General features: G+C 52.1%; 40 protein-coding genes. 13 read left to right on the top strand and 27 right to left on the bottom strand.

Going from position 1 to position 41,252, the window contains the following annotated elements:
* The 11 genes from MKMG_RS04210 to MKMG_RS04160 form a co-directional block, all read right to left on the bottom strand.
* A partial coding sequence (locus MKMG_RS04210) for a threonyl-tRNA synthetase editing domain-containing protein (protein ID WP_165075976.1) occupies positions 1 to 163 on the bottom strand: 163 nt, incomplete at its 3' end.
* A gap of 84 nt (positions 164 to 247) precedes the next feature.
* Positions 248 to 799, bottom strand: a complete 552-nt coding sequence (gene dcd, locus MKMG_RS04205) for a dCTP deaminase (protein WP_165075974.1) — start codon at positions 797 to 799, stop codon at positions 248 to 250.
* A gap of 68 nt (positions 800 to 867) precedes the next feature.
* Positions 868 to 1,626: an RNA methyltransferase gene (locus tag MKMG_RS04200; RefSeq protein ID WP_165075972.1), complete on the bottom strand. Its 759-nt coding sequence runs from the start codon at positions 1,624 to 1,626 to the stop codon at positions 868 to 870.
* 21 nt (positions 1,627 to 1,647) lie between these two features.
* Complete coding sequence (locus MKMG_RS04195; protein WP_165075970.1) at positions 1,648 to 2,334, bottom strand: phosphoglycerol geranylgeranyltransferase; 687 nt, start codon at positions 2,332 to 2,334, stop codon at positions 1,648 to 1,650.
* An 18-nt stretch (positions 2,335 to 2,352) separates the two neighbouring features.
* Complete coding sequence (locus tag MKMG_RS04190) at positions 2,353 to 5,169, bottom strand: DNA topoisomerase I (protein ID WP_165075968.1); 2,817 nt, start codon at positions 5,167 to 5,169, stop codon at positions 2,353 to 2,355.
* Between the two features lie 6 nt (positions 5,170 to 5,175).
* The gene (gene gatB, locus MKMG_RS04185) at positions 5,176 to 6,612 is read right to left on the bottom strand and encodes an Asp-tRNA(Asn)/Glu-tRNA(Gln) amidotransferase subunit GatB (RefSeq protein ID WP_165075966.1); all 1,437 of its coding nucleotides are present in this window, start codon (positions 6,610 to 6,612) and stop codon (positions 5,176 to 5,178) included.
* Positions 6,613 to 7,917: an Asp-tRNA(Asn)/Glu-tRNA(Gln) amidotransferase subunit GatA gene (gene gatA / locus MKMG_RS04180; protein ID WP_165075964.1), complete on the bottom strand. Its 1,305-nt coding sequence runs from the start codon at positions 7,915 to 7,917 to the stop codon at positions 6,613 to 6,615.
* Positions 7,918 to 7,919: 2 nt separating this feature from the next.
* Positions 7,920 to 8,189 carry an Asp-tRNA(Asn)/Glu-tRNA(Gln) amidotransferase subunit GatC gene (gene gatC / locus MKMG_RS04175; RefSeq protein ID WP_165075961.1) on the bottom strand — a complete coding sequence of 90 codons (270 nt, stop codon included), beginning with the start codon at positions 8,187 to 8,189 and terminating at the stop codon, positions 7,920 to 7,922.
* A gap of 14 nt (positions 8,190 to 8,203) precedes the next feature.
* Positions 8,204 to 9,190, bottom strand: a complete 987-nt coding sequence (locus tag MKMG_RS04170; RefSeq protein WP_165075958.1) for an asparagine synthase C-terminal domain-containing protein — start codon at positions 9,188 to 9,190, stop codon at positions 8,204 to 8,206.
* Positions 9,191 to 9,386: 196 nt separating this feature from the next.
* A complete protein-coding gene (purB, locus tag MKMG_RS04165) occupies positions 9,387 to 10,727 on the bottom strand; it encodes an adenylosuccinate lyase (protein ID WP_165075956.1) in 1,341 nt (446 codons plus the stop codon).
* A gap of 66 nt (positions 10,728 to 10,793) precedes the next feature.
* Positions 10,794 to 11,030, bottom strand: a complete 237-nt coding sequence (locus tag MKMG_RS04160; RefSeq protein ID WP_165075954.1) for a PspC domain-containing protein — start codon at positions 11,028 to 11,030, stop codon at positions 10,794 to 10,796.
* A 106-nt stretch (positions 11,031 to 11,136) separates the two neighbouring features.
* Here MKMG_RS04160 and MKMG_RS04155 point away from each other — a divergent pair, with 106 nt between their 5' ends.
* The 4 genes from MKMG_RS04155 (at position 11,137) to rlmH (ending at position 15,461) form a co-directional block, all read left to right on the top strand.
* Complete coding sequence (locus MKMG_RS04155) at positions 11,137 to 13,140, top strand: ATP-dependent DNA helicase (RefSeq protein ID WP_165075952.1); 2,004 nt, start codon at positions 11,137 to 11,139, stop codon at positions 13,138 to 13,140.
* Between the two features lie 313 nt (positions 13,141 to 13,453).
* Entirely contained in the window at positions 13,454 to 14,368 is a 915-nt protein-coding gene (locus MKMG_RS04150) for a ketopantoate reductase family protein (RefSeq protein WP_165075950.1), read from the top strand.
* A complete protein-coding gene (locus MKMG_RS04145) occupies positions 14,316 to 14,975 on the top strand; it encodes a molybdenum cofactor guanylyltransferase (RefSeq protein ID WP_254059078.1) in 660 nt (219 codons plus the stop codon). The genes MKMG_RS04150 and MKMG_RS04145 overlap by 53 nt, the downstream gene beginning before the upstream one ends.
* A 3-nt stretch (positions 14,976 to 14,978) precedes the next feature.
* Entirely contained in the window at positions 14,979 to 15,461 is a 483-nt protein-coding gene (rlmH, locus tag MKMG_RS04140; protein ID WP_216842871.1) for a 23S rRNA (pseudouridine(1915)-N(3))-methyltransferase RlmH, read from the top strand.
* A 13-nt stretch (positions 15,462 to 15,474) separates the two neighbouring features.
* Here rlmH and MKMG_RS04135 read toward each other — a convergent pair whose 3' ends face one another.
* The 3 genes from MKMG_RS04135 to MKMG_RS04125 all read right to left on the bottom strand — a co-directional run bounded on the left by MKMG_RS04135 (position 15,475) and on the right by MKMG_RS04125 (position 17,467).
* Complete coding sequence (locus MKMG_RS04135) at positions 15,475 to 15,747, bottom strand: 2TM domain-containing protein (RefSeq protein WP_165075948.1); 273 nt, start codon at positions 15,745 to 15,747, stop codon at positions 15,475 to 15,477.
* A gap of 72 nt (positions 15,748 to 15,819) precedes the next feature.
* Positions 15,820 to 16,584 carry a dihydroorotate dehydrogenase electron transfer subunit gene (locus MKMG_RS04130; RefSeq protein WP_165075946.1) on the bottom strand — a complete coding sequence of 255 codons (765 nt, stop codon included), beginning with the start codon at positions 16,582 to 16,584 and terminating at the stop codon, positions 15,820 to 15,822.
* On the bottom strand, positions 16,577 to 17,467 hold the full coding sequence (locus MKMG_RS04125) for a dihydroorotate dehydrogenase (RefSeq protein WP_165075944.1): 891 nt from the start codon (positions 17,465 to 17,467) through the stop codon (positions 16,577 to 16,579). The genes MKMG_RS04130 and MKMG_RS04125 overlap by 8 nt, the downstream gene beginning before the upstream one ends.
* Positions 17,468 to 17,516: 49 nt before the next feature.
* On the opposite strand from MKMG_RS04125, the gene MKMG_RS04120 reads away from it, so the two are divergent.
* The gene (locus MKMG_RS04120; protein WP_165075942.1) at positions 17,517 to 18,383 is read left to right on the top strand and encodes a malate dehydrogenase; all 867 of its coding nucleotides are present in this window, start codon (positions 17,517 to 17,519) and stop codon (positions 18,381 to 18,383) included.
* Positions 18,376 to 20,760 carry a DNA-directed DNA polymerase gene (locus MKMG_RS04115; RefSeq protein WP_165075939.1) on the top strand — a complete coding sequence of 795 codons (2,385 nt, stop codon included), beginning with the start codon at positions 18,376 to 18,378 and terminating at the stop codon, positions 20,758 to 20,760. The genes MKMG_RS04120 and MKMG_RS04115 overlap by 8 nt, the downstream gene beginning before the upstream one ends.
* A 516-nt stretch (positions 20,761 to 21,276) precedes the next feature.
* Here MKMG_RS04115 and MKMG_RS04110 read toward each other — a convergent pair.
* Together MKMG_RS04110 and MKMG_RS04105 are read right to left on the bottom strand one after the other, a co-directional pair.
* Complete coding sequence (locus tag MKMG_RS04110) at positions 21,277 to 21,786, bottom strand: flavodoxin domain-containing protein (protein ID WP_165075937.1); 510 nt, start codon at positions 21,784 to 21,786, stop codon at positions 21,277 to 21,279.
* Between the two features lie 104 nt (positions 21,787 to 21,890).
* Positions 21,891 to 22,412, bottom strand: a complete 522-nt coding sequence (locus tag MKMG_RS04105) for a flavodoxin domain-containing protein (RefSeq protein ID WP_165075934.1) — start codon at positions 22,410 to 22,412, stop codon at positions 21,891 to 21,893.
* 200 nt (positions 22,413 to 22,612) lie between these two features.
* Here MKMG_RS04105 and MKMG_RS04100 point away from each other — a divergent pair, with 200 nt between their 5' ends.
* Positions 22,613 to 23,194 (top strand): hypothetical protein, encoded by a 582-nt coding sequence (locus MKMG_RS04100; protein ID WP_165075932.1) that lies wholly within the window; start codon positions 22,613 to 22,615, stop codon positions 23,192 to 23,194.
* Positions 23,195 to 23,213: 19 nt separating this feature from the next.
* On the opposite strand, the gene MKMG_RS04095 is transcribed toward MKMG_RS04100, so the two are convergent.
* From MKMG_RS04095 to MKMG_RS04055, 9 genes are all read right to left on the bottom strand, one after another.
* Positions 23,214 to 23,675: a carboxymuconolactone decarboxylase family protein gene (locus MKMG_RS04095; protein WP_254059077.1), complete on the bottom strand. Its 462-nt coding sequence runs from the start codon at positions 23,673 to 23,675 to the stop codon at positions 23,214 to 23,216.
* Between the two features lie 48 nt (positions 23,676 to 23,723).
* Positions 23,724 to 24,668 (bottom strand): methanogenesis marker 7 protein, encoded by a 945-nt coding sequence (locus MKMG_RS04090; protein WP_165075929.1) that lies wholly within the window; start codon positions 24,666 to 24,668, stop codon positions 23,724 to 23,726.
* Positions 24,665 to 25,249, bottom strand: coding sequence for a methanogenesis marker 17 protein (locus MKMG_RS04085; RefSeq protein WP_165075927.1), 585 nt, complete (start codon positions 25,247 to 25,249; stop codon positions 24,665 to 24,667). The genes MKMG_RS04090 and MKMG_RS04085 overlap by 4 nt, the downstream gene beginning before the upstream one ends.
* Before the next feature lie 5 nt (positions 25,250 to 25,254).
* Complete coding sequence (locus MKMG_RS04080) at positions 25,255 to 26,496, bottom strand: methanogenesis marker 15 protein (RefSeq protein ID WP_165075924.1); 1,242 nt, start codon at positions 26,494 to 26,496, stop codon at positions 25,255 to 25,257.
* A complete protein-coding gene (locus tag MKMG_RS04075; RefSeq protein WP_165075922.1) occupies positions 26,489 to 26,944 on the bottom strand; it encodes a methanogenesis marker 5 protein in 456 nt (151 codons plus the stop codon). Before MKMG_RS04075 ends, MKMG_RS04080 begins: the two co-directional genes overlap by 8 nt.
* Positions 26,945 to 26,948: 4 nt before the next feature.
* Positions 26,949 to 27,416 (bottom strand): methanogenesis marker 6 protein, encoded by a 468-nt coding sequence (locus tag MKMG_RS04070; RefSeq protein ID WP_165075920.1) that lies wholly within the window; start codon positions 27,414 to 27,416, stop codon positions 26,949 to 26,951.
* Positions 27,413 to 28,969, bottom strand: a complete 1,557-nt coding sequence (locus tag MKMG_RS04065; RefSeq protein WP_165075918.1) for a methanogenesis marker 3 protein — start codon at positions 28,967 to 28,969, stop codon at positions 27,413 to 27,415. Before MKMG_RS04065 ends, MKMG_RS04070 begins: the two co-directional genes overlap by 4 nt.
* Positions 28,970 to 28,985: 16 nt before the next feature.
* On the bottom strand, positions 28,986 to 30,590 hold the full coding sequence (gene atwA / locus MKMG_RS04060) for a methyl coenzyme M reductase system, component A2 (RefSeq protein ID WP_165075916.1): 1,605 nt from the start codon (positions 30,588 to 30,590) through the stop codon (positions 28,986 to 28,988).
* A 74-nt stretch (positions 30,591 to 30,664) separates the two neighbouring features.
* A complete protein-coding gene (locus MKMG_RS04055; protein ID WP_165075914.1) occupies positions 30,665 to 31,474 on the bottom strand; it encodes an HAD family hydrolase in 810 nt (269 codons plus the stop codon).
* A gap of 62 nt (positions 31,475 to 31,536) precedes the next feature.
* Between MKMG_RS04055 and MKMG_RS04050 the strand changes: the two genes are divergently transcribed.
* The 3 genes from MKMG_RS04050 (at position 31,537) to dapF (ending at position 34,684) form a co-directional block, all read left to right on the top strand.
* Positions 31,537 to 32,496, top strand: a complete 960-nt coding sequence (locus MKMG_RS04050; protein WP_165075980.1) for a ribose 1,5-bisphosphate isomerase — start codon at positions 31,537 to 31,539, stop codon at positions 32,494 to 32,496.
* A gap of 5 nt (positions 32,497 to 32,501) precedes the next feature.
* Positions 32,502 to 33,701, top strand: a complete 1,200-nt coding sequence (locus MKMG_RS04045) for a RuBisCO large subunit C-terminal-like domain-containing protein (RefSeq protein WP_165075912.1) — start codon at positions 32,502 to 32,504, stop codon at positions 33,699 to 33,701.
* A gap of 161 nt (positions 33,702 to 33,862) precedes the next feature.
* Positions 33,863 to 34,684 carry a diaminopimelate epimerase gene (gene dapF, locus MKMG_RS04040; protein ID WP_165075978.1) on the top strand — a complete coding sequence of 274 codons (822 nt, stop codon included), beginning with the start codon at positions 33,863 to 33,865 and terminating at the stop codon, positions 34,682 to 34,684.
* Here the strand turns inward: dapF and radB are convergent.
* Positions 34,671 to 35,348 (bottom strand): DNA repair and recombination protein RadB, encoded by a 678-nt coding sequence (radB, locus tag MKMG_RS04035; protein WP_165075910.1) that lies wholly within the window; start codon positions 35,346 to 35,348, stop codon positions 34,671 to 34,673. The two genes, dapF and radB, sit on opposite strands and share 14 nt — an antisense overlap.
* A complete protein-coding gene (gene larC / locus MKMG_RS04030) occupies positions 35,348 to 36,538 on the bottom strand; it encodes a nickel pincer cofactor biosynthesis protein LarC (RefSeq protein ID WP_165075908.1) in 1,191 nt (396 codons plus the stop codon). Before larC ends, radB begins: the two co-directional genes overlap by 1 nt.
* Positions 36,539 to 36,591: 53 nt before the next feature.
* On the opposite strand from larC, the gene MKMG_RS04025 reads away from it, so the two are divergent.
* The 3 genes from MKMG_RS04025 to MKMG_RS04015 all read left to right on the top strand — a co-directional run.
* On the top strand, positions 36,592 to 39,138 hold the full coding sequence (locus tag MKMG_RS04025) for a CDC48 family AAA ATPase (protein WP_165075906.1): 2,547 nt from the start codon (positions 36,592 to 36,594) through the stop codon (positions 39,136 to 39,138).
* A gap of 76 nt (positions 39,139 to 39,214) precedes the next feature.
* Complete coding sequence (locus tag MKMG_RS04020; protein WP_165075903.1) at positions 39,215 to 40,738, top strand: class I adenylate-forming enzyme family protein; 1,524 nt, start codon at positions 39,215 to 39,217, stop codon at positions 40,736 to 40,738.
* 81 nt (positions 40,739 to 40,819) lie between these two features.
* Positions 40,820 to 41,252, top strand: a 433-nt coding sequence (locus tag MKMG_RS04015) for a hypothetical protein (RefSeq protein WP_165075901.1), incomplete at its 3' end; no start/stop codon positions are given.

Raw genomic sequence — 41,252 nt, 5'->3', positions numbered from 1 at the left:
CCGCCACACCCGTGATATTTTCTTCGTCCGGCGCTTCCACAGCACAGAATGCTGTCAGTGCCTCTTCAAGTCCATCGGCCGGCACAATGTTCTCTTCTGCTACCGGTGTTTTCTTCTTGGCCTCATATGTTATCTGGTCGGAATGAATCAGCAAAATTCGCATGGTGGATACTCCTCGGTATATATATCGCAAATATCGTTTTGATCTGTTCCATAATTAGGGTATGGATTCCCGGTACAGACCGGTTCACCTGACATTTTTATGGTAGCGTGAAAGGGTTGCCTGACGCTGGTTGAGATATTTTGCATCCCCCTTTGAACCGTATGGATTCTCTGCACGTTCTGTTGTATAAAAGACAAGCTGACCGATTGGCATTCCTGCATAGAGGCGGACCGGGCGACGGTTTGCATTTGATATCTCAAGGGTAATTGTCCCACAGAATCCTGCATCAATCCATCCCCCAGTCTGGTGCAGGGCAATGCCCAGACGCGCAATGCTTGATTTTCCTTCGATGGTCGCAACGATGTTGTCCGGCAGTGTGATGCACTCATGAGTCTCTGCCAAAAGGAACATGCCGGGCGGAATATCAATATACTCTGCATGCTTCTCGTTAACGTGGGACACAACTGAATCCTGTTCGTAGGGGTCGATAACGTCATCGGACTCTTCATACCACACAAAATGGTCACCCAGCCGGATGTCAATCGAATTGGGCTGAATAAACTTCGGATCGAACGGGTCGATTTTTATAAACCCCCGCTCAATGCGGTCCTGTATCTGCCAGTCAACGAGAATCATAATACCTGATAGAAAATGGGTTGTAAGATATTATAGCTGTTATTTATCTTGCCGAAATGCTCCCTGCGTCATGGCCGGCCGGGACCCGCCTCACTCCCGCCAGTGGCTGAATCATCACTTTCGCCGCTTTTCCCCACATTGATGTGCCACTCGGCACGCCGTATGAGCCCGTGGAAGGTTGACACTTCCCGCCCGGTAAGAAGGCTGCGCCCGAAGATCCGCCGCATCATGGTCAGGGTATTTGCCCGCTTGTATTCATGGTGATCGACGAGATCCAGAAACTCGTCAATATGGTCGTAGAGGGCATCCATCTCGCGCCGTGAAGCGGTGATGTAATCCCCACGCGGGAGGTGTGCAAGCTCATAGCAGATGATACCGACCGCATGAGATATATTTACTATCGGATACTCCGGTGATGTCGGGATGGTGCATATGACATCGCACTGCCGTACCTCTTCATTGGAGAGTCCCCAGTTCTCCCTGCCAAAGAGAATGGAGATTCTGCCGTCAACAGGAGCGACAATATCCCGCAGTTCACCGGGGGCATAATAGGGCATGCGCATTGCATGGGATATCGTCTTTGAGAGTTCCCCGGTTGTTGCAACAAGCATATTCGACTCCGCAATCACATCGTCCAGTGATTCTGCAATGACAGCTGATTCCAGCACATCCTTTGCATGGGATGCACGGGATAATGCCTCAATTCCCACATCGGGCGGGTTGATGAGTACAAGCCGGGTAAACCCGAAGTTCTTCATTACCCGTGCTGCAAATCCGATATTCCCTTCATACAGGGGTTCAACAAGGACAATTTCGACCTCTGGCATGTGGTGTATCTCCTCTTTCTCTCAGTGGACTGCCTTCACGGTCTCTTTGAGTGCAGAGACACCGTCGTCATAGACGGCATTGCCGACGACAATGGTGTCGGCATACCTGCCCATTTCAGCAGCCTTCTCTGCATTATTGATGCCACCGCCATAGAAGAGACGGGCGTCAGAGACAGCTTCTGCTGCCGCTGCCACTACGGCGGGGTCGCCATATGTACCTGAATATTCGATATATACCACAGGGAACGAGAAGTACTGGTCTGCCACCTCGGCATAGGCCGCAACATCTGCTGCAGATATGTCGCAGACAGCACCCGTCACTTTGGCCACAGATGATGCAGGATTCAGGACGATATAGGCCTCAGGAACCACTGTTGTCCAGTCGATGCGGTTATGTTTTGCCCACCTCTGGTGCGTTCCGACCATCCAGCGCATGTCGGGGGTGTTGAGGACGCTGGGCACAAAGAGGCCATCCACTTCATCCAGAACCACTGCTTCAGGCCCTGCGGGTTCAACAACGATGGGCAGGTCATACTCCTTTACCTGCGTGATCAACTCCCGCAGATTCTCCTGGGTTACATTCAGTGTCCCTGAGAGCATCAGGGCGTCTGTTCCGCTTGTCGCAATATCTGCGACTGCATCGTTGCCGATTACTTTGTCCGGGTCCAGTTTTGTGATATGAACCCAGTTTTTCCAGCTGTCATCCATTGCTATATATCTGTTTTATCAGCATGCATCCTGAAATGCACGAATCTTCTCTAACGTTACTCCGGTCACCTGTGCGAGGTGTCCGGCATCTGCGGCCTTCAGCCCTGCCGTGTCAATAATCCCTGCCCGGTAGAGTCGTTCAAGCATCGCCTCACCCAGACCGGAGACCTGCAGAAGGTCGTTGCGTCCTGTCTCGACCATCTTTGCTGTCACCTTCTCAGGTGGTGCAACGCCCATCCCGATGCAGACCGATGTGGCATGTTTCCAGACAGTCTCCGGTTTAATGCCGGTGACGATGCTGAGATATGCCGGGTGAAGTGCACAGAAGTCTGCCGGTGTCATGATGCCTGCCTCAAAATATTTCTTCAGGCTCACTGCAGGCACCCCGTATTCACGGAGTTTGGCGCGGTTGTAGACCGCCCGTGTCTCATTAAGCAGGGTCTCTGCCTCAGCCGCGGAGAGGTGCATCTGCGTGAGTGCTTCAGGTGTCATCGCAGCCAGACTTCCCAGGTCACTGACGCCTGCCTCCACAAGGGCTGCAGCCACTTTGGCGGGTGAACGGCCCCGGCGGGGCACCACATGTTTGCGGACAAACTTCTTCAGTTCGGAGCGTATTCTGAGGATTTCGAGGACATCTTTGGCTTCTTCCCGGAGAGTGATCACGGTTGCCGCGTCTGTAGTGAGTGCTGTTATCAGCCGTTCCGGTTCGATGTTTGCCACTTCATACACGCTGTAGATATGGGCAGCATGCAGGCGTGCAACCATCTCCTCGTCTGCAGAGGGCATCATCCTGAATGCCTCACTGTTGGAGTTGATGTGGTTGCAGAGAGGACAACCGATCTCCCATGGGCGTGCTCCTTTTCGGATAAGACGAACGAAATTCAGACCGTGTGTTTCACAGGTCTTATCTTCACGAATGGCTGTGCCCCATGCTGCACTGGGAAGGCCAATATTAAATGTACAGTTGGGATATCCCGTGCATCCGATGAACTGTGACATTCCTCTGGTCTGGCGTATCATCAGGTCATGGCCGCAGACCGGACACTTTCCGATGATTCTCTCCTCATCGTTACGGTCCATGATCTCACGGCCGATCTGGTCCTCGTTTGCCTCGAGAGCATCAAAGACACGGCGCAGCATTGCCTGTGATTCGGAAACAACCTCATCACGGGTGAGTTTTGCCTCCTTGATCTCCTCCATGTGCTGTTCAATGGTGCTTGTCATCTCCGGGTTCGTGATGGGCACATCATGGTTCTCCATTGCCTCCACCACACCCATCCCGACGAGGGTGGGACGGACCGGGGTGCCCTCCACATACCGGCGCGAGATCAGTTTGCCGATCACTTCGTGCCGGGTGGACTTTGTGCCAAGACCCAGCTCTTCCATCCGCTGAATCAGTTTTGACTGGGAATACCGCGGGGGCGGTGTGGTATACTTCTCTTCATTGTTGACGGCAAGAACCGGAAGGCGGTCCTCCGCCTGCATCTCCGGAAGGATGGTCTCTTTTGCCTCACTATAGGTATAGACTTCCCGGTAGCCTGCCTCTGCAAGGCGTGAGCCTGTGGCAGTATAGGTCTCGGCCCCTGCGTCAAAGAGGTATTTCAGCGTCGCCCAGTGTGCGTCCGGTGAGAGTGTCGCAAGAAACCGCCTGACAATGAGTTCATAGATTTTCCACTGGTCATCCGTGAGGGCTTCTCTTTTCGCGGCACCTGCCGGATGAATCGGTGGATGGTCAGTGCTTGATTTTTTACCACGGGTCGGTGCCTTCCTGCGGTGTGCCTGTGTCCATTCCACCGCACGGGAGAGACTGGTCTTCCTCAGTTCCTGTAAAATATCCTCGAGATCCAGTGATTTCGGGTATACCGTATTGTCCGTACGGGGATAGGAGACGTAGCCGTTCATATAGAGATCTTCTGCGATACGCATCGCGTTTGCCGCAGAGAAACGCAGGCGGCCTGCTGCGACAATGAACGATGTGGTATCAAAGGGTGCCGGTGCCCGGTCGACCCGTGTCCCTTCTTTGACGCTGGTGACAACGAGTGGTGCAGAGGTGTTCTGTTCTGCCTTCACGGCCTCACTTTTGTCCAGGAACCTGTCGGTGGTATGGCGTGCAGTGACCGCTGTTCCGTCTTTCTCCGTATCCACCGAGAGCATCCAGTAGGGTTCCGGTACAAACGCCTCAATCTCTTTCTCCCGGTTGACAATCATTGCCAGTGTCGGGCTCTGCACCCTGCCGACGGAAAGAATGCTCTTCCCGCCGCGTTTTGCAGCAATTGATATGAACCGTGTGAGGGATGCACCCCATAAGAGGTCAATTATCTGACGTGCCTCACCTGCTGCTGCGAGATCAAAATCAATCTCAGCGGGGTCTGCAAAGGCAGTGGTTATTTCCTGTGGAGTGATTGCAGAGAACCGTGCCCGCTGGACCGGCACGTCTGTATTTGCTGAACGCACGATCTCAAAGGCCTCCTTGCCGATGAGTTCTCCTTCACGGTCAAAATCAGTGGCAATGGTGACAAGAGTCGCCTTTTTGGAGAGCTTTTTAATCAGGGAGACAATATTCTTCTCGGTCGGTTTTTTGATGATCGCCGCGTCAATGAGTGTCCGTGGTGTATTTACCTCTGAACGCCAGTTGCTGTATCCCGGTTCAAAATCAATCTCTACCACATGACCCCGCAGCCCCAGGGTGACGACATCATCAAACCGGTAGGTGCTGACACCATTCTCCTTTCCCGTGCGGACCTTTGCCCCTTTTTTATTGGAGGACATTGAACCGGCAAGGATATCTGCAATACGCCGGGCTGCAATATTCTTCTCTGCAATGATAAGGTGCATCCGTGCTCACTCCTCTGCTTCTTTCAGAGCGGCAGCCATCGCAATGTTGAGTTCTTTGGGGTCGGCCCGTCCGCGTGTCGCTTTCATGACCTGCCCCACCAGGAAGTTTATTGCTCCGTTCTTCCCGGCCCGGTAATCAGCAACGGCATCCGGGTTTGCGGCAATCACCTCACCTATCACCGCAGTGAAATCATCCCCCGCAGCCTTGGTAAGGCCCAGACGGGTCACAATGTCAGCAGGCATCTCGCAGGTTTCCACATCCTCTCCCATACAATGGTCAAGCATCGTTCTGAGCACTTCGACACCGGATTTGTCGGTGATGGTGTCATCACGGATGAGGGCAATGAGATCTGCGATGTTCATTGTGGGCACGTCATTGATGCGCATGGAGCGGTAGTTTAGTTCACCAAGGAGAATGTCTGCCACCCATGTGGCTGCAATGGCCGGGTCGGCCTCCGCAACTGATTCGTAGAAATTTGCAACCTTCAGGTCGCCGGTAATGGTACGGGCATGATTTTCTGATATGCCATACTGTGTCATAAACCGCTCACGGCGTGCATCCGGAAGTTCGGGTAGCACAATGTCATCCACCCACCCCGAAACTCTCAGGGGGCGGAGATCCGGCTCAGGGAAATACCGGTAGTCGTTTTCGTCCTCTTTGCTGCGTGAGGAGGTGGTGATGCCCCGCCCTTCCTGAAAATGGCGCGTCTCCTGCACAATCTTCTGACCCTTCCTGATGAGGTTGCGCTGGCGGGTGATCTCAAAGTTGAGTGCCTTCTCCACTCCCTTGTATGAGGAGATGTTCTTGCACTCCACACGGTTATGGCCTTTTATGGAGATATTTGCGTCCACACGGATGGACCCTTCACGCTCCCCGTCAAAGACCTCAAGGTATTCCAGTGTCGAGCGGAGTTTGTTCAGGAAGCGGCGTGCCTCCTTCGGGGACCGGAGGTCAGGTTCTGTAACAATCTCAATCAGGGGTATGGAACTCCGGTTATAGTCAACAAGGGAGTAGCCTGCCCGGTCCCGTGAGGTCTTGTGGACCAGACGCCCGGGATCTTCTTCCAGATGAATTCTGGTGATGCGGATATTTTTGGGATGTCCCTCGTCGTCATCAACTTCCATGATGCCCTTCTCTGCGATTGGCTTGTCATACTGGGATATCTGGTAGCCCTTTGGCAGGTCGGGGTAGAAGTAATTCTTACGTGAAAACTCTGAGACTTCCGGTACGGTCAGGTTCAGGGCCTTTGCGACCTTCAGGGCATAGAGCACTGCCTGTTTGTTCAGGCGCGGCATCGCACCCGGGAGTCCCAGACATATGGGGCATACATGAGTATTTGGTTCATCTCCCTGGAAATCAGTAGAACAGCCACAGAAAAGCTTTGTCTTTGTATTGAGCTGGCAGTGGATCTCCAGACCGATGATGACGGTTTTGTCAGTCATTCAGGCCACCCCCGTCTCGTAGGCAAACGCAGCATCCACAACCCGTTCATCCTCAAAGTGACGGCCGATCAACTGCAGGCCGACAGGCATCTTATCAACGGTTCCACAGGGAACCGATATGGCAGGCACGCCTGCGAGGTTTGCTGGCACGGTCAGGATATCTGCAAGATACATGGAGAGAGGATCACTCTTCTCGCCGAGTTTAAATGCGATCTGTGGCATGGTCGGGCCTGCAATGATATCAGCGTCTTTGAATATTCTCAGGAAGTCCCTGCGCACATTCTCCCTGGCCACCTGTGCCTTTGCATAGTATTTCCCGTAGTATCCGGCAGAAAGGGCAAACGTCCCCAGCATGATACGGCTCTGCACTTCTTTTCCAAAGAGTGCGCCCCGGTGGTCACGGAATTCATCGTGCCAAGACCGTTTTGTCTCAACAGAGGGACCAAAACGCACACCGTCAAAGCGGGAGAGGTTTGAGGATGCTTCACTCATACAGGTCACATAGTATGCGGCAAGGGCGTATGCCATGGAGGGAATGGAGCAGGTCAGCGTCTCGGCACCGGCGTCTTCCAGTCTTCCGATAGCGGTGCGCACACTCTCTGCAACGGCGGGGTCCACACCTTCCCCGAAGAATTCGTCAGGGACAGCGATTTTCATGCCTGCAATATCTCCGGATGGGGTGTGGGTATAGGGACGATCATAGGCCGTCGTATCACGGGGGTCGGGGCCTGCAATGGCAGACATCAGCGTATTGACGTCGGTAACTGTTTTGCCCAGAGGGCCTATCTGCTCCAGGGAGTTGGAGAATGCAATGAGGCCGTAGCGTGAGACACGGCCGTAGGTCGGTTTGAGGCCGACAATGCCGCAGAATGCGGCAGGACAGCGGATTGATCCGCCTGTGTCACTGCCGAGTGCCATGTCAACCATGCCGGCACCGACTGCGGCAGCACTGCCACCGGATGACCCTCCGGGAACTCGTGATGCGTCGTGCGGGTTTGTGGTGGGGCCGTATGCACTGTTTTCAGTGGTTGTCCCCATTCCGAATTCGTCCATATTGGTCTTGCCCACGATAGCAGCGCCTGCTTCCCTGAGGCGTGTTACTACATGTGCGTCATAGGGCGGGACATATCCGGCAAGGATACGGGATGCACAGGTGGTGGGAATGCCTGCTGTCGAGATATTGTCTTTAACAGCAATCCCTCTCCCCTCAAGCGGGCCGCCAGTCTCCTCATACATGGCCAGGTCCAGACGGGTGATGAATGCATTCGTCCGATCTGCTTCTTCAAAGAAATACTCTTTTACCATTGTCACATCACCCTTGGTGCCCTGATATAGCCGTCTTCTGTCTCATGGGCATTGGCACATGCTGCTTCCTGTGTCAGTGAAGGAGTAACCTCATCTTCACGCAGGACATTTACCAGATCTGCTTCGCCTTCTTCACCTTCACTGACAGTATCCAGGATATCAAAATATTCAAGTATATGATTGAACCGGGAGGTGAATTCTGCCAGTTCTTCTTTTTGTATATGGATATCTGCAAGTTTTGCAATTCCTTCAACATCGTTTTCAAAAACCATACGTATCGCGCCCTTCAGAGTTGATTCATGTACTCTTGTACTGAGTTTTTATAACCATTTTTGCGTGCGGCCCGCTGGATGACCTTCCAGATGCCGCTGCCATACTGCATCGCCTTCTTATCATAACAGGCGGTTTCCCGCGGCATATACCTGCATGCGACCTTTCTGAGAGGATGTTTTCGTACTCCCCTGAATACCTTTTTATGCGCAGGAATTGCTTCTGCAGCGCGCACAACACGTACATCAAGAAACGGACAGGAGAACAGGCATCCAAAAAGATTTGCCACCGCCTGGTCGCGTGCACTCTGCATTGCAAGGCCGGCAAAGTCCTCCCTAAAAAGACGCTCAATATCTGCAGCATCAAGATATCGTGAATATCCTCCAAAGAGTTCGTCTGCCCCCTGGCCTGCAAGAATGCGGGAATATCCGTTCTCACCCGCCCAGCGTACGACGAAATAGAGTGTTGCTGCAATCGATGCATCGACCGGGGTGACACGGGGGATGACTTTCATTACTGCCCGCAGGGCATTTTCGACGTCATCAGGAGTGACGGTGACACAGATCAGATCCAGGCCGAGTTCAACTGCCACCTCTGCTGCATGGCACAGGTCGTGTGAACCTTCTGTTCCCACGGTCACGCAGGGAAGTCCTGCAATTGCTGCAATAAGAGCGGAGTCAACACCACCGGAGAATGCCACGATTCCTTCGGAATTTCGGAGTCGCACTGCGGTCTCAATGGCATCTGCAAGCGGCAGAAGCGGGGGTTCTGGCCTCACATGGCCTGTCACCAGTGTCTTCTCCATAATCACACCTGCATCACATCTGCCGGGGACAATGCCCATCTGATCACGGGCACAGCCATCCTCCCAGGCAAGGAAGAACTCCCCTCCGCATGAGGTGAGCCATTCGGTCCCTTGGGAGAGGCGGCAGGCAATCTCTTCAGTGGTAAGTACTGTGCCGCCTGTTTCTATCCAGCCTTTCAGGCTAATCTCTGCTGCCATCTCTTTTCCATTCCAGATATTTCCAGTTATTCAGGTACCATCTCTTCACTGACTAAAAAAAGAATGTCAACTACCCACGTAGTCGTAGGAGTATGTCAGTGCCCGGTAGATCCAGACAACATGAACTGTATATACTGATATAAATCTGATTTCGCATTTTTTAAAAAAATGGATTCCGGAAAAAATCTCTTCCCGGTTATGTGGTGAGCGGCCCCAGTTTTTCAGCGAGGGCCTCAACCTGAGTCACAGCGGTTCCGATGTAATTGTCCGGGTTCAGGAGCGTCACAATCTCATCATAGGAGATAAGAGCGGCAACGCTCTCGTCCTCTGAAAATACCGTTGCAACCGGACGTCTCTCCTCCAGGGCAGTCATGCATGCGACACGCACATGTTCATGGGCGTCCTGCCGATCCATCCCGCGCTTCGTCAGTTGAATCATCACGGATTCTGCCATGTTTACGCCATGGAGCAGATCCAGGTTTTTCCGGATATTATCCTCGCGGATTCGCAGGCCGGTGAGCACCTTTGTCATGACCGTAAGGATGTGGTCACAGAGAATGCTGGCTTCAGGGAAGGTTACCCGTTCGCAGGAAGAGTTTGTGAGGTCACGCTCATCCCAGAGGACATTGTTTGCCAGTGCCGGCTCGATCATGGCCCGGACGATACGCGACAGGCCTGAAACCTGTTCTGACTTAATCGGGTTGCGCTTGTGCGGCATCGTGGAAGAACCCACCTGATTTTTACCGAAGGCCTCTTCCAGTTCACCGATTTCAGAACGCTGCATCATCCGTACTTCAAGAGCAATTTTGTCAAGAGTGGTGGCCACATTTGCAAGGAACATGATATACTCTGCAAACCGGTCACGCTGGATGATCTGGCTGGAGACGTCCACCGGGGTCAGCCCGAGATATTCCATCATATGTGCCATGACCGCAGTGCCGGCATCTCCGAGTGATGCCTGTGTTCCAACAGCTCCGGTCATCTGCCCGACCGCTGCCCGTGGCCGGAGCTGTTCCAGCCGTTCAATGTGGCGGGATACCTCAGACGCCCATATGGCAAACCGCAGACCGTAGGTGGTGGGTACACCAATCTGCCCGTGGGTACGCCCGGCGCAGACCAGGGTTTTTGTCTCGATACTGCGCTGTAAGAGCACGCCCAAAAGTGTTCTGAGTTTTTGCTCAATGATGCCAAGACTATCTTTTACCTGCAGACCAGTTGCAGTGTCGAGAATATCATTTGATGTGGCCCCGTAGTGGACCCATCGTGCAGACCCCCCGCAGACTTCAGATAGGGCCTTCACGATGGCCATCATGTCGTGGTTAATCTCTTCTTCAATTACCTTTGCGCGTGCAAGGGATGCGTCCGGTGCGTGTGCCTCTATTTCATCAGCAGCAGCCTGCGGGATCACTCCTGCCTTTGCCTCTGCGACAGCAAGGCCTACTTCAGCTGAGACTACACAGCGAAACCGATTCTCTTCATCCCAGACAGCTCGCATCTCCGGAGTGCCGTAACGAAAGTCGATAGGGTGAATTGCCATAGTAGTCAGTACATGCGGCTGGATGCGCAAAAATAGTTTGCAGAAAATACGGAGAAAAAGCAGATATTATTCTCTGATGCGGTAATCTGCATCGATGATCATCGGGTCACTCTCTTCCGGCATCAGGGCCCAGAGGACGATGTAGAGCAGTACAAAGGGCAGAATCTGCGTGATTATCGTAAGCACCACCCAGACAATCCTGACCAGCGTGGGACTGATATGCAGGTAGCCGGCAATGCCTGCGCAGACACCCCCCAGCATCCGGTTGTCAGCAGACCGGCCGAAACGGCGTGATGATTCCATATGGTATGTATCTCTGCCTTCCGGATAAAATTTCTTTGTCTGCTGACGAGTCCCGCCAGTGCATACCCAAGAGTAGATGATACACCACAGACAAATATGGGTGATAATGGGCGTCAGAGGTGACTATTTCCCGTACGGGTCATACCGTCCCCACCAGGAAGATATGCTGGATATGGCAGCTGCCTGTGCGCGGGAAGGCGGCATCGGGATGATTGATGCCCCGACAGGCAGTGGTAAATCAAGTGTAGTTTCAGCCCTACTTAATGAGGCGAACGGCAGAAAGGTCATTGTCGCAGTCCGGACGGTCAGCCAGCTCAATACATTTGTGCGTGAACTTGAACTCGTACGAAAAAAACATCCGAATCTGCGATACTCCTACCTTGTCGGGAAACGCCAGATGTGCCCGATGGGGGGAGAAGGGGACACATACCGAGTATGTGAGGGCCTGAAGGCATTCTCCTCATCACTGATGCGCGAACGTGCGCGGAAAGGTGCGCATGTACCTGCCAACGATAAAGTAATTGAAGAACAGATCCGGCGCCAGGATGCAGAGCACCCACTCCTTTGCCCCTACTTCATCCGGAGCCGGGTCTTTGTCGAGGGAGCAGACGGCCTGCGGATGGTGCCCTCAGGCACCCTCAAGAGCCGTGCAGATCAGGTGGCACGGACCCGGGTTGCACCAGACCGTCTCCATGAATTCTGCAAAGGTCTCTGTCCATATGAGGTGACATTACAGGCCGCACGGGACGCTGATGTCATTCTCCTTAATTTCCATCATCTCTTTAACACAGACATCCGTGACCAGCTCTATCAGTCCCTGGGCATTGAAGCGGAGAATGCACTATTGCTTGTTGACGAGGCGCATAACTGCGGGGATACGGTTGAGAGTATACAGTCAGTCACCCTCCTCAGGGCCTCCCTTGACCAGGGGATGATCGAACTCGGGAGAATGCGGGGGCGTGTCGCAGGGGTGGATGCCCTTCTTAATATGCTGCCCCGTGTCGGGCAGTTCATGGACTCCCTGCAGCGGTCATTCAAGGAAGAGGACTGGTTTGACCCCTCGACTTTTGTCCGGTTTGTGCTCGTCGGCAGTCTCTACCAGCGTATCGATGAAATTGTTGACGACCTCCTTCGGGCAGAAGAGACCTATCATGAGGCACAGAAACAGGCGGGAGACTTCAAAGAAAGTGCGGTGGAACGCCTGACGGCCTTCTTCTACCGGATTATGCGGGCGCTTGACGACCCCGCCTTCCTCACCCTCTACCGGAAGAAAGGCGATGAAATCTCCCTTCAGGTACGCAATATCGACCCGTCAGCGACCATGAAGGACATCGCCTCCTATCATGCCTGCGCCATATTCATCAGTGGCACGCTCTCTCCGGTGGAAAGCTACCGGCGCCTCTACTTTGAAGACCTCCCGGTACAGACCCTCAGCCTTCCGAATGCATTTCCAGAGGAGAACCGTGCACTCTTCTGTGCACAGGATGTCACATCCATCTACCGGATGCGACGGGATGCCGGAAACACTGAGCGTATTGAAGGATATATCCGCAGTTTTGCGACTCTCCACGGAAGCCTCGCGGTTTATTTCCCGTCCTATGAACTGCTGGAGCGGTTCACGGCAGGGCTTCCGTCACGCCTGAACCGCAAGCAGGTCTTTATTGAATCATCGTCGTCCTCGGATGCCGCAGGCGACCTCCGGGAGTTTATGTCACTCCCGTCACGGGGGGAATATGGCATTCTCTTTGGTGTATGCGGCGGCAAATGGAGTGAAGGACTGGATTACCGGGGAGAGCTGCTCTCAGGTGCTCTGGTATTCGGCCTGCCGCTTGCGCCGTTCACCGAAGTGCGGCGGATGACGAACCAGTATTTCAAGAACAAGTTCGGGAAAGAGGGTGAATTCATCTCATACACCATGCCTGCCATCAATCGCGTCCTGCAGGCACTGGGCCGCGTGCTGCGCACACCGGAAGACCGGGGTGTTCTTTTGATCGGTGAGAGCCGGTTTCTTGAAACAGAAGTCCATGGTGGCCTTCCTCCATGGATGCAGGAAGAGATGATACCATGCACGCTCTCCTCGTTTGCCGATGAGGCAAAAGGCTGGCGCTGAGAACCGGTGTACATCGCGGGTCATTTGCAAAGAGCGAGTTCGGTGGATTTACCCCTGCCATATCAATAAAATCCGCCATTACTGCGATGGAACATAATGGATGAGTCGGGAAAATACCTCTACCAGTTCCGGACGGGAGAACGCTTTTTCATTGGGGGATTCCCGCCGGAAACGAAACAAAACAACGGATTCAGGTATTCCTTTTTTATGACTCAGTTTCCGGATCAAGGCAATTATGACTGAGGATTCCCCGGGATCATAAATGATGATCTTTTAATGTACGGAGGGCATATCTATCAACTACAGGGAGACCATGAAGATAGCAGTACTTGGGGCAGGTGCGGTCGGGCTTTCCATTGCTGCCCGCCTTTCATCACTGGCAGAGGTCCATGCAGTTTCGCGGACACGGCAGGCAGATGCCGTCACACGTCTTGGCCTGCGCCTTACCGGTCTCTGGGGCGACGGGACCTATTTCTTTCCCTGCACAACCGACCTTCCGGACGATGAATATGATTATATCCTCATCACGTCCAAGGCGACACAGACACGGGAGATCTGTGAGCAGTTTCATGACCGATTCGGAAATGCTGCCGTGGCATCCATTCAGAACGGGATTGGGAACGAGGAGATCATCAGCGAATACACCGACAATGTTCTTGGCGGCATGATCATCACCGGGTTTGAATGGCGGGGGGATGCTGATATTCACATATCGGTTATCGGGGGGGATGCACAGTTTGGCCTCTTCCCGGAAGGATGTGACGACCGGGTCGTAACTCTTGCCGGACTCTTTGAAGAGGCAGGGATTGTTGCCACCGCAACAGATACAATACGTTCTGCCATATGGGGGAAGACCATCTACAATGCGGCGTTAAATCCACTTGGTGCAGTGATGGGTGTAGCCTACGGCGCCCTTCTGAATCCGTATGCCTGGGAGGTGATCACTGACATTGTAGAGGAAGCCTATGCCGTTGCAGATGCTGAAGGAATCATGCTGAAATATACCACTGCGGATGCGTATCTCAACTACCTGCATGATGTCCAGATCCCTGCAACAGCTGGTCACAATTCATCCATGTACCAGGCACTTTCAGCCGGGAAACGCACAGAAATTGACTTTATGAACGGTGCACTGGTGACAAAGGGGGACGCACATGAGATTCCCACCCCTGCAAATGTGTTCATCACCCGGCTCATCCGGTTCCGGGAAACTCAGGGAGATTCGTGATTTTTCCATGCGTTCAGGTATCATTCTTGCAGGCGGAGAAGCCCGCCGGGCGGGAGGAAAGGAAAAATATTTCTTTAATCATTGCGGCGAGACCTTCATCTCACGTCTGGTCTCCACCCTGAACGAAATTGTTGATGAAGTCATCATTGTCGCCCGTGACAATGACCAGTGTCGGCGTTTTTCCGGGTTTGCAGGTGTCAGGGTTGTCCCGGATCTGCATCAGGGCCGTGGTCCTGTCGGCGGGATTCATGCCGGTGTATGTAAGGCAGAAGGAGACTTGATTTTTGCCGTTGCCTGTGATATGCCCTGTGTCAGCGGTGCGGTGATCGAATATCTCTTCCGTGCCGCAGAGGGGTTTGACGCTGCTATTCCCCGCTGGGAGAACGGGATGACAGAACCCCTTCATGCGGTATACCGGAGGCAGGCACTGGTTGAGCGGTTTGACGGTGCCGAGGCATGGTCCATGCGTGATCTCATGGCCGGCCTTGCGGTTCATTATGTGGACTGCAGTCTCCTCCGCCAATATGACCCCGACCTCCTGACCTTTACCAATATCAATCATGCAGATGATCTCGCCCGTCTCCGCGCTGCCTTCCCGGAGGAATGAGCGGTGATCCGGGTTCATGTCATTGCTGTGGGAAAAGCAAAAGAACCGTTTTACCGGGACGGGGTTGCAGAGTACGCCCGGCGGCTGACCGGCATGGCGGAATTTATCGTAACGGAAGTGGCGGATGAACGACTTCCTGACAATGCAGGTACGGCTGAAAAGACACGCATTCTTGCAAAAGAAGGGAGCCGTATTCTCTCCCATGTCCGTCCGCAGGACCTGTGCATTGTTCTTGATCTCGGAGGAAAGCTGATGACATCAGAGGCATTTGCCCGCTACCTGAATGATGCCATACTGGAAGGAAACAGCAGAATCACATGTGTCATTGGCGGAAGTCTGGGCATTGCCCCGGAGGTGCGGTCGCGGGCTGATCTGCTGCTCTCGTTTGGACCAATGACCTTCCCGCACCAGATGGCACGGCTGATTCTTGCCGAGCAGGTCTACCGTGCTGCCATGATCAATGCCCACAGGCAGTATCATCGCTAAAAAAGGAAACTGCTTATTTATTCTCTTTCTCAAGAACCTTCTGAATCTTCTTCTCCTCCCATTCTTTTCCGAAGAAATGCCTGCCGCCCCAGACCGATGCCGCATGCATCACAATGCCGATTCCCCAGAAGATTGTTACCCAGTAAAACCACCAGTTCCCCCAGGATGTGACTGCATTGACGGTGAAGAGGAGGAGATTGATGAATATATACGTGGCAAAATGGGTATAAAATCCCCTGACTTCCTGTACATGCGCCTTTGCCCTGCGGTAGGCTTCATCTTCCATGCTATCCAGAGTAGCGGGAGAATGATAAAAGGATTTGGTGGGTCTGTTCCGCTGCCGGACAAAAAAATGTGATCAGAAGGGTTTTCGGCGCCCTGCTGCATCCCGTGCGTATGACCCGAATTCACTGTTTACAATAATATCTCCGGTAAATACCGGCCCGTCACGGCAGACACGCAGTCCGGAGGGGTCAATACAGCACGAGCCGCAGATTCCGACACCGCATTTCATGTAGCGGTGCAGGCTGAACTGCCCTTTCTCCGGACATCCTGCCTCACAGAGGATGGAAAGGACCGCCTTCATCATCACCTCAGGGCCACAGACACAGATGGTGTCATAGGATACCGGATCTGCTGCACGCAGCAGATCGGTGACAAAACCGTGGTGCCCGGTGGTCCCGTCGTCAGTGGCGCACTGAAGGCTGGTGCAGCTGGAGAGTTCTTTTAGGAAGAGCAGTTCATCTGCCGTGCGTGCACCCAGTATGAAGTCATCTGCCGCACCGGATGTGGCAAGAAGGCGCAGTGGCGCTGCCCCGACACCGCCTGCGACTGCGAGCGTTCTGCCTGAGGGGGGAAATCCGTTCCCAAGCGGTCCTTTGATGCCGATCCGGTCCCCCGGACTGAGGGCAAAGAGCGCTTCTGTCGCTTCTCCCACCTTCTGCACGGTGATGGCATTCTGTGCTGAAAATGCCATCGGTATCTCATCTGTGCCAGGCACCCAGACCATGCAGAAATGTCCGGGTTCTGCCGGAAACCGGCGGGAGAAGACAAATGTCCTGACAGATGGTGTCTCTTCAATGATGTCGGTGATTACAACCGGAACAGAGGGTATCTCATGCATGAGCGCACCCCACAATATCCTCAGGGCATTCTCCGCCATCACGGCGATACAGGCTCTCTGTGATCTGCCGGAAAATTTCTGCATCTTCAATGACTGCACTGCCGATTTCAACAGCTGACGCACCGGCCATCATCATCTCCACCACATTATCCGCACTTGATACGCCGCCACATCCGATGATGGGTATTTCACATGTTTCATAGAGCTCCCAGACACACCGGACGGCCACCGGGAAGATAGCAGGTCCGGAGAGGCCGCCCATGCCATTTCCCAGCACCGGGCGCCTGAAGTCGGTTGATATCCGCATGGCCTTCACCGTGTTCACCGCCACAATGGCGTCTGCCCCGCCGCGCTCTGCGGCAAGGCCAATCTCTGTTATGTCGGTAACATTCGGGGTGAGTTTCACCCATACCGGAAGTCCGGACCGTTTGGCCATCCGTGTGCATTGTTCGACCATATCCGGGTCTGCCCCCACTGCCGCGCCATACCCTTCCGCATGGGGACAGGAGAGATTGAGTTCAAGCGCCTGCACCTTTCCTGCAAACCAGTCTGCCACTTCTCCAAATTCCTCGGGGGTGCCGCCGAAGATGGATGCGATGACCGGCGCACCACGAAGCCCGTCAAGTTCCCCGGTAAACTCATGGGAAGGGTTTGGGAGGCCCATCGCGTTCATCACGGCACCGTCATAGACGGCTACACAGGGGCCTTTATGCCCGTCTTTTGGTTCAGGTCCGATTGACTTTGTAACAACGCCGCCTGCTCCGGATTTGAGCATCCGTGCAAGGGATGCACCGGTTGTTCCCAGCACTCCTGCTGCAAGCATGCAGTGATTATGCAGCCTGACGCCGCCCACTGTTATATCTCCCGGAATTAACGTGACCATCTGGTTAGAAATTGTAGTTATTTATTATTAGCATACCCATAACTGATCCATGACCAGCCTCTCGGTGATGGGTGTCGGAAAGATTGGTGGTGAGGTGGCCTACCTTGCTTCAGTGCTGGGAATTGCAGATGACATATGTCTCTATGACATCGATGCTACACTCTCCCGTGCACAGGCGCTTGATATTCTCCATACCGGTATTGATCTCTCCGTCTCAACTGACCCTGATGATATCAGCGAAGCTGATATTGCTGTATTTTCTGCAGGCAGGGCACGGACGCCTGATATCAAAACCCGTGCAGACCTCCTCTCAGTAAACCTTCCTGCAGTCGACGAGTGTGCTGGCTTTCTGGAAGGGTATTCCGGTGTTCTGATCACAATAACAAATCCAATGGATGCAAATAATTATTACCTGCATCGCCGCTGCAGCATTCCCCGTGAGCGGTGTATCGGATTCGGGGGTCAGCTTGATGCGGCCCGCTTTGGCAGATACCTGGAAGAATCTGAAATTTCTGGTGACGCATGGGTTCTGGGTGAGCACGGTGAACACCAGGTGCCGCTCTTCTCATCCCTGCCGGAGGATGTGCCGGAGAATATACGCAATGAAATTCTGGGAAAGATGCGCCGGTCAAGTATGGAAGTTATCCGGGGTAAGGGGGGAACAGTATTCGGCCCGGCATGGCATATCGTGAGTCTGATACGCACCGTGGCTGAGGATGCCCACACCATATTGCCCGTCTCATGTGTCCTGGACGGTGAATACGGTGTTTCCGGTTGTTCTCTTGGTGTACCCGCACAGATTGGGCAGAGCGGAATTGAAGAGATTATTGAATGGGACCTTGACGCCTGGGAAGAGGCACGGTTCATGGAGGCTGCCGAAGCATCCTGCGCACTCTGCAGGAGGGCAGATGAGTAACAACGGTGAACTCAGCCTTGCGATAAACCAGGTTGAGTATGCAAACACCCCTAACGGGCCGGTGGTCTATATCTTTGGGCGCGACACCTCCGGCACAGCCCACCGTATAGATGTGACCGGATTTCAGCCATACTTCTACGCGCCTCTTGAAAAGGCTGATTCGCTCCCTTTGCATCCGAAGACAGAGGTTGACACCACCGCAGTCTATACCTCAATACGCGGAGAGGCGCTCCGCAGAATCTACACCCGTTCACCGGGCGATGTCCGCGAGGTGCGCGATTACTATGAACCGCATTATGAAGCAGACATTCCCTTTGCCACCCGTTACCTGATTGACAGGGGGCTGACCGGCGGAGCCATCGTCCCAGGCACACCTGCAGATTACCGCGATATCACACCTGCAGAGGTGGATGCACCGGCACGCGTCTGTATGATGGATATTGAGTGTGAAGATGAACGCGGATTCCCGGAACCAAACCGTGACGCCATCGTCTGCATCACCTGTCATGATTCGTTCGATGATGCCTATGTGACACTCTACCTGCAGCCCCCGGGACAGGCGGAGAGTCCGGTGCCCGGCCCTGTCCGGCCGAACCATCACATCATCACCTATACCTCAGAACGTGACCTCCTGAGGGGTCTTGCTGCATATATTCGTGAGACAGACCCCGATATCCTTTCAGGATGGAACTTTGTCGATTTTGATATCAGTTATATCACAAAACGCATGGAAGCCATTGGCCTTGAACCCGATTCACTCTCCAGGATTCCGGGTGCCGGTGCCAGAAATCTGCTGCGTGGAAGGGCCCTCTTTGACCTTCTGATGGGATACCGGAAGATGCAGAGTTCACGCAAGGAGTCATACCGTCTGGACGCCATCGGGGAAGAGGAACTCGGGGAAGGCAAGGTCCGCTACACGGGCACCCTGAGCGCACTCTGGCGGGATAATCCGCAGGACCTCGTGGCATACAATCTCCGTGATGTGGAGCTCTGCGTGGGCATTGATGCGAAAAGTACAATCATCGGGTTCTACCGGGAAATTGCCCGGTATGTGGGCTGTCCGCTGGACCGGACGCTCAACTCTTCGAATGTTATCGACATCTTTGTGCTCCGCAAGGCATTTGGCAAATATGTGCTCCCCTCCAAGGGGTTTACCGCAGGCGATGAGTTTGAGGGTGCAACGGTCTTTGACCCTTCACGGGGTGTGAAGGAGAATGTTGTGGTGCTTGACCTGAAGTCCCTGTACCCGATGTGCATGATGACCATCAATGCATCAATGGAGACGAAGGATCCAAAAGGAGAACTCCATGCGCCCAATGGCATCAGGTTCAGAAAATCGCCGGACGGGCTGACGCGGAGCATCATCGCAGACCTCCTCAATGAACGCGACGAGAAGAAAGCACTGCGGGACACCTTTGATTATGGAACACCGGATTACCTGCTGTATGACATCCAGCAGAATGTCCTCAAGGTGATCATGAACACCTATTATGGCGTCTCCGGCTATGCCCGGTTTCGGTTGTATGACCGGGAGATTGGATCTGCAGTCACCTCAGTGGGACGGGCGATCATTGCCCACACCCGTGACGTGATCACTGGTATGGGATACAGCGTGCTCTATGGGGACACGGACTCCTGTATGATAGAACTCCCTGTCGCAGAGACAGAAGAGACCATTGCAATGGCACGGGCGATTGAGGCACGCCTCAACAAGAGCTACGGTGACTTTGCACGTGACGTCCTTGGCGCTGAAACGCATTACTTCTCCATTAAATTCGAAAAGATTTACCGGCGGTTCTTCCAGGCAGGAAAGAAGAAGCGGTATGCAGGACACCTGGTCTGGAAAGAGGGGAAGGAGGTCGATATGATTGATATTGTCGGATTTGAGATGAAACGTTCTGATTCATCTCAGGTGACAAAAGAGGTCCAGCAGCATGTGATGGAACAGATCCTTCGGGGTGCCGGCAGGGCTGCGGTTAAAACATATCTTGGTGATGTGATCAAACAATACCGAAAAGGCACCTATTCTCTTGATGAAATCGGCACTCCCGGTGGTATTAACAAATCCCTGGACAGTTACAAGAACAAGGATGCACACATCAGGGGGGCAGAATATTCCAACAAGTACCTGGGGACAAATTTTCTCTCCGGGAGTAAACCCAAACGCGTGTATATCAGAAATGTGACGGGAAAATACCCGAAGACCGATGTCGTATGCTTTGAATACGCAGACCAGATCCCACCTGAATTTGAAATAGATCTTGAAAAAATGCTGAACCGCTCGGTCGAACAGCCGATATCGCGTATCATTGAGGCAGTGGGCTGGACATGGCAGGAGATGGATCCGTCACACACGACGCTCGCGGATTTCTTCTGAACATTGTTCCAGGGTATGTATCTGCATCTCTGCCCACTCCCTGATGCAGGTCCCCGTCCCCGGTCTCAGGCCGGGACCTGCTCTTCTGTTCTCCTGCGCAATGGATCTGCTTACGGTAATTATTTCAGGCTAAAATCCAGAAAATTTCTCCAGATATGCAGGAAGGGAGGTACATGAACAAAATAAATGGGTTATTGTGTGATTCTGATATTTTTTAGAGAGTGTATATGCAACAGGTCCGGTAGTATCTGTAAGTATGCCAGATGATCTTCGAGGTGCCGCGTTTATGACAGATGTATTTGTGCCGTGACCTGTTGAGAGTGGAGCTATCTGACATGACTGTATGACTTGTGCCTTTTCTACCTGCTTTAATTCGGTTCTCACCTCCTGTATGATACATTACAATCCCGGAGAAAATATATAATTATTCAGGTGGCGGCATATACCTCTGTTTTTCAAAATAGGTAACGTAGTGATGAAGAGGTGTGAGGTGTCGCAGCATCCCGGAAAACAGGATCATAGTTGCAGCAGGCAGAGATCGATAAGACCCTGTGCCCAGATGATGGCTGCTTCCCTGTTGCGGTAATCCCCTGGTTTTGTACCGGTGATCTTCATTACAGCCCTGTCTTTGAATGAAAGCTGTTCTTCTGATATCTTACCCGCAAAATATCCAATGTCCCTGAGTTCAATATGTTCTCTTATCTGGTCAAAGGCAGCAGATGCAGCCTGCTTTTTTTCCGGTGAAATATCAAGGAGTGAGTATCCTGAGAGAAAGCCTATCACGGGTATTTCATGCAGCATATTCTTGTGAAGACTGACAAATGCCACCTGTTCCGGAAGTACTTTGCCATAATAAATCGGGCTTCCGATTATAACAGCGCTGTAGCCTGTAATGTCAAAAACTTCCTTCACGTTTCGTACATCGACATCACAATTCTGCTTTTGAAGACCTTCCGCGATTGCTGTGGCAATCCCCTCTGTTGCACCGTATCTGGTGGCGTATATGATAAGTATCCGATTATTCATGGTATTTTCTCTTTCGGTGGCTATTGGCTGTTCTCTTATGGGTGAAATGAAAGAAGTCTGAAGATATGAAATTTTTATCGTTTCTCTTTAAGAAACCTCGCCTTTTAGTGTGCTTCACTGTGTTCTGAAATTGCTGAAGCAACCTCCCGTGCCCAGATGCGGATATCTTCATGGTCTCTGAAATCCCCTACCGGGGGATGTACCATGTCAGCGATCTGGGCATCTGCCTCCAGGAGATCTGTGTGACTGAAAGCACCTGCAAATCCTTTTTTCATCGTCGGTCTCACATATTCATACATTTCATCGATTGCGGCAATCAGCGGTGATGTATCCCTGTCCCCCGGAGGGCAGCATGAAACGCCGTCAACAAATATGGCCAGCCATTTACCTGTGAGATACGGCCTGTACTTCTGACAAAAATCCCGTGCCTCAACAAGCATTTTTCCCATATATACGGGGCTTCCGAGAATCACAGCATCATAGGAATCAATGGTTCCTGTCTCCATCACATTGATGAGATCGCTCTCAATGGCGTTTTCTGCCAGAACTTCCTGAATTTCTTCTGCTATTTTCTTTGTTGTCCCGTATTTTGTAGCATATGCAATGAGTACGCGTGGTCCAGTCATATCTTCCCATGTATGAATTCTCGTGCATTAATCGTTACGGAAAGGAATCGCGGAAACACCTTTAATATAAGCGATGGTACAGAAGAATCACATAGTGAGGAAATGCAATGACAATAAATGGTCATATCTCTGTCGTTCTCATCTGCACCTGTCTTCTCTGTTGGTCTGTAATGCCGGTATCTGCTGTGTCATCTACAGTGATGGGAGAAACAGTTCATCTCTCCGGAAAGGGAGGTGGATATGATGATATGTATCTCTTTTTAACCGGTCCAAATCTTGCACCCGGTGGTGTCAGGCTGGATAGTATCACAAGCCCGGTTGTCTCCGGCAACGCCGCTTCTTTCACCCGCGTTCCCGTCAGGAGTGGTGCGTGGGAATATGAATGGGATACCGGCAGGACCGGAGGAACACTGGACACCGGTACCTATCTGGTCTGGGTATTGCCCCAGCCTCTGGACCGTTATGACCTGGGCGACACATCATATGCGACGAAAAGCGTCCTGTTGACAAAACCGGTGCTGACAGCAGAAATTTCAGGAACTGCCGAGAGCGGCGGCACAGAAGAGACGGCTGAAGAGACTACCCCGCTTTCAGGAGAGGGATCTTTTGGAGATGAGATAACGTTGAACAATACCAGCGATGAACCAGGAGTGACACAAAACGTATCAGAGGATACAACGCCTCTGCCCACAACTGCGGGGTCTTTCCCATATCCGTGTTTGTGTGCTGCAGGTATTGTTGGGTTTTTCTGTTTTGTGTATGCCGGAGTGGATAAAAAATAGAAGATAATATCGTGGGATTTTAGTCCTCATTCTTTTTTAGTTTGACAGCATTGACTTCACAGGAAGCACCGCATCCGTTTGTTGTTCCGACATCAATGATACGATAGGCATCTGCGAGAACGGCCGCCTGTGCAAGTGATCCTGCAATGAGGACCACTTCAAGGATTTCATCCTTTGTTGCACCTTTTTTGAGGGCAGCATTCATATGATACTCAACACAGTGGTTGCAGTTGAGTGCAGCACCGACAGCAACACTGATTAGTTCAATCATCTTTGGATCGATGGATGAGGTCTCAAAAATAGCATCCTTATACATCAGGTGCGAGAGAAGTACCTCGGGTTTTTTGGACATCTTCTGGAAAATAAGCGGAACACTGCCATATTCCTCCTCAATTCCATCCAGCCAGTCTTTTGATGCTGTCTCTGTTCCGCGTTTCAGAATTTCCTGAAGCATGTCCTCAAAATCCACAGTATGTGCCATTAATGTATCAACAGACGTTTGTCATAAAAAAGTGATATAATTTCGTATTTAGACTATGATCTTCGTCTCTGAAAACGGTCTGATGCGAATCAGGATATAATCCCGCATCCGGGAAGGGAGAATCTGTGTAATATCACCAATTTTGACCCCGTTTTCAATCTCAATTGCTGCAATTGCGTCTGCATAGGTATCATACGGCAGTTTGACACGAAGTGCACTTATCTGAACGACTATTGGCGTAGGATGGGTTGAACGTTCGGTTATTTCCATTGCATCATCAAGAACTGCCATCAGGCGTGCAGGATTTACAGAAATTGGATCTTTTGCCACTTCTTCACGTTTCCGGGAAAGGACTGTTGATACCTCCTCAACCAGTGTGTCAAGATGGTCTATTTCGCCCTCCTGCCGTTTCATCCGGTGGCCGATTCTCCCGATTCCTCCGACATATCCATCAACAGGGGGGTCAATGATACGCTGCAGGGCTTCTGTTGAAGGCCGGCCGGTGAGAATGATGGGCACAGTAATCCCTCTGCGCAGAGCGGGCATTTTATACTCAATGCAGGATTCAAAGTTGCCAAGCATAAACACAGCACAGTCATGTTCATTGATGATGTCCCGTTCTTCGATATTGAGGTTGGCAATGCGTTTGCCAAATCCACGTGCAAGCCCGATCATATTGGTCTTCGCCCCGGCGCTTCTGAGATACTCTGCCACATCACATGAGGTATGGGGCAGGTGGTGGATCTCAAGACTGGGGCTGACGACGGCAATCTCGGTACCAACGAGCGGGGCTTCATATACAACACCTGCAAGAGGACGGCTTATTTTCCGTATCAGTTCAATGTCAGCCTTTGGTACCAGGGACTGAAGCACCACTTCCTGGGCAATCATATGTTTCTGCACAATATATCCCCCAAGATCATCAATCAGGTCAATGATGATATCATGGCGGTATACCCCTCCTTTGTAGGTAATGGGAACCAGGACAGTCATACGGTCACCCCGACACAGGCAAATTTTTCTTTCAGAAGTTTGTCAATTTCTGTTTCATCAAGGGTGTTTTCACTCGCCACATAACTGAAAAATCCTTCACCTATCGTCTGACGCCGGACTTTGAACCCCTCCGGAGCAATCCACTGCATTGCATAGATGATATCATGGAACATCCCTTCACCTGGGTCAACCACCATCATATCCTCAATCTCCCGCGGGTCCAGACCGGGCACCAGAATCTTTACCGTAAACCGGTCCGGCTGGGTGATGAGATCCCGGCCGTATGTATCCCAGAGAATGGAAAGCATAGGTGAAAGATAAGTCTCAGTACCGATGTCCAGCAACACTCCTTCATCTGTTCCAAGGGCACTTGCAAAATCACGGATGTGCACCAGGCCCGGCATCTGCTTTATGACCCCGACTGCAAGAAAGAGCGGGATTTTTGGGTCAATGTAGATGTGAAGCCTTCCGATGGACTGATTCAGGTTGAGATCCGTGAGAATATCATCTGCAATCTGGGCGTATGTCTCTGCACCCACCGGTTCGATACATTCCACCTCAAAATACTCAAGGCCTTTCATGGCAGTCACTTCTCCTCAATAAACCCGGATGCAAGGAGGGCTGACCCGACAGCTCCGATATACTGTGAATGGTGCGGCACAAGAATTTCGGTCTGGAGCAGGTCTCCCATCTCATGAACCAGTCCCTCAATGAGTGACGTACCTCCGACCATGATCACCGGTTCTTTAATGTCGACTTCCTGAAGCTGCTGCTCAAATACCTGTTCTGCCACACTCCGGCACGCCGCTGCGGCCACGTCTTCTCTTGAGCTCCCTTCTGCCAGTGCATTGACGAGACTCTGGGTACCAAAGACGATACAGTAACTGTTCATGGGCACTGTCTTTGAGATCCCTTTCATCGCGATCGGGCCGAGTTCGGTGATGTCTACACCGATTCTTTTGGCAGTCATCTCAAGGAACCGTCCCGACGCACCGGCACAGATGCCGCCCATGGTAAACGTGCCGGGGATGCCATCCTGGACTGAAATTGCCTTGTTGTCCATTCCACCGATGTCAATCACCGTTGCCTCCCCATGCTGCCGGTCAGCCAGGTATACAGCACCTTTTGAATTGACGGTCAGCTCTTCCTGAATCAGATCGGCTCCCAGTTTTTCCCCTACCAGGTACCTACCGTATCCAGTGGTGCCAAACGCCTCAATGTCAGCCATTTCGAGACCTGCTTCCTTCAGGGCGGCTTCAATGGCACCATTGGCACTGTTCAGAACTTCAGTGGTGGGCAACCAGCCGGTGCCGATGATCTCATTGTCCCGCATGATGACAGCTTTCGTTGTCGCAGACCCGGAATCAACCCCCATTGTCGTTCCTTTCTGTTCCTCACGTGCGAGAAGCGCCCTTCTCCGTGCGATGGTGGTGAGGGCCTCCATCCGTGTGAGGAGTGTCCCTGAGGTGGTGCGTTCGGTAAAGGAATAACTCACAACCGGGAGGTCAGAGTGTTCATGGATATAGTGACGCAGTTCATTGCGGACAATGGCCGCCTCCGCACAGCGGAAACAGGTGGCAATAAATACTGCATCTGCCTCAACTTTCCCTTCAACCAGGGCCATCGCACGGCCTATGGCGAGTTTAAGGTCACCTGAACGTGCTTCAAGCCCGAATGCATCATAGGAACGGCGGATATCGGTGAGCGTCACATCCGGAAAGAACATCTCGGCATTGACTGCTGCAGCCGCATCATAAATTTCCTTTTGTACACCACTGTGCTCGGGCCCGCAGGAGAGCTGTGCAATGCGAACCGGCTGATCAGTCATCGCTCTCACCTCCAAGTCCTGCCAGGAATTCTTTTATCTGGCTTACAAATGCGAACCCTTCATCATCCGTTTCCGGGTATTTAATGTCGAGTACAGGCAGTCCTTTCCGCTGACGTATCATGAACATTACCAGTTCATTCGTGCGGGCGCATCCCATGCACCCGAAGGAGAGATCTGCATCATTGATGATAATCGCCGCATCGGCTTCTTCAATCAGCGGCCCGTATAGGGCCATCCGTCCCCTGACCCCGCAGGGTACCTCAACAGCGGCATATTTCAGACCCTTCTTCGGGTCCTCCGGTGTCATCTGGAGAGGCGGTGAGTCAAGGCTTGCAGTCTGAATCCGTTCCCGGATACCGGTTGCTGCCCCCAGTGCCTCATGGCCCCATCTCTCAACCATATCTGAGAGAATAAGGCTTGTTGCAGGAAAAATAAACACTTTTGCCATTCTGTTATGCCTCCTCGTTTCTGATGATCTCAAGTAATCTGTTCGGGGGTAATTTCCCTTCATCCAGTCTCTTCTTCCCCAACCGCGTGACTGTTGGTGCTGTATTCTTTTCCAGTTCTTCAAGGCCGTGTGAGATGTAGCGGAAGAGTCCGCTCTCAAATTCATGGCCATAATACCCGGGTCGTGCACCACCCAGGTTTGCCCGGCACCGGCGTGGGTCTCCGGGAAGAAACCCACGGTCTTTGACAAAAATATGGGCCGGGTCAACCGTGCGCAGCTCTGTGATGAGTTTTTTAACTTTTTCCGGAACACCTGTTACCTGTAGTCCGAAACAGGTCTCTTTGATCATCAGTCCATCTGATATCTCATACGCCCGTATCAACAGTGTCTGCGGCGTGGTGTCTGGTGAATCAATGAAGACATATTTGGTTATCGTACCCACGTACGTAGGAATATACTCACTCTCTTTCATCGGGTCACCTCCCTGATATAGACAATACTTCCTTCTTTCAGGGTCGACAGTTTCTCCGGTTCACAGACACGCCCGATGATATTTGTGCCTTCAAAGGGCTCTGACGTTGGGCCGAATTCAGTATTTTCAGTGGTTCTGCATCCGATGAGGCCCGCACTCTTCCGGGAGTCATTGGTGATGGCAATCATATTCGCAGGCACACTTCCTTCCGGTGTATTTTCTTTGTTGATATTAGTGCCTTTTTTCATTCCCGGCTGGAATAATGAAACGTCATCAAAATGGATGAGAAGCGGCATCTCACCGATTTCATGCCACCTGAGACCGGTTACTGAACGGAATATATATGTGCTCAGTGGTGCTTCGGCATCAAAGAGTTCAACATAGATGACCTGAGAGATCGGAATTGTCGTGACAGATACCTTCTTTTCCGCTAAAATTTCCAGAGTGGTCTCCGGTGTCTGTAAAATGATCACCCGATCTCCTGTGTCATCATCGGAATTCAGGGTGATACCCCGGTTTTCTGCAAAGGCTTTCGCATCAGAGAGTGCCATGCCACGGATATCAAACTGTGCCGGTTCCACATTAAAGAGAAATGTTTCACCGGCGCCTGCAATGTGCGCAAGTTCGATGCCATGTTCCACACTGCCTACTGCAGTATGGTTTGGGCTCCCGGCGATATCATCGGTATAGATATATGCTGAACCCCGGTTTCTTCCACTGACCCGGATGGTTACCGTGCCTTCAAACCGGGAGTGTGGTTCACCCTCGTAGAAGACCTCACTCTCACGCATGCGATCATCGCGTATGTGGGTGCTTGCGTCCAGTGAAACGTGGTATCGTCCGGTTCTGTAGGTCAGGAGCAGGTGTTCGACACTCTGTGCCCATGTGGTGTCTACTTCTCCTTCCCGGTATCCTGCAGCACGTGCCCGGACATAGGTGATGATGTTCATGCCCTCTTCAAGCAGGAGATCCCGCCTGGTGGTGGCAAAGGCATTTGATGCGTCCGCACTCTGGACTATTCGTTCCATAAACGTGATTGCATCTGTTGGTTTCCAGTCCTCCAGAACCGACATGCCCGAAACAACTCTGCCAATAATGGCCCCCCCTGTTGCTGCGCCGTGGTCGGCGATGTGGGGTGCCTTTGAGAAGAGCAGGAATGACTGTTCCGGGTCATATCCGCCGCAACCGAGGATCACATCACCGCGGGCATAGTGATGGGGGGATCGTTCCGGAACGATATCTGTGGGAAACGGGCCAAATGCTGCTGCCTGTCGGTCAGCCCATTTTAAGATCAGTATCTCTGGATGTGTACCGGCATCAGGGGCACCCGCGGAGATTTTATCCTGTAAAACAGAAGGCAGCACACCGGTCAGTTCGATGACTACCTCTCCTGCGGTTGTTGTAACACGAATATTGCGTGTGGCTGCAGATGTGGTGTCCGCCGGGCGGATCACTGCAACACTGCATTCCGGGGGGTGTCCGGGAATAATATCCCCGAGCATTACTCCTTCCGGTACCTCCAGCCTCTCGCCATCGAGGCGGATCTTTGTCATTTGTATACTACTCCACTTAGACGTTTGTCATAATTTGCCGCTCTTTATCTGAGAGTTCCTGGAGCACCTCAGCGGTCGGTCCGATCTTTACGATCTTTCCGCCTCTCATGAGAATACATCTGTCACAGATGTCGCGTACAAAATCCATGTCGTGGGAGACTACAATAAATGTTTCGTCTGTTTCTTCACGGGCCGTCACAATCGAGTGCTTGACATCAATTTTGGTGATTGGGTCCATGGTTCCGGTTGGTTCATCCAGAATGACGATTCTTGGTTCCTTGATGAGAACCTGGGCAAGGGCAACACGGTGTTTTTCTCCTTCGGAAAGCTGATCCGGACGGCGGTTGAGAATCCCATTTGCCTTCTCTTCTGTGAATCCGGCCATCTTCAGAGTGATGATTGCCTTGCGCATGGCAAGTTCCTTAGGAAATTCGAGACCGATGGAATCGGTCAGATTGTCAAGAATATTCCGGTGAGGGTAGAGATCATATTCCTGGTGGAGAAGGCCGAGGTATTTTTTTGCACGGCCACGCTGTTCAATACCGGGCTTTGTCATGTCGATGTATTCATCACCGATACGGATGTTCATCTCGCCGCCTGTCGGTTCGATAATGCCTGCAATCATCTTTGAAAGGGTAGTCTTCCCGGCACCGGATGTTCCGATAATGCCGAAGATTTCTCGTTCAGACACGTTAAACGAGACTCCGTCAACGGCCTTGATCATACCCCTGTCAACAGAGATATATCGTTTGGATATATCCCGTGCCCGGAGAACCTGTTCTCCAAGTTCCGTCGCTTTGTATTCGCTATCTTCATGGGCATTTTCCATGAAGATATCTATGACATGGGCGGGTTCACCGATGGCCTTTATCTCTCCTTCTTCCAACAGCATCGCACGGTTGCAGATATCAACGATAACTTCAGGGAAGTGAGATGAAACAACCATTGCCATATTATTGTTTATGGCAGAACTGTGCAGCATGTCATGGACAACGGATGCAATACGGGGGTCGAGCGTTCCTGTCGGTTCATCAGCACAGAGGAGAAATGGATTCTTGGCCAGCTGACGGGCAAGCACAACACGCTGTTTCTCTCCGCCTGAGAGATCACGTGCAATGTGCATCATCCGGTGGGACAGGCGCACTTCATCCAGCAGATCTGCAGCGCGGTTGACTGCCTTTTCACCCGGATATCCGATATCGGAGAGTGCATGAAGAACATTCTCAATGACGCGGTCATCACCATACAGGGCAAACGTCCGCTGGAACATGATGGCAGTCCTGACCATAACACTGCGTTTCTTCTGTTCATTTTCATCTGCCCATAAATCGACATCGTCGGCGATCATCTCCCCGCCACACTTTGCGCATGCACTGCCCTCTTTGCTTCTGAGGTCAACGTATCCACATTTGCTGCAGGCCGATATATGGTAGATAATTCTGCCCGTTGTCGGCGGCGTATCCACACCACGGATGAGATGCATCAGCACCGTCTTCCCGGCACCGCTTCGCCCGATGATACCGAGTATCTCACCCTCTGCTAATTGAAAATTGATATTTTTGAGGACGACATTTCCATCGAATTCTATGGAAAGGTCTTCAACTGTTAGTAGAGGCACCATAATTTCCGTTCACAGTATCATTTTTCGGTGGTTTAAACGTTATTATTCTATCATAATATTGCGCATAGGAGTAATTAATTCTGGAGCCTGTCAACAATATCCACCACTTCATGCACGGAGGTAATGGTGAAGTCTGCAGCCTTCAGCAGTGGTTCCGGTTTATCTGTGTTCTGCTGAAGTGAAAGAATTGCAAAATCTGCCTTCTTCATGGCCCGCAGATCATTAATTCCGTCACCGACCATCACAACCGTGTCATACTGGCGTTTCAAATCCTCAACCACCTGTTCTTTTATGGCAGGAGTGGCTACACCATGGGTATTGTCCTGCGGCACGCCGAGATAATCTGCCATCTTCATCAGTTTTTTAGTCCGGTCCCCGGAAGCGATGTATGTCCCGATACCCATCGCCTGCAGGTTCTGGATTGTCTCACGTGCACGTGAAAAGGGGCGACCTCCTGCGGTTATAACAAATTCTATGCCACCGAGATTTCCATTGAGCATCACACCTGAGTTAAGTGCGACCACGGTCTCTTTTTTGCATGCACCCCAGACGGTCCGGATACATCCCTGCAGATCACCGATTGTTGCACGGGAATCGTTGTAGAGGAGATCACGGATATAATCGGCAGTGACTGCCTTGCAGGTACATGATATGCCGAAATCGATGTTGTTCTCCTGCAGATACCCGGAAAGCAGGCGTGAAGGGTCTTCATCGATAATATCACGGGAATGAACATAGAGCAGAATTAGTGCGCGTTCCTTACAGGAGGCGGTAAGCGTGATGGTCTCCACATTATTCTGGACTGTGTCGTTGATGACATCTTTCAGCACACGATACGTACGCAGGAGAGTGCCTGCACTGTCAAAGACAACCGCCGTTGTCATCTGTGTTCACCAGCAAACAGTCGCATTAATACTGATTGGTGTAATTGAAGTAAATGAATACGATGGTTCTCACACAGACTGCTGAAGATATATCCTCAATGCGGATACGTGGTGCCGGGCGCATTGCCCGCACGGCTGCCGCTGCCCTTCAGGAGCATGGGGCATCACTTGACTCTGAAACGCTCGCATCATTTACCTGTGAAATGGAAAAAGCAGCAGATATTCTCTGCGGGACACGTCCGACTGCTGTCTCTCTGCCGAATGCCGTCCGCTACGTAATGCAGGGCGTGCGGAAAGCAGCCACACTTGAAGAGGCACAGCATGCACTAAATGACCGTGCTGCAGCATTTATCCGTGAGTCTTTGGCTGCCGTGGAAAAGATTGCGGAGATCGCTGCACGGCAGATTCCGGACGACGCTGTCATTATGACGCACTGTAACTCTGAGGCGGCCATTGCCTGTATCATCCGTGCGCATGAACAGGGCAAAGTGCGCGAGGTATATGCAACGGAGGTGCGCCCGCGCAATCAGGGATATATTACTATACAGATGCTCTCTGATGCAGGTATTCCGGTGAACTTTATTGTTGATTCTGCCGCGCGGATGTTTATGCCGAAGGTTGATCTGGTGATAACCGGGACGGATGCCGTCACCGCAAACGGGGCGGTCGTGAACAAAATCGGGACGTCACAGATCGCACTCTGTGCACATGAAGCCCGAAAACCGTTTATCGTTGCTGCTGAGACCTATAAATTTGCGCCACGCACGATTCTTGGTGAACGTATACCCATTGAATGGCGTCCGCCTGAAGAGGTGACCGGAAGTGAGAGGCAGCTGCCTCCAAATGTCACGGTGAAAAATCCTGCATTTGACGTAACACCACCTGCCTATGTGGATCTCATCGTAACGGAGATTGGTGCATTTGCCCCGTCGTATGCCCCGTTTGTCATCCGTGACCATCTTGGGTGGGATATTTGTGAATTCCAAAAGGACTATACATTCACTCACCATTATGGGGAATGAGAGAGATGGAAGACGTCATTGCGCATTATTATTTCCGTCCTGACACAAGGACGACCCCGCAAGAGGCTGCACAGGCAATTGCGGAGGAAGAGACAACCGGTACCTGGACTGCCATTACCACCCGGCAGGATTATGTGAGGCGGCTTGACGGCATTGTGGAGAGCGTGGAAGAGTCAGGCCGCGGGTATATCACTGCGATCCGGTATCCGGCTGAGATATTTGAACCCGGCAACGTGCCCCAGTATCTTTCAGTGGTGGCAGGCAATCTGTTTGGACTGGGAAGACTTGAGGCAGTACGCCTGACTGACATTGAATTTCCGGAATCCCTTGTCCGGTTTAATGGTCCGAATTTTGGGATTGAGGGGGTCAGGCACCTTCTTGGAACCCGTAACCGGCCGCATGTGGGAACCATCATTAAGCCAAAGGTGGGTCTTACTCCTGCTGATACTGCCCTTGTTGCCTATGAGGCAGCATCCGGCGGTGTTGATTTTATCAAGGACGACGAAACACTCACCAACCAGGCATTCTGCCCGATGACAGAGCGTGTTGAGGCAGTGATGGCACGCCTTGATGAGGCAAAGGATGAGACAGGGCGGCATGTTCTCTATGCAGTCAATATATCAGATCGTGCAGACAGGATCGTTGAACGGGCAGAGGAGGCACTTGAGAGGGGGGCAAACACCCTCATGGTTGATGTCATCACCTGCGGCTATGCGGCACTGGAAGTTCTTGCAGAGGAACCGGGAATCTCTGTTCCCATTCATGTGCACCGGACCATGCACGCAGCGATGACACGAAATCCTGAACATGGCATTGCGATGCGTCCGATTGCACGTCTGGTGAGAATGATGGGCGGAGACCAGCTGCACACCGGAACGGTGAGCGGAAAGATGGGGCATAACACTGAAGAGCTGATTCTGGATAACCGTGCACTGACTGACCCCTGGCACGGGTTCCGGCCGGTCTTCCCGGTGGCAAGCGGAGGTCTGCATCCCGGAAAAGTGCATGCAGAGCTGGAAACACTTGGAACAGAGATCGTGCTGCAGGCAGGCGGAGGCATTCACGGCCACCCGGACGGTACCGCCGCAGGTGCCCGTGCAATGCGCCAGGCGGTGGATGCCTTCCTTGAAGGGGTCTCGGCTGCTGAATATGCAACAGATCACGTCGAACTTGAGCGTGCCCTGAAACTCTGGGGCACATCTTAATCCTGTTTTTTCCATATTTCTGATCGATGGGAATTTTACCCCCCGGTAACATACAGGATGAATATGTACTTCTCTCTGTGTCCATGCTGCGGCTGTCCCCCTCCTGTAGTGGGTTTTGCAGCACCGGGGCAAAGATGAGAATATCAGGAGACAGAAATATTATGGAAATTCCGTTTGTCAAATTACAGGGTAATGGTAATGATTTTGTGCTTATCGATGAGATGGGCGGATCTGTAATCCCCGATGAAATGAAGGGAGAATTCGCCCGTTTATATTGCGACAGGCGCTTTGGTATCGGTGCCGACGGAATTATTTTTATGTCCCCCTCTGAGTCCTGTGACGTACGGATGTGTCTCTTCCAGCCGGATGAGAGTGAAGCGGAGATGTGTGGGAATGGCATCCGCTGCCTTGCCAAATATGCATATGATTCTGATTACACAGGGGAAGAGTGCACAGTTGAGACACAGGCAGGGGTAATGGCGGTTACCATGGCCTACAATGATGCGGGTGAATTTACCGCAACGATCGATATGGGTCCTGCAAAATTCACCTCAGCCGAAATTCCTGCGACAGGAGAGGGTGAATTCAGTATGGACTACGATGGGTTCACCGTCTATGCTGCAAATACGGGTGTTCCGCATGCGGTTGTCTTTGTTGATGATGTGGCAGCAGTCAATATCAATGAAGTGGCACCCGGTATCCGTTCACACCCGGTATTTCCGGAGGGTGCAAATGTAAACTTTGTCCAGTGTAACACTACAGACAGCATCACGATACGCACATTTGAACGTGGTGTGGAGGCTGAAACCTATTCGTGCGGCACCGGTTCAACGGCAGCCGCAGCCGTGGCCCACCATCTCGGAAAGGTGCCGGCAACAGTTCATGTGCAGACACGGGGCGGGCCGCTGACTATTAAAATAAACGAAACGGTAACGATGGAAGGGCCGGCAGTTACGGTATTTGGCGGCATTATTCCTCTCTGAATCCTTTTTCTTCAATTGTAAATGTTATTTCAGTTCCTTCAGGGCGTGACCGGTGTTTTTCGAGTATTGCACGCCGTTTTGTATCGTTGCGTTCAAAGCGTACAATAATCTTGGACATGTGATGCATGCTGGTACCACCAAGGCCACGGAGATTGTCAGTGTTTATATCGGTGAATACCTGATTTGTGACAATCACAGGGATATCATACCGTCTTGCATACCCAAGGAGCATGATGAGTTCACGTGCCAGTCGTTTCTGTGGTTCTCCTGAGGGGCCATTTTCGGTTCGGTAGAGTGCGGTTGCAGAATCCAGAACAATAAGGCCAATGCCCGCCCTGTCAGCAAGCAGGCGTGCGCATTCTGCAACCGCATGGTCCTGTCCGGTAAAGTCTGCGGGTTCATACAGGATGAGACGTTCGGCAAGTGATTCGGCCTCCTCTTCTCCGGCAAGCTGGCAGAACCGGTCAATAGAGAACCCCTCGGTATCGATGTAGATTACATCCTGTCCATTGCGCATGGTAGCAATTGACGCCGCCATTGCAGCAGTGCTCTTTCCTGAGGCAGGTTCTCCGTAAAACTGAACAATAATGCGAGTCTCAAGACCGCCGCCTATCAGACGGTCCAGGCAGGGGATGCCCGTACTCTTCTGTATCAGTTTCACCATTATCCGTCTTCACCCCTGAGTTCTCTCCAGCGTATCTCTTCAGCACGGCGCGTAACTTCACGCAGTGGCACATCTGCGGCTTCTGCTGCCTGTCGTGCCACTTCATACTCGGCCTTGCATGACACTGGCTCCGTTTCAATCCAGCCGGTCTTTATGGGTATGGTAACGGTTTTTGATCCGAGAACTATTTTGACAGGCTCCACAGATCTTGTGATGACACTCCGGTGGACAGACGGGATACACCGGACGCCGAGTGTACCCAGTTCTTCTGCCATAATACGGGTGAGGTTTCCTGACAGTGCATGGGTGCATATAACCCGGATCAGAATACCGGGGCGTCCTTTCTTCATGATGAGCGGTATTGCAGATGCGTCCCGTGCACCGGCATCCATCAGACGCCCGATGGTGTAGGCAATGACCTCTCCGGTCGTGTCATCCACGTTTGTCTCAAGGATGTCAATGGTGTCTGCTTCTTTTTCGGTTCCGGATTCGCAGACTGATGCCCGGAATACATTTGGCATGTGTGACGGGTTGCGTGTGCCGGCTCCATACCCCACGGCTGTGACATGCCCGGTGTCTGCGTTTATTTCATCCCTGCCGGTTGCCATGAATTCAGCAAGAAGTGCTGCCCCGGTCGGGGTGCATAGTTCGCGTTCTTCATTGGTATACCGGATGGGGAGTTGCCCTTTTCTGAGGATGGCAAGGGTGGCCGGGGCCGGGAGCGGGTAGATGCCATGGGCGCTCTTTATTGTTCCTGTCCCGAGAGCGACCGCTGCAGTCCTGACAACGTCGGGTGAAAGAGAGAGGAATGCCGTGCATGCACCGATGACATCTGCGATGGCGTCGTCAGCCCCCACTTCGTGGAAATGGGTATGAGCGCCGTGTATCTCTTCTTCTGCATCCCTGATGCGGGTAAATACCCTCACGGCCATCTCCTTTGCTGCGCAGGGAGCATCGGCACCTGAGGCAGTGTCACATACTTCACGGAATGAACGCGATGCAGGCCCCGCATGTGTCTCAATTTTCAGTGCCCGGATGCCACATCTATCAACCAATGTAAATGAAGGGGGGGCAACGATCGATGCCATTGCACGGGTGACTGCATCCCTGTCGGCGCCGCATTCAAGCAGCGCACCTGTCACCATATCACCGGCTGCGCCGGAAAATGGGTCAAAACAGAGCACTCTCATAGATACAATACATATACCCCGAGAGGGTATATGAAGGTAGGTGACCATTGGCTATGTTACTGAATGTTGAGAGTGCATATCCTGAGGACCGGGGCCTTGGGCGATGCCGACTGGACCCTGCGACGATGAACGCCCTGAGACTTGTCCCGGGAGATCTTGTATGGCTTACCGGGTCACGCACGACGGTGGCAAAAGTATGGCGAATGCTTGCTGATGACTGGGATCAGGAAAATGTGAAAATAGATAATTTCACCCGTTCGAATGCCGGTGTAAGCAGCGGGGATAAAATAGAGGTGGTGAAGGTGGAGACAGAAACCAATGCGTCCCGTATCATTCTTGCACCGCCGGAAGACCTGTCAAATCAGCCTCCTATTAATTTCAACCAGGCAATGCTGCGCCTGCTTGGCTATCCTGTGACAAAAGGGGATACTGTCCCTGTACTTGCCGGTCTTCCATTTATGCAGCAGCAGCTCATTCCCTTCAGGCTTGTGACGGTTGAACCGGAGGATGCTGTCATCATCACCAAGGATACCATCATTGAGTTCTCAGATAAATCTGCTTCAGGAATTGATGGATTCGGAGATATCAGTTATGAGGATGTCGGGGGCCTGAAAAATGAGCTGAAGAATGTCAGGGAGACCATTGAACTGCCCATGCGCCACCCGGAACTGTTCCGGAAACTTGGTATTGAACCGCCGAAGGGTGTGCTCCTCTACGGCCCTCCCGGCACGGGAAAGACACTCATTGCAAAGGCTGTTGCAAACGAGAGCGGGGCACATTTCATCTCAATTGCTGGTCCCGAAGTTCTCTCAAAATATTATGGTGAAACCGAACAGCGTCTCCGTGAGATCTTTGAAGAGGCGGATTCCAATGCACCATCTGTTATCTTCATAGATGAACTGGATTCCATTGCTCCGCGCCGTGAGGATGTGACTGGTGAAGTCGAACGCCGGATGGTTGCTCAGCTTCTCACCATGATGGACGGTCTGGAGGAACGGGGACAGGTGCTTGTGATCGGAGCAACGAACCGTCTTGAGGCCATCGACCCGGCACTCCGCCGGCCGGGAAGGTTTGACAGGGAAATTGAGATTGGCGTTCCCGATGAGACCGGACGCCTTGAGATCCTGAAGATTCACACATGCGGCATGCCACTTGAAGGAGAAGTGCGCAGGATATCTCTGGAGGAGACTCTTGATGCAGCTCCTGATGAATCCCGGGAAGAAGCAGAAAACCGGTATAAACTTGCGGTTGAAGAGATCGAGAGTCAACGGGAACGTCTTCTGCAGAACCTTGCTTCCCGCACCCATGGGTTTGTAGGTGCTGATGTGCAGTCACTTGCGAGAGAGGCGGCAATGCGTGCACTCAGGCGTTATCTGCCTGAAATTGACCTGGAAAATGATGAAATATCTCTGGAACTTCTGAAAAAGATGGAGGTGACATCACGTGACTTTGCCGACGCACTCCGGGAAGTCAGCCCCAGTGCAATGCGTGAGGTGCTCATAGAAGTGCCGCATGTGACCTGGCATGACATCGGGGGTGCAGAACGTGAAATCGAAGAGGTGCGTGAAGCAGTTGAATATCCACTCACGAGACCGGACAGGTTCCTGAACCTGGGCATTGACCCTCCGAATGGTGTGCTTCTGTATGGCCCGCCTGGCACGGGAAAAACCCTCATTGCAAAGGCGGTGGCACATGAAAGCGGAGCGAATTTTATTCCGGTCCGCGGGCCACAGCTGCTTTCAAAGTGGGTCGGTGAGAGTGAACGTGCGGTCCGCGAGATCTTCCGGAGGGCACGTCAGGTGGCTCCTTCCATCATCTTTTTTGATGAACTGGATGCCATTGCACCTGCACGATCCGGTCAGGACAGCCATGTGATTGAGAGTGTTGTCAACCAGATCCTGACAGAATTTGATGGCCTGGAGGATATGACAGGGGTTGTGGTGATGGGGGCGACCAACCGGCCCGATATCATTGATCCAGCCCTGATGCGTGCCGGCAGGTTTGATCGTCTTGTTGCAGTGCATGAACCGGATGCAAAAGGCCGTCTCCAGATCCTTTCCATACACTCCCGGAGCATCCCGATTGAAAACTCAGCATTAGAGGCCTTGGTAACCGGGACTGCATCCTATGATGAAGGTGGTATTGAGGTGCTCTTTGGCACTGCTGCTGAAGCATACCGAAAGGAGAAAGATGATATGGTGAAAGTGACTGCAGATGACATACTGGCAACCGAAATTGCTGATACCAATGTCAGTGACGAAATCCTTTCAACCGGAAGGAGGCGGCGTGCAGTGGCCCGCATGATAGAGGAGCACAGAATTCAGCTTGAAGATCCTGAACGGGACTCGCTGCTCCGGGAAATTGCCGGGAAGGCACAAAACTATGTGGGTTCTGATCTGGACCTGCTCTGCCGTGAGGCTGCGATGTTTGCGATGCGGGATGGTGCCGCAGCAGTAGGTCTGCAGCACTTTGAGAAGGCGCTTCTGAAAGTCCGTCCGATGATGAATGAGCGTGTGCGCGAACAGTATGATCGTATCCAGCAGTATTTCAAGGGTGGTCTTCCCCAGCAGATGCAGGTACATCTGCCTGAATACCAGTAATTTTTTTTTAAAAAACATAATGATTATCCTCTGATGTATACAATAATACACCGAAGATCATCTGAGGTTTTAGTGAATGCCGAACTGTACCACATTTCTTGATGTCAATGCCCGTTTGGGAGACAAACCTGCCCTTATTCACCCTGTATCAGGGGCTGAATACAGCTTTTGTGCTCTCCTAAAACAGGTATGCAGACTCTCATCATGTCTTATCTCCCGTGGAATTGCTGCTGGTGACCGGGTAGGAATTTACCTTTCACCCTCGCCTGAGTATCTCTTCTGGTACTTTGCAATCTGGCGGATGGGTGGTGTTGCAGTTCCACTCAATAATGTCCTCCGGACAGATGAAGTTGCCATGTTGCTGGAAGATTCCGGCGCTGTCTGCATTGTTACCGATTCATCAGGAAATGCAGAGATTGAAACGTACGTCTCTACCGGCCGGATTACAGCCGATGTGGTAATAACAGACACTCCATCATTTGAGGAGGAATGTCTCTCAGTTCCGTTTATTACCCGTGCCCGTAATTGCAGACCAGATGATCTCTGTCAGCTTCAGTATACGTCCGGCACCACAGGAAAACAGAAGGGGGCCATGCTCACCCACGGAAACTGGATGGCAGCGATGGATAATGAACGCGAAGTCCTCAGGTATCGTGAAGATGATGTATACCTGGGCATCTATCCGATGGCCCATGTCGGTGTCTCCTGGGGTATTTCAGCACTGCGGGCCGGTGCCACCTGGGTGATTATGGATCGTTTCTCCCTTGATGAGTATATCCACCTCACGGAGACGTATCAGGCCACAGTTATTGCAGGTATGCCGCCTGTCATCCATTCTCTTCTGCGGACCCCACCGGGAACAGAGCAACGAATGCAGTCAGTACGGGAGATGATCAGCGGTGGCGGGCCCCTCCACCCCAGTATATGGAAGGAGTTTTTCTCGCGGTTTAAAATTCCGGTTGTCAATGCATACGGCCTTTCTGAGACCATCGTAGTGGGCACCGGGACTGCCATCCGCCCTGAGGACTATGAGTATGCAGATGAGTTCAGAAGTGTTGGTATGCCGATTGGGTTTACAGAAGTGAAGATTGTCAACACTGAGGATTCGGCTACTGAGTGCGACACCGGAGAGATTGGTGAGATTGCGCTGAGAGGGCCTGCGGTTGCATCCGGGTACTGGGGGATGGAAGAAGAGACGCGTTCAGTCTTCCTTTCGGACGGGTGGTTTTTAACGGGAGATATCGGGTATCTCTCAGAAGAGGGGATGCTCGCTATAACAGACAGGAAGAAGGACATGATCGTGATGTCGGGTTGGAAAATATATCCAACTGAGGTCGAGAAGGTGCTTATTGAGCATCCATCGGTTGATGATGTGGCCGTCTTTGGGGTGCCGGACATTCACCGGGGTGAAATTCCATATGCAGCAGTGGCACTTCTGCCCGGTGCATCTCTCTCCCTGTCCGGTCTGCAGGAATATGCCCGTGAGCGCCTGGCAGGATACAAAGTGCCGCGAAAGATGGTTATTGTTGATGAGCTCCCCCGGGTTGGAGGATGGAAACTGCTGCGTCGGGAACTTCGTGAGACATATGGGCCTGAATGACATTTATCATTTCATCGTGAAATAAAAGAATGCAGGTATATGGCATAGTTTAAATAATTCTGCCCCTCAACATTTTTGCAAATGCCTGTGGATATTGAAGAGGTTGAAATCACTGGTCATAAAAAGATATCAACAGGTATCATTGGTCTGGATTATCAATTGGGGGGGGGGTTTCCTGAGGGTTCTATTATAGTCATTCAGGGATCCCCTGTTTCGGGAATTGAAAAGATTGCCGAACAGTTCTGGAAAGCAGATGTTGAGACAACCGGTGGCGATGACAGCTGGTATCTTATTTCAGACAGCAGTCCGTCTGTCGGTATGACGCCGGTGACCCCGGATGAGATGGGTGATGCCCTCTCAGAGATGCCCGGGAAACGGTATGTGGTTGATTCACTCTCCAGTGTTATACGCAATGGCGGTGTTGATACAGCAATTTCAATTATTAAGAATAATGGGGGGATGATCACACAGGACGGGGGGACGATCCTGTTTTTGCTATATGATGATGTACATC

This window comes from Methanogenium sp. MK-MG (assembly GCF_009914725.1).
GTDB lineage: Archaea > Halobacteriota > Methanomicrobia > Methanomicrobiales > Methanomicrobiaceae > Methanogenium.
Note: the sequence above shows the minus strand (reverse complement) of the source record. Positions and strands in the feature narration are given on the sequence as shown.

What these genes read in the sequence shown, in the direction of transcription:
- dcd (WP_165075974.1), bottom strand. Translation starts at nt 799, where the DNA reads ATGATTCTCGTTGACTGGCAGATACAGGACCGCATTGAGCGGGGGTTT.
- MKMG_RS04200 (WP_165075972.1), bottom strand. Translation starts at nt 1,626, where the DNA reads ATGCCAGAGGTCGAAATTGTCCTTGTTGAACCCCTGTATGAAGGGAAT.
- MKMG_RS04195 (WP_165075970.1), bottom strand. Translation starts at nt 2,334, where the DNA reads ATGGATGACAGCTGGAAAAACTGGGTTCATATCACAAAACTGGACCCG.
- MKMG_RS04190 (WP_165075968.1), bottom strand. Translation starts at nt 5,169, where the DNA reads ATGCACCTTATCATTGCAGAGAAGAATATTGCAGCCCGGCGTATTGCA.
- gatB (WP_165075966.1), bottom strand. Translation starts at nt 6,612, where the DNA reads ATGACTGACAAAACCGTCATCATCGGTCTGGAGATCCACTGCCAGCTC.
- gatA (WP_165075964.1), bottom strand. Translation starts at nt 7,917, where the DNA reads ATGGTAAAAGAGTATTTCTTTGAAGAAGCAGATCGGACGAATGCATTC.
- gatC (WP_165075961.1), bottom strand. Translation starts at nt 8,189, where the DNA reads ATGGTTTTTGAAAACGATGTTGAAGGAATTGCAAAACTTGCAGATATC.
- MKMG_RS04170 (WP_165075958.1), bottom strand. Translation starts at nt 9,190, where the DNA reads ATGGCAGCAGAGATTAGCCTGAAAGGCTGGATAGAAACAGGCGGCACA.
- purB (WP_165075956.1), bottom strand. Translation starts at nt 10,727, where the DNA reads ATGGCAATTCACCCTATCGACTTTCGTTACGGCACTCCGGAGATGCGA.
- MKMG_RS04160 (WP_165075954.1), bottom strand. Translation starts at nt 11,030, where the DNA reads ATGGAATCATCACGCCGTTTCGGCCGGTCTGCTGACAACCGGATGCTG.
- MKMG_RS04155 (WP_165075952.1), top strand. Translation starts at nt 11,137, where the DNA reads ATGGGCGTCAGAGGTGACTATTTCCCGTACGGGTCATACCGTCCCCAC.
- MKMG_RS04150 (WP_165075950.1), top strand. Translation starts at nt 13,454, where the DNA reads ATGAAGATAGCAGTACTTGGGGCAGGTGCGGTCGGGCTTTCCATTGCT.
- MKMG_RS04145 (WP_254059078.1), top strand. Translation starts at nt 14,316, where the DNA reads ATGTGTTCATCACCCGGCTCATCCGGTTCCGGGAAACTCAGGGAGATT.
- MKMG_RS04135 (WP_165075948.1), bottom strand. Translation starts at nt 15,747, where the DNA reads ATGGAAGATGAAGCCTACCGCAGGGCAAAGGCGCATGTACAGGAAGTC.
- MKMG_RS04130 (WP_165075946.1), bottom strand. Translation starts at nt 16,584, where the DNA reads ATGCATGAGATACCCTCTGTTCCGGTTGTAATCACCGACATCATTGAA.
- MKMG_RS04125 (WP_165075944.1), bottom strand. Translation starts at nt 17,467, where the DNA reads ATGGTCACGTTAATTCCGGGAGATATAACAGTGGGCGGCGTCAGGCTG.
- MKMG_RS04120 (WP_165075942.1), top strand. Translation starts at nt 17,517, where the DNA reads ATGACCAGCCTCTCGGTGATGGGTGTCGGAAAGATTGGTGGTGAGGTG.
- MKMG_RS04115 (WP_165075939.1), top strand. Translation starts at nt 18,376, where the DNA reads ATGAGTAACAACGGTGAACTCAGCCTTGCGATAAACCAGGTTGAGTAT.
- MKMG_RS04110 (WP_165075937.1), bottom strand. Translation starts at nt 21,786, where the DNA reads ATGAATAATCGGATACTTATCATATACGCCACCAGATACGGTGCAACA.
- MKMG_RS04105 (WP_165075934.1), bottom strand. Translation starts at nt 22,412, where the DNA reads ATGACTGGACCACGCGTACTCATTGCATATGCTACAAAATACGGGACA.
- MKMG_RS04100 (WP_165075932.1), top strand. Translation starts at nt 22,613, where the DNA reads ATGGGAGAAACAGTTCATCTCTCCGGAAAGGGAGGTGGATATGATGAT.
- MKMG_RS04095 (WP_254059077.1), bottom strand. Translation starts at nt 23,675, where the DNA reads ATGGCACATACTGTGGATTTTGAGGACATGCTTCAGGAAATTCTGAAA.
- MKMG_RS04090 (WP_165075929.1), bottom strand. Translation starts at nt 24,668, where the DNA reads ATGACTGTCCTGGTTCCCATTACCTACAAAGGAGGGGTATACCGCCAT.
- MKMG_RS04085 (WP_165075927.1), bottom strand. Translation starts at nt 25,249, where the DNA reads ATGAAAGGCCTTGAGTATTTTGAGGTGGAATGTATCGAACCGGTGGGT.
- MKMG_RS04080 (WP_165075924.1), bottom strand. Translation starts at nt 26,496, where the DNA reads ATGACTGATCAGCCGGTTCGCATTGCACAGCTCTCCTGCGGGCCCGAG.
- MKMG_RS04075 (WP_165075922.1), bottom strand. Translation starts at nt 26,944, where the DNA reads ATGGCAAAAGTGTTTATTTTTCCTGCAACAAGCCTTATTCTCTCAGAT.
- MKMG_RS04070 (WP_165075920.1), bottom strand. Translation starts at nt 27,416, where the DNA reads ATGAAAGAGAGTGAGTATATTCCTACGTACGTGGGTACGATAACCAAA.
- MKMG_RS04065 (WP_165075918.1), bottom strand. Translation starts at nt 28,969, where the DNA reads ATGACAAAGATCCGCCTCGATGGCGAGAGGCTGGAGGTACCGGAAGGA.
- atwA (WP_165075916.1), bottom strand. Translation starts at nt 30,590, where the DNA reads ATGGTGCCTCTACTAACAGTTGAAGACCTTTCCATAGAATTCGATGGA.
- MKMG_RS04055 (WP_165075914.1), bottom strand. Translation starts at nt 31,474, where the DNA reads ATGACAACGGCGGTTGTCTTTGACAGTGCAGGCACTCTCCTGCGTACG.
- MKMG_RS04050 (WP_165075980.1), top strand. Translation starts at nt 31,537, where the DNA reads ATGGTTCTCACACAGACTGCTGAAGATATATCCTCAATGCGGATACGT.
- MKMG_RS04045 (WP_165075912.1), top strand. Translation starts at nt 32,502, where the DNA reads ATGGAAGACGTCATTGCGCATTATTATTTCCGTCCTGACACAAGGACG.
- dapF (WP_165075978.1), top strand. Translation starts at nt 33,863, where the DNA reads ATGGAAATTCCGTTTGTCAAATTACAGGGTAATGGTAATGATTTTGTG.
- radB (WP_165075910.1), bottom strand. Translation starts at nt 35,348, where the DNA reads ATGGTGAAACTGATACAGAAGAGTACGGGCATCCCCTGCCTGGACCGT.
- larC (WP_165075908.1), bottom strand. Translation starts at nt 36,538, where the DNA reads ATGAGAGTGCTCTGTTTTGACCCATTTTCCGGCGCAGCCGGTGATATG.
- MKMG_RS04025 (WP_165075906.1), top strand. Translation starts at nt 36,592, where the DNA reads ATGTTACTGAATGTTGAGAGTGCATATCCTGAGGACCGGGGCCTTGGG.
- MKMG_RS04020 (WP_165075903.1), top strand. Translation starts at nt 39,215, where the DNA reads ATGCCGAACTGTACCACATTTCTTGATGTCAATGCCCGTTTGGGAGAC.